Raw genomic sequence first — 55,652 nt, 5'->3', positions numbered from 1 at the left:
GACGCCAGACCGAACCCCCAACGATGCCTCGGCAGGTTACTCAGCCGCGCCACTCCGCGGTCTCACCCGAAATGACAACATGCTCCTCAGGAGCATGCGACTCGCCAGCTCCATTGCGACAGGACAGGGACCGATCCAGGGCGTTCCCACGCGGGATCCGGCAGCTCCGCCCCCTCACGCCGGCCGGATCGATCAGGACCGCGAGGCCGGCGATCCGGCCCCGGTCGAGCGGACGGAGAATTGCGCAGCGCGCACTATGTGCGTGACACGCAATAACCAGTAGAGTGCGACGGGGACGCCTGGGACTCTCTCCGGCCACGGGCCCGCCCCAGCCCGCATGTCCACTCGCACGACCACACGGAGCCCTCTGATGCGTGCCTACGGTGTCACCTATGACACCGGCTTCCTGTCTGCCGGAACCACCACCCACGAGCCCTTCGAGCCTGACACGGTGCGCCGCGAGATGCGGATCATCCGCGAGGAGCTCCACTGCGACGCGGTCCGCGTCACCGGAGGAGACCCGGACCGCCTGGAGATCGCGGCACGCCACGCCGCCCGCGCGGGCCTGGAGGTCTGGTACTCGCCGTTCACCAACGACCTCACTCAGGAGGAGCTGATGGCGTTCATCGTCGACAGCGCCGAGCGGGCCGAGCGTCTACGCCGGGAAGGCGCTCGCGTCGTCTTCCTCACCGGCTCCGAGATCAGCCTGTTCACGAGGGGGTTCCTGCCCGGTGACAGCCTGCGGGAGCGGCTCGGCCTGATGGCCGAGCCCGCTCGGCTGCGCGCCACGCTCCCCGAGCTGCACGTCCGCGTCAACACCTTCCTGGCCCGGGTCACCGCCGCGGTCCGCGACCGATTCGGCGGCCCGATCAGCTACGCCTCCGTGCCCGTGGAGGGCGTCGACTGGGCTCCGTTCGACATCGTCGCCACCGACGCCGGATACCGCGACGCGACCACCGCGCCCGGCTTCCGTGAGGCGGTCCGCGCGCAGGTCGGGCAGAGCAAGCCGTTCGCGGTGACCGAGTTCGGCTGCACCACCCACCGCGGGGCCGCCGCGCTGGGCGCGCGCGGCGACTCCATCGTCGAATGGGACGAGCGCGCCCGCCCCCGCCTGACCGGGGCCGTCACCCGGGACGAGGAAGAACAGGCCGCCTACCTGCGCGAGTTGCTCGCCGTCTACGACGCCGAGGGCGTGGACGCGGCGTTCGTCTGCACCTTCGCCTCCCGTCACCTGCCGACGTCCGCCGAGCCCGAGCGGGACTTCGACACCGCGAGCTTCGGCGTGGTCAAGGTCCTGGAGCACGGCCGCACGGGGACGACCTATCCGGGCCTGCCGTGGGAGCCCAAGAGCGCCTTCCGCGCCCTGGCCGAATACGGCCGCGCCAGGGCGGCCGTGACCGGGGAGAGGACGACAGCGTGACACCGCCCGCAACGCGGCTCGGCAGGACCGGGCTGCAGGTGAGCCGCCTCGGCTACGGAGCGATGGAGCTACGCGGCCCGCGCGCGTGGGGCGAGCCGATCAGCGACGATCGGGCCCGCGCGGTGCTGAACACGGTCCTCGACTCGGGGGTGAACCTCATCGACACCTCGCCCGACTACGGCGACGCCGAGGAGCACATCGGCCGCTGGATCTCCCACAGGCGCGACGAGTTCATCCTCTCCAGCAAGTGCGGCTGCCCGCCCGCCGTGAATGGTGACCCGCGGACGTTCCCGCCCCACACCTACACGAGGGCGAACGTCCGGGCATGCGTCGAGCAGAGCCTGCGCCGGATGCGTACCGACCACCTCGACATCCTGATGGTCCACATGAGCCCGAGCGTCGCCGTGCTGCGAGCCGAGGACACCGTCGCCGAGATGCTGGCGCTCCGGGACGAGGGCAAGATCCGCTACACCGGCATGTCGGGCGAGCTGCCTCACCTCCCGGAGCACATCGCGCTCGGCGCGTTCGACGTCTTCCTCCTGCCGTACTCTGCGCTCGACCGCTCCCATGAGAAGCTGATCGGCGCCACCGCGGCAGCCGGCGCGGGCACGATCGCCCGCGGCTCGATCGCCCGCCCGCTCACCGCTCCGCCCGAGGCCATACCGGAGCCGATGCGCCGGCCGCTCGCCGACCGCCACGCGCGGCTCGCCGCCGCGCGCCTCGACGACCTCGCGGACGGTGCCTCGCCCATGGAGCTCCTGCTCCGCTTCATCCTCACTCACCGAGACCTGCACTCGGTGATCGTCGGCTCGACCCGGATCGCGCACGTGCAGGCCAACGTCGCGGCCGCCGGCAAGGGCCCGCTCCCGCCGGACGTGTACGACGCGCTGCGCGACCGCCTCAGCGCCTGACAGGCGGCTCGTCTCCGTTCGCGGGAGCATGGCCCTGCCCGTACGCGGGACTCGGCAGGTCCGGCCGCACACCGGGTCCGGGAGGTCCGTCCTCGCGCGTCCCGGTGCCCCCGGTGTCAAAGAACGGACACGCGCCGTCCGATTGTGGACACGACCCGTGACAGACCGCCCGCCCATTTGCGATACCTCGATCAGGCCATCCTGCGGTGCGGGCTGGTGAGTTCACTGGGGGTATCCGTGAAGCGGCTCTGCAGCGCCCTGACCACGATCCTGATCGTCACCACCGGGCTGGTCGCCGGTCTGGCACCGCCCGCCGGGGCGTTACCGGCGTCGTTCCAGAGACAGACCGTCTTCAGCGGCCTGAACCACCCTTCCAACCTCGAGTTCTCACCCGACGGCCGGGTCTTCGTGGCCGAGAAGAGCGGGCTGATCAAGGTCTTCGACTCGCTCACCGACACCACCCCGAGCGTGTACGCCGACCTGCGTACCCAGGTGCACAACTTCTGGGACCGCGGCCTGCTCGGCCTGGCGCTGCACCCGGACTTCCCGGCCGACCCCCGCCTGTACGTCCTGTACGCCCACGACGCCGTCCCCGGCGGCACCGCGCCACGCTGGGGCACCCCCGGCGGCACGGACGACCCCTGCCCCACCCCGCCCGGCGCCACCGGTGACGGCTGCCTCGTCACCGGCCGCCTGTCGGTCATCTCCCCCTCCGGCGCGGAGACGCCGCTGATCACCGACTGGTGCCAGCAGCACCCCAGCCACTCCGTCGGCGACCTCCAGTTCGGCCCCGACGGCGCCCTGTACGCCTCCGGCGGCGACGGCGCCAGCTTCAACTTCGCCGACTACGGCCAGGACAACCTCCCCGCCTCGGACGTCACCCCGGACAACCCCTGCGGCGACCCGCCCTCGCCGGTCGGCACCGCGCTCACCCCGCCGGCCGCGGAGGGCGGTGCCCTGCGCTCCCAGGACGTACGCACCGGCGGCGACCCGGCCGGCCTGGCCGGTACGGTCATCCGGGTCGACCCCGGCACCGGGGCCGCCGCCGCCGGCAACCCCAACGGGAGCAGCTCCGACCCCAACGTGGCCAGGATCGTCGCCCACGGCCTGCGCAACCCGTTCCGGATCACCAACCGGCCCGGCACGTCCGAGATCTGGTCCGGCGAGGTGGGCTGGAGCACGTACGAGGAGGTCAACCGGATCGCCTCGCCCACCACCGCGGTGCCCAACTTCGGCTGGCCCTGCTACGAGGGCACGACCCGCCAGGCCGGCTACGACAACCTCGACCTGACCCTCTGCGAGAGCCTGTACGCCGCCGGCGCCGCCGCGCACGCCGCCCCCTACTTCGCCTGGCACCACAACTCCAGGCCCGCCACGAACGACCCCTGCCCGACCGGCGGCTCCTCCTCCAGCGGCGTGGCCTTCTACGAGGGCGGCGACTACCCGGCCGCCTACGACGGCGCGCTGTTCTTCTCCGACTACAGCCGCTCGTGCGTCTGGGTGATGACCAGGGGCGCGAACGGCCTGCCCGACCCGGCCACGGTGGCGAACTTCGACTCCGGCATCCCCGCCGTGGAGCTGGAGACCGGACCGGGCGGCGACCTGTTCGCGGTCGACTACACCGGCGGCCGGATCGTCCGCTACCTCTACGACAACGCCCCGCCCACCGCCGTCATCGACGCCACGCCCGCCTCCGGCGAGGCCCCGCTCACCGTGTCCTTCTCCGCCACCCGCTCCGGCGACGCCGACGGCGATCCCCTCACTTACGCCTGGGACCTGGACGGCGACGGCGAACTCGACGACTCCACCTCCGCCACCCCGTCCTTCACCTACACCCAGCCCGGCTCCCCGGTGGTGCGGCTGCGGGTGATCGACGACCGCGGCGGTCAGGGGGACGCCACCGTGACGATCAACGTGGCCAACACCGCGCCCACCGCCGCCGTCAACGCGCCGACGGCGGCCACCACCTGGGCGGTCGGGCAGTCGATCGCGTTCTCCGGGAGCGGGAGCGACGCCCAGGACGGCGCCGTCCCCGGCGTACGCATGCGCTGGGCGCTCGTGCTGCACCACTGCCCCAGCACCTGCCACGAGCACGAGATCACCACGTTCACCGGCGCGAGCGGCTCCTTCCAGGCGCCCGACCACGACTATCCCGCGCACCTGGAGCTGCGCCTGACCGTCACCGACGCGCACGGGCTGACCGACACCGAGAGCGTGCTGCTGCAGCCCAGGACCGTGAACCTGACCTTCGCCTCGTCGCCGTCCGGCCTGCGGCTCGGCTTCAACAGCGAGCAGGTGGCCACGCCGTTCACCCGCACGGTGATCGTCGGGTCGGGCAACTCGGTCTCGGCGCCCTCGCCGCAGAGCTCCGGGGGTCAGAGCTACGCCTTCGCGTCGTGGTCCGACGGCGGTGCCGCCTCGCACCAGGTGGTCGCGCCCGCGACGGGGACGACGTACACGGCCGCGTACACGCTGGTGCCGCCCCCCAGCGGCCTGGTCGCCGCGTACGGCATGAACGAGGGCTCGGGCGGCACGGTCGCCGACTCCTCCGGCAACGGCAACACCGGCGCCACCAGCGGCACGAGCTGGACGGCGAGCGGCAGGTACGGCCCGGCGCTGTCGTTCAACGGCCTCTACAGCTGGGTCAACGTGCCCGACTCAGCCGGGCTGCGGCTGACCGGGGGCATGACGCTGGAGGCCTGGGTACGCCCGTCGAGCGTCAGCGGCTGGCGCACGGTCGTCATGAAACGGCACTCGGGCGGCCTGGCCTACGCCCTGTCCGCCGGCGCCGCCGACCAGCGCCCGCACGTCCGCGTGCACACCACCGCCGCCACCGACCTGCCCGGCGCGGCCGCGCTCCCGCTCAACACCTGGTCGCATCTCGCGGCGACGTACGACGGGGCGGTGCTGCGGTTGTACGTCAACGGCACGCAGGTCGCCCAGCGGGCGATCACCGGAGCGGTCAGAACGGACGGCGGCTCGCTCAGGATCGGCGGCAACGGCCTGCTCAACCAGGTCTTCAGCGGCCGGATCGACGAGGTGCGCATCTACTCCCGAGCCCTCACGGCAGCCCAGATCCAGACCGACATGAACACCCCGGTGAGCTGATTCCCCGGTGAGCCGACCCCCCGGTGCGGGCCGCACACCGCACCGGGCCTCACGCCCCCATCGAGGTGAGGATGTTCTGCACGATCAGCCCCACGGCCGAGGCCGCCGCCACGGCCAGCACCGCGATCCGCACCTTGCCCCCGTCGAGATAGCGCCGCAGCGGCCCCGACACCAGGAACCCGAGCACCATCGGCACGATCAGCACCGCCCCGACCAGCAGCGCCTGGGAGGGCAGCTCGTCCACGAACGCCAGGATGGCCAGCGACTGGGCCGCGCTGAGGAAGAAGAACATCGCCAGCGTGGCCCTGATCTGCGGCCCCTTGGCGTTCTGGTAGACGAGCGCGACCGGCGGCCCGCCGATGCCCGTGGCGGTGCCGGTGATCCCGGACACGAACCCGGCCGTGGTGATCGTGTACCCGTTGCGCGGCACGCTGATCGCCCTTGCCGTCAGCGCCACGGCGACCAGCACCATGACCGCCACGAAGATGCCTCTGGCGTATATGGAAACGTAGACAACGATGACTGCACCGATGGCGCTCCCGGGCAGCCTCCCGAGGACCGCGAACCCGAGCCCGCGCCAGTCCACCTTCCGCCATTCGACGGCCAGCGTGAACAGCGGCAGGGTCATGTTGACGACCTGGATCGCGCCGGGCATGAGGTCAGGGCCCAGCATGGTGAGCACGGGAGCCGCGACCAGCCCGAGCCCGAACCCCACGCCACCCTGAACGATCGCGCCCACGAAGACCGCCAAACCGCCAACAATCAGCACCAATGCCGTACTCGTCATGCAGGAGAGTCAACCACCCTTACTCAGCGTTGCCATTCCTCGCTCAAGAGTGACCGGCGCGCTGTAGTGTTCCGGATGACGCGGACGTAGCCTCGGAAGTATGAGCACGAAGCACAAGGCGACGACGATCCGCGTCAGTGTCATGACCAGAGACCGACTGGCCCGGATCGCCCGGCAGGAGGGCCGCACCATGACCGAGGTGCTCAACGAAGCCATCGCCGACTACGAGCAGAAGCTCTTCTGGCAAACCGTCGACGATCAGATCGAGCGAACCCAGCGCGAGGACCCGGAGGCGTGGGCCGATTATCTGGCCGAACGCGAGCTCGTCCTGGGGACCCGCCCGCGCACCCGCCGGGTGGCACCCGAGTGGGCGGGACTGATCACATTTCCCGAGGAGAGAGAGTGAAGCTGGCACAAGGAGACATCTGGTTCACCCGGTTCGACCGGCCGACCGGCCGCGAGCAGGGTTTCGACCGCCCGGCTCTGATCATCAGCAACGACCGGTTCAACCAGTCACGGCTGGATCTCGTCCTGGCCGTGCCGCTGACCACCCGCGAACGCGGATATATCACCCACATTCGCGTCGACCGCGACGCGACCGGGTTGGCCAAGACGAGCTGGGCGATGACGGAGCAGGTCCGCGCCATCTCCCCCGACCGGTTCGACTTCTTCGTCGGCAGCGTTCCGGGAGAGGTGGTCACCGAGGTGGTCACCGTGCTGAGGCGCATGATCTGAGCGCCCCCTCGCTGACCTAGGCTGCCGACCGTGCCCTCCTCACCCCTCACCATCGCGGTCCTCCTCCTCACCACCACCTGCCTGTCCCCCGGCGGCGACCCTTTTCCCGAGGCGGCCGGGAAGCCGGCCGTCACCTCGTGTCCCGAGACGCCGCTGAGCTCGGGTGGGATTCCGCGTCATCGCGAGTACCTCGAGACAGTCGTGAAATGTCTGGATAAGTCGTGGAGGGCCTATTTCGCCCGCACCGGGGTCCGGTTCAAGGAGCCCGCGGTCCACTTCCACGAGGAGCCCCAGGGCATCGTCTGCGGGATGCGGCTCGCCGACGTCGACGCCTTCTACTGCCACGGCGGCCGGTCGCTGGAGTTCACGCTCACCGGCCGCTGGATCGACAACCGCACCGATCTCTACCCGTTCAAGGTCGCCGCCCACGAGTACGCCCACCACCTGCAGACCCTCACCGGCCTCCGCCGCGCCTACGAGGCCCGCTACCGCGCCGCCGCCCCCACCCGCCGCACGCAGTTGCAGCGCCGCTTCGAGCTGCAGGCCGACTGCCTGGCCGGGGTGTTCATGGGCAGCGTGCGCTCCTCCCTCGCCCGTACCGAGCGCGACTGGTCGGCCCTGTACGAGGCGATCCGCGCCAACGGCGACGCCGACGGGCGGCGCAGCCACGGCACGGGCGCCGGCCGGGCCTACTGGTTCAGGCGCGGCATGACGACCGGGTCCCCGGCGGCCTGCGACACCTGGTCGGCACCCGCTTCCAGGGTCTCGTGAGAGACGAAAGCCGCCCCGCGGGGGTTTCCCGCGGGGCGGCTCTCTGGATGTCGGGTGGTTCCCCCGATGCGGGCGCGTGAGGATCGCGCCCAACCCCCGGCTCGACGGCCAAGGGTTCCCCCGCCCCCGCCCGGCTCATGACCGGGCGCGGGCACGGGAAGTCACTTCGCGAGCAGCGAGCGCAGCACGTACTGCATGATGCCACCGTGCCGGTAGTAGTCGGCCTCGCCCGGCGTGTCGATGCGGACGACCGCGTCGAACTCCACGTCGCCGGCCTTGACGTGCACCGTGCTCGGGATGCCGCCCTGGTTGAGCTCCTCGACGCCCGTGATGTCGAACGTCTCCTCGCCCGTCAGGCCCAGCGTCAGCGCCGTGGCGCCCTCGGGGAACTGCAGCGGCAGCACGCCCATGCCGATCAGGTTGGAGCGGTGGATGCGCTCGTAGGACTCCGCGATCACGGCGCGGACGCCCAGCAGCGCCGTGCCCTTGGCCGCCCAGTCGCGCGAGGAGCCGGAGCCGTATTCCTTGCCCGCCAGCACCACCAGCGGCGTGCCGGCCGCGGCGTAGTTGACGGAGGCGTCGTAGATGAACGACACCGGCCCGTCCGGCTGGGTGAAGTCGCGGGTGTAGCCGCCCTCGGTGCCCGGCGCGATCTGGTTGCGCAGGCGGATGTTGGCGAACGTGCCTCTGATCATCACCTCGTGGTTGCCGCGCCGCGAGCCGTAGGAGTTGAAGTCCTTGACCTCGACCCCGTTGGCCCGCAGGTATTGCGCCGCCGGGGTGCCGGTCTTGATGGAGCCGGCCGGCGAGATGTGGTCGGTGGTGACCGAGTCGCCGACCTTGACCAGCACGCGGGCGCCGGAGATGTCGGTCACGGGCTCGGGCTTCGACGGCATGCCGTCGAAGTAGGGGGCCTTGCGCACGTAGGTCGAGGACGGGTCCCACTCGAACGTGTCGCCCGTGGGGATCGGCAGCGTGCGCCAGTGGTCGTCGCCCTTGAACACGTCGGCGTAGTCGCGCTCGAACATGTCGCGGCCGATCGAGGAGTTGACCACCGACGAGATCTCCTCCGGCGACGGCCAGATGTCGCGCAGGTAGACCGGCTTGCCGTCGTTGCCGAGGCCGAGCGGCTCGGTGTCGAGGTCGAGGTCCATGGTCCCGGCCAGCGCGTACGCCACCACGAGCGGCGGCGAGGCCAGGTAGTTCATCTTGACGTCGGGGTTGATGCGGCCCTCGAAGTTGCGGTTGCCGGACAGCACGGCGGTGACCGCGAGGTCGTTGGCCTGGATGGCGTCGGAGATCTCGGGCAGCAGCGGGCCCGAGTTGCCGATGCAGGTGGTGCACCCGTAGCCGACGAGGTTGAAGCCGATCTTGTCGAGGTAGGGCTGCAGGCCCGAGCGCTCGAAGTAGCCGGTGACCACCTGCGAGCCCGGCGCCAGCGAGGTCTTGACCCACGGCTTGCGGGTCAGGCCCTTCTCGACGGCGTTGCGGGCCAGCAGGGCCGCGCCGATCATGACGTACGGGTTGGAGGTGTTGGTGCACGAGGTGATCGCGGCGATGGAGACGATGCCGTGGTCGATCTCGAACGAGGTGCCGTCGGCCAGCGTGACGGGCACCGGCTTGTGCGGCCGGCCGCCGTTGGCGCTGGCGTTGGAGGCGGGCGCGTCGGAGGCCGGGAAGGTCTCCTCGCCCGCCTCGTCCACGTCGTCGGCCACGTAGTTCTGCACGTCGTGGCGCCAGGTGACCTTGGCCGCCGACAGGGCGATGCGGTCCTGCGGGCGCTTGGGACCGGCGATCGACGGGACGACGGTGGCCAGGTCGAGCTCGATGTACTCGGAGAACACCGGCTCGGGCGCGGACGGGTCGAGCCAGAGGCCCTGGGTCTTGGCGTACGCCTCGACGAGGGCGATCTGCTCCTCGGAACGGCCGGTCAGGCGCAGGTAGTCGACGGTCTGGCCGTCGATCGGGAAGATCGCGCAGGTGGAGCCGAACTCGGGGCTCATGTTGCCGATCGTGGCCCGGTCGGCCAGCGGCACGGAGGAGACGCCCTCGCCGTAGAACTCCACGAACTTGCCGACCACGCCGTGCTTGCGCAGGATCTCGGTGATCGTCAGGACCAGGTCGGTGGCGGTGGCCCCGGCGGGCAGCTTGCCGTTGAGCTTGAAGCCGACCACCCGCGGGATGAGCATGGAGATCGGCTGGCCGAGCATCGCGGCCTCGGCCTCGATGCCGCCGACGCCCCAGCCGAGGACGCCGATGCCGTTCTCCATGGTGGTGTGGGAGTCGGTGCCGACGCAGGTGTCGGGGTAGGCCTTGCCGTCGCGGATCATCACCACGCGGGCCAGGTGCTCGATGTTGACCTGGTGGACGATGCCGGTGCCGGGCGGGACGACCTTGAACTCGTCGAAGGCCGTCTGGCCCCAGCGCAGGAACTGGTAGCGCTCGCGGTTGCGCTCGTATTCGCGCTCGACGTTGCGCCGGAAGGCGTCGGGGTGGCCGAAGTAGTCGACGATGACCGAGTGGTCGATGACCATCTCGGCCGGCGCGAGCGGGTTGATCCGGGAGGCGTCGCCGCCGAGGTCGCGTACGGCCTCGCGCATGGTGGCCAGGTCGACCACGCACGGCACACCGGTGAAGTCCTGCATGATGACGCGGGCGGGCGTGAACTGGATCTCCACGCTCGGCGCCGCGTTCGGGTCCCAGCCGCCCAGCGCACGGATGTGGTCGGCGGTGATGTTGGCGCCGTCCTCGGTGCGAAGGAGGTTTTCCAGCAGGATCTTCAGGCTGTACGGGAGGCGTGCGGCGCCCTCGACGGCATCCAGCCGGAAGATCTCGTATGACGCGTCGCCGACGCGTAGCGTGTCACGGCTGCCGAAGCTGTTCGCGGACACGGTGATTCGCCTCCTCCATAGACAGGTGTTCAGACAGAATCCTGCCGCACTGCGGGAACGCACAGCACGTTAGGTGACCCTAACTCGCAGGCCGCGGCGGATGTCTCGACGTCAAGATATCCCTAGGATATCTCGACATCAAGTTAAACCGGAGCCAGCCGCCAGAACAGCAGGCCGACGATCGCCACGGAGAGGATGGGCGCCAGGATCTTCTGCTCGAACTTCCGGCCCGTCTTGATGCCGATCTTCCACGGCAGCACGAACTTGGCCCCCAGCGGCCACAACACGGGGCATCCCCGCTCGGTCATGCAGTCGCCGACCACGTGCATGAGGCAGCCGATCCCCACCGCCAGCCCCAGCCAGGCGTAGCCCACGCCGAGGGAGAGGAAGACGGCGTACAGGCCGGCGGTCAGCCCGATGTTGACCATGGCGGAACCCATCTTGTTCCCCGGGATCCCGACGCCGATGGCCCGCAGGGCGAGCCCGATGAGCAGCACGACCATGATGTCGCGCCCGATCGGATAGGTGCTGGCCAGCCAGTGCGCCCCGAACCCGAGCGCCACCGCGAACACCAGTGAGTGCGTCGCCCCGCGGTGCCCGCCGCTGATCCAGGCGACGGCCTTGCTGAGCGCCCAGGTGACGGGCCCGAACGTCTGCGCGATCGTGGCGCTCGGATGGTCGAGGTCGGGCAGCATCGCGGCCCCCGCGCAGATGACGGCCCCGGCGACCAACTCGGCGGGACTGAGCGCGGTGGCCATGATCCCGGTGTCGACGAACCGGGAGGACTCGTTCATCAACGGCAGTGCGGCCAGGGGCGGAGCCAGCCCCAGCCAGGCGATGGCCCCTGTCATCGCGTGCGTGTGCCCCATCATGATCGGGACTGTACGGCAAAGAAGCCCTTTACGCGGCGAGCCATGCCGGGCGGAGACGTCACGCCGGGCGAGGCGCCCGCGAACTGCCCGCAAACGCAGACGAGGTCGTCTCCGCGGCGACAGCACCCCCCAGCCCTGCCGACGCGGAACGACCTCGTCTGCTGTGAATAACGACGCCCTCCCCAATCCTGTTCCCGGATTCCGCAACTTTTTCGTGATCTGGCTCACTCTCGCACCGGTCTTGCTAACGACACACTATCGATATATCTTTGACGCATCGAGAACAGATCACGATATAGGAGTAGAAGATGACTCACCACATGGCAGCGAGCGGGCCCTGGCCCGGCGCACACGACTACCGGCGCGCGGCCCGCGAGGCGTTCCACGCCATGGCCGACGCGTTCGAGCACCTGGGAGGCCACCGAGGTCGCGGTGGCGGGCCCGGCGGGGGCGGCGGCGGCCCGGACGAGCGGCGGATGCGCGGCAGGAGGGGCGGGCCCGGCCCGTTCCCGTTCGACTTCGGGCGCGGCGGCCCGTTCGGCGGCCCGGGCGGGCCGTGGGGCGGCGGCCACCGCGGCTGGGGCGGCCGTCCCCGCAAGGCCAAGCGGGGCGACGTACGCGCCGCGATCCTGGCCCTGCTCGCCGAGGAGCCGCGCAACGGCTACCAGGTCATCCAGGAGATCGCCGAGCGCAGCGAGGGCGGCTGGAAGCCCAGCCCGGGCGCCGTCTACCCGGCGCTGCAGCAGCTCACCGACGAGGGCCTCGTGGTCGCGGAGGAGAACGAGGGGCGCAAGACCTTCCGTCTCACCGAGGAAGGCCGCAACTACATCGAGGCCCACGCGGACGAGGTCCGCGCCCCGTGGGACGAGATGCGCCCGGACATCGATGACAACACCGCCGATCTCTGGCATATCGCCCGACAGTCGGCATTCGCCATGATGCAGGTTCTTCAGACCGGAAACGACGCACAAATCCGCGAAGCGCGTAAGACTCTGGTGGAGACCCGGCGCAAGCTCTACCAGATCCTGGCCGACGGCGACCCGGGCGAGGAGTGACGAGTTCGGGGAGAGCGAGGACCGGCATGGACCGTAACGACCTCCGCATCGGCGACGCCGAGCGGGAGCAGACGATGGCCGACCTGCGCGAGCACTTCGCGCAGGGCCGCCTGACCCACGAGGAGCTCGACGAGCGACTCGACCGGACGCTGGCCGCCAAGACGGCCGGCGACCTCGCTCAGGTCACCGTCGACCTGCCCGGGCAGCAACCCGCCTACCGCGAGCCCGCCTCCCCTTACGAGGTGGGCGACTGGCGGGCGGCGATGCACGCCCAGCGGCACCAGATCCAGGCCATGCGGCACTCCCAGCGGGAGATGCACCGCGCGGCCTGGGCGGGCCGGCGGGGGCAGATGGGGCACCGGCACCGGGGGCCGCACCCGTTCCTGCCGGTGCTGTTCGTGTTCATGATCCTCGCCCTGATCTTCGGCTTCGGCATCTTCAAGGTGCTGTTCGTGGTGTGGGTGGGGGCCATGATCTTCAGCCTGGTGCACCGGCGCTTCCACTACCGCGGCTGACGGCTCGGCCAGATCGTTTTGGGCCTTGACCCGGTCAAGGGCTCAATTGATGATCTGGGCGGGTCTTCAGAGCGAAGGGGAACGGCGCATGACCGAGCAGGGCACTCCGGTCCGTCTCACGAACCCGTTCGCCGCCGTCGCGGGCGCTGACGGCGTCGTCCTGGACGTGCCGGAGTACCAGGCCGGTTTCGAGCGCGACCACGCCGGCTGCGCGGAGCCGATGTGGAAGCTGGAGCGGGCGCAGAGCTTCTACGAGCCCGACGTGGCCAGCTGGCGGGCCATGATGGACGGCGACTGGGCGGGCTCGCTGGCCCTGACCCGGCGCATGTCGGCGCCCCTGGCCGACTACTTCCGCCGCCGCCACCCGGTCAGGCGGGTACGGGTGGTCGAGTTCCCGATCACCGCGTACCTGCAGTGGGAGATGCACATCCTGGCGCTGCGCGCGGCGGCGGGCTCACCCTGCCGGGTGGTGCCCGCCGCGCGCGTGGCGGCCTTCGAGCCCGTGCCGGAGCTGGTGATCTTCTCGCCCTCCCTGATGTACGAGGTCCTGTACGACCGGTACGGCGGGGGCCGGGGCGGCAAGCGGATCACCGACCCCGGCGTCGTCGGCCCGTGCCTGGGCGCGGTCCGCGAGCTGTTCGACGAGGGCGAGCCCGTGCACGACTTCCACGAGCGGGAGATCGTCCCGCTGCCCCCGCCGGTGATCACCGACGAGATGCGGGCCGCGCTGCCCGCCTACGCGCACCGCACCGAGGAGTTCAGGATCTGACCACCTCGTTCACGCAGCGCAGCACGGGGAAGGCGGTCAGGGCCCGGGTGTCCAGCTCGCGCCCGGTCGTCACCTCGAAGACCACGCTCTCGCCCGGCAGCAGCGTGACGAGCTGCTCGTCCACGCTCGCGGCGGGGTCGAGCCGGTCGGGGAAGAGCGCCAGCTCGCGCAGCACGGTGGCGGCGGTGACCGTCACCCGGTAGCCCCCGGGGATCCGCTCCGCGTGCGCGTCGTAGGCGGCCTCGGGGTAGGCCACGGCGGTGTCCTCGGCGTAGCCGCCGACCACGCGCTCGCCGCCCAGCCGGGCCACGAGCAGCTCGCGCGCCGGATCGTCGGGCCCGGCCACGGACGGCGGCAGCGCCACCCTGAGCACCGACCTGGGCGCGGCGTGCACCGCGACGACCTCCTTGGCCAGCGGCCGGCCGTCGAGGCTCTGCCGCACCAGGTGCAGCTCGCCCGACCAGGGCTCGGCGGCATCGTTGACCAGCACCGCCGCGCCGTCCTGCACGGTGAGCAGCCGGTCGGCGTAGACGCGGCGCAGCGCGTACCACAGCGGTTTGCGCCGCCCGTCGCCGTCGATCGCCGACCACGAGGTGACCGGCCAGCAGTCGTTGAGCTGCCAGACGATCGTGCCCATGCAGTACGGCATCAGCGAGCGGAACCGCTCGATCCCGAACGCCATCGCGCGGGCCTGGTTGAGCTGGGTCAGGTAGTGCCAGTCGTCGAACGTCCCCGGCTGCGGCAGGTGGTCGCCCAGGCCGCGCAGCAGCTTGGCCTGCCCGTCCACCGCCTTCTGGTGGGAGGAGTCCGGCGTGAGCGGCTCGTCGGAGGAGCCCCGGCGCAGCGTGGCGTACGCGGGCGGCCCCTGGAAGCCGAACTCGGCCACGAACCTCGGCCGGTAGGCGGCGTAGTGGCGGTAGTCCTCGCGGTTCCAGACGTCCCAGATGTGGATCGTGCCACTGGCGGGGTCGTTCGGGGGCAGGAGGGGCTCGCCGGAGTAGGGGCTGCCCGGCCAGTAGGGACGCGTGGGGTCCAGCTCGGCCACGATCGACGGGAGTAGATCGTGGTAGAAGCCCGCGCCCCAGCTGCGCCCTCCGAGCCGGTCCTGCCAGCCCCAGTCGGCGTGGCCCTCCAGGTTCTCGTTGTTGCCGCACCACAGGACCAGGCTCGGGTGCGGGGCCAGCCTGGCGACGTTCTGCCTGGCCTCGGCCTCGACCTCGGAGCGGAACGGCTCCTCCTCCGGGTAGGCGGCGCAGGCGAACGGGAAGTCCTGCCACACCAGCAGGCCGAGCTCGTCGGCCAGGTCGTAGAAGTCCTCGCTCTCGTACCGGCCGCCGCCCCAGACCCGCAGCAGGTTCACCCCGGCGGCGGTGGCCTGCCCGAACCGCTCGGCCAGCCGGTCCCGGGTGATCCGCGAGGGGAAGCAGTCGTCGGGGATCCAGTTGACGCCCCTGACGAACACCGGCACGCCGTTGACCTTGAGCTTGAACGCCTCCCGGTCCAGCTCGACGTCCCTGAACCCGATCCGGCCGCGCCACTCCTGCGCGCCGAGCCGCACGGTCAGGTCGTAGAGCGGCTGGTCGCCGTAGCCACGCGGCCACCACAGGCCGGCGCCGGGCACCTGGAGCGCGAGCACGGCGGCCCGGCCCTCGACGCGCTGTTCCGCGGTGACGCCCGCGACCTCGGCGGTCAGGTCGAGCGGCTCCTCCGTCGTCCGCTCCACGCGGACGCTCACCTCCACCGTGCCGTCGGCGCGCGCGATCGGGCGCACCTCCGCCAGGCGGGCGCGGCTCCAGCTCTCCAGCCCGATCGGCCGCCAGATGCCGGCCGTCACCACGTTCGGGCCCCAGTCCCAGCCGAAGTTGCAGGCCATCTTGCGGATGAAGGGGTAGGGCTCGTCGTAGGCGCCGGGCCGCTCCCCCAGCGCCGCCCGCCGCTCCTCGGCGTAGGCGTAGGCCGAGCCGAAGCGCACCACGAGCTCGTTGTCGCCCTCGCGCAGCAGGTGACGGACGGGGAAGCGGTAGGAGCGGTGCTGGTTGGCGGTGTCGCCGAGCCGGGTTCCGTTGAGGGTGAGGGTGGCGACCGTGTCCAGCCCCTCGCAGACCAGGTCGGTGCGCTCGTGCTCGTCGGGCGACCAGGTGAAGGTGGTGCGGTAGGTCCAGTCCGTACGGCCGATCCAGGACAGGCGGTGCTCGTTGCCGTCCAGGTAGGGGTCGTCGATGAGCCCGGCGGCGAGCAGGTCGGTGTGCACGCAGCCGGGCACCGTCGCCGGGACGCCGTCGAGCTCGTGGGAGGACCCGTCGGAGGACAGGCTCCAGCCGGCGTGCAACGGGTGGTACGTCAAGAAGATCTCCTCAGCAGGTCGCGAGCCGGGCGCAGGCCACGAAATGGCCGGGGTCGGCCTCCACCAGGCCGCCGGACGCCCCTCGCTCGTGGTACAGGCAGGTCTCCACCGGCAGGGCATCGTCCCACGCCTCGTGCAGGCGCGGCACGGCCGACAGCAGCTCGCGCGTGTACGGGTGCAGCGGGTCCCCGAAGACCCGATCGGTCAGCCCCATCTCCACCACGCTCCCCTTGCGCAGCACCACCGTGCGCTCGGCGAGGTAGTTGCCCAGGGACAGGTCGTGCGTGATGTAGAGGACGCTCAGCCCCCTGGCCTTCAGCTCGGCCAGCAGGTTGAGCACGTCGATGCGGGTGGAGGCGTCGAGCATGCTGGTGATCTCGTCGGCCACCAGCAGCTTGAGGTCCAGCAGCAGCGCGCGGGCGATGAGCAGCCGCTGGAGCTGCCCGCCGCTGAGCTGGTGGGGGTACTTGCCGAGCACCTGGTCGGGGCTGAGCCGCACGTCGCGCAGGGAGGTGGCGACCCGGTCGGCCCATTGGGCCTCGGGCACGGCCGGATAGTACGCCTCCTTGATCATGGCGAACACCCGGTCGGCCTTGAACACCGGGTTGAAGGAGCTGAACGGGTCCTGGAAAATGCCCTGGACGTGCCGGTAGTACGCCTTGCCCGCCCGTACCGGCAGGCCGTCGAAGGTGATCGAGCCGCTGGTGACCGGGTTCAGGCCGAGGATCATCCGGCCGATCGTGCTCTTGCCGCTGCCGCTCTCGCCGATCAGGGAGACGACCTCGCCGGGGACGACCTCGAAGCTCACCCCCCGCACGGCCGCGACGCTCTTGCCGCCGAAGGCGCCGACCCTGAATTCCTTGGTGACGTCGTCGAGTCTCAGCATCAGGCCTTCCAGCAGGCTACGTGGTGGCCGGGGGCGAGCTCGGCCACGGGCGGGTCCTCGGCGCACTCCTCGCCCGCGATCGGGCAGCGGTCGCGGAAGCGGCAGCCGGTGGGCGGGTTCAGCAGCGACGGCGGGCTGCCGGCGATGCCTTCGAGCCTGCGGTCGGCGTAGCGGACGCCGACCGCGGGCAGGGAGTCGAGCAGCAGCCGGGTGTACGGGTGCCGCGGCGCCTTGACGATCACGTCCGCGGGGGCCTTCTCGGCCAGCCGGCCGGCGTACATGACCATGATCGTGTCGGCGATGTGGTGGGTGAGGGCGAGGTCGTGCGTGACGAAGATCATGCTCTTGACGTAGCCGCTGTCGCGGAAGCCGAGCAGGGCGCGGGCGACGGCCTTCTGGGTGGAGACGTCGAGCGCGGAGGTGACCTCGTCGGCGATCAGCAGGGACGGGTCCAGCAGGGTGGAGATGACCATCACCATGCGCTGCTTCATGCCGCCCGACAGCTCGATCGGGTAGCGGTCGAGCACCTCGCGGGGCAGGCCGACCTGGTCCATCCGGCGTCCGAGCTCGGCGGCGTCGAGGGTCGCGCCCCTCGATCCGAGGAGCTCGGTGACCATCCTGCGGATCTTGCGAGTGGGGTTGAGCGCGCTCATGGCGTACTGGGGGATGAGGGAGACCTCGCGGAAGCGGAAGTCGTTCATCCTGCGGTCGTCGTCGATGGGCAGCTCGTGGCCGTCGAGCACGACCGTGCCGCCCACGCGGCGCATGCGGCTGTCCATGCGGATCAGGGACTTGCCCAGGGTGCTCTTGCCGCAGCCCGACTCGCCGACCAGGCCGAGGATCTCGCCGTCGCGCATCTCGAAGGACATGCCGTCGAGCGCGCGCACGTCGCCCTTGAGCGTCCTGTAGTGCACCCGCAGCTCGCTGACCTGCAGACTCATGTCTCCCTCAGTTTCGGGTTGAAGACCTCGTCGAGCCCGACGTTGGCCACGTACAGGGCGCCCACGATGGCGGTGATGGCCGCCCCCGGCGGCACGAACCACCACCACATGCCGAGCTGGAGGGCGCTCCACTGGCTGGCGTTCTGCAACATCAGGCCGAGCGAGACCCCGTCGGTGGGACCGAGGCCGATGAAGTCCAGCGAGGAGGCGATGAGCACCGAGCCGCCGAACAGCAGGATGAACGTCATGAACAGGTAGGAGCTCATGTTCGGCGCGACCTCGCGGGCGATGATCTTGCCGGTGCCGGCGCCGCTCATCCTGGCCAGGTCCACGAACTCGCGCGTGCGCAGCGAGAACGTCTGCGCCCGGATCGCCCGCGCCGCCCACGGCCACTGCGTCAGCCCGATGAACAGGCCCTGCACCGCCACGCTGCGGATGCCCAGGTATGCGTTGATGATCAGCAGCACGGCCAGGGTGGGGATGACCAGGATGACGTTGGTCAGCATGTTGAGGATCTCGTCCACCACGCCGCCCCGGTAGCCGGCCACGAAGCCGACGACCATGCCGATGACGGCCGCGATGCCGCCGCCGATCACCCCCACCACGAACGTGCTGCGCAGGCCGTGCACGAACTGGAGGAAGACGTCCTGGCCGAACGTGGTGGTGCCGAACCAGTTCTCGGCCGAGGGCGGGCTCATGGGGCGGGGGCCGTACTCGTTGGGGGTGCCGCCGGTCAGCAGCGGCCCGACCAGGCCGAGCACCAGCAGCACGAGCACGATGCCGAACCCGGTCACCAGCTTGCCGTTGCGCACCGCGAAGTAGAGCGCCTCACGGCGCACCCCGGCCCGCTCGCGCGGCTCGACTTCCTGAAGTGCGGTCATGAGGCCTCCTTCGTCGGCCTCATGACCAAGGTGCTGTGTCTATTGATGACCTCGACAAGCTCGGTCATGTCTGCGCACCCGCCATTCCCGCCCTGGTCCGCGGATCGACCACGACGTAGACGATGTCGATGATGAAGTTGGCGATCAGCACGCCGAGCACGATGAACAGGAACGTGCCCTGGAGGAGGAAGAAGTCCTTGTTCTGGATGGCCTTGAGGATCAGGCTGCCCAGGCCCGGATAGGCGAAGACGATCTCGGTGACCAGCGCCCCGGCCACCAGGACGCCCAGTTGCAGGGCCAGGCCGGTGATCTGGGGCAGGACGGCGTTGCGGAAGGCGTACCTGCGGATGAGCCTGCTGGGCGCGCCGAGCGCGGCCAGGTAGTTGGAGTAGTCGGACTCCAGCTCATAGATGATCATGTTCCGCATGCCGATGGCCCAGCCGCCCAGCGCCACCAGGAAGAGCGACAGGAACGGCAGCGTCCAGTGGTGCAGCAGGTCGAGCAGGAACGTCCACGACCAGTTGGGCCGCATCGAGAAGCTGTAGCCGCCGGCCACCGGGAACCATCCGAGGATCACGCCGAACCCCCAGGCCAGGAGCACGGCCAGCCACATGTACGGCATCGCCGTCAGCACGTAGCCCACCGGGAGCACGGTGTTGTCGAGCAGCTTGCGGCGCGCGGCGTACGCGCCGAACTGGTTGCCCACCACCCAGCTCAGCAGCACCGACGGGACGATCAGCGCCAGCGTGTACGGCACCGCCCGCGTGATCACGTCGCTCACCGGGGTCGGGAACAGCCAGATGCTGATCCCGAAGTCCCCCCGGAACAGCGCGCCCCAGAAGTTGACGTACTGCTGCCACAGCGGCTGGTCGAGGCCGAACAGGTTGTTGTAGTAGGCCCGCATGGCCTCGACGGCCTGGGCGTTGGTGACGTTGGCCCGCGCGATCATGCTGGCCACCGGGTCGCCCGGCATGAAGCGCGGGATCATCCAGTTGACCGTGACGGCGACGAAGAAGGTCAATCCGTAGATAAGCAGTTTTCTGCCGAAATATCGACGCACGTGATTCTCTCCGGGAAGGACCCTCCGCCCCCGCGGCGTTCCGGGGGCGGAGGGACAGGGGTTCGTCCGGCCGGATCGTTACGAGCCCGAGGGCTGCAACTGGGTGAGCGTCTCGAAGCCGCCCAGTTCGAGCCAGTTGCGCCACATCACGGCGCCGGTCTTGGGCGCGCTGCCGGCCGCGGCCGGCCAGTTCTTCCACACCTGCGTGCTCGACTGCGCCCACAGGCCGTTGTACCAGAGCGGGATGATCGGCATGTCGTCCAGATGGATCTGCTGGAGCTGGGAGATGACCTTCTGCATGCCGGCGGTGTCGTCGGTCTTGACCTGGTCGAGCTGCTGGACGAGGTCCCAGGCCTTGTCGTTCTCGTAGCGGGCGAAGTTGACGGTGTTCTGCTGCTTCTGGACGGGCAGCTGGAACATGTACTCGTAGTAGGTGTAGGGGGAGTTCGACAACTGCCGCTCGTTGTTGATGAGCAGGTCGAAGTCACCCTTGGCGCGCCTCTCGACCAGCGCGTTGAAGTCGGGGAAGTCGGGCGTGATCTGGATGCCCGCGGTCTTGGCGCTGGCGGCGATCGACCTGGCCGACTCCATCCAGTCGGTCCAGCCCGAGGGCACGATGAGGGAGAGGCTGATCTTCGAGCCGTCCTTGTTCTCCACGTACCCGTCGCCGTCGCCGTCCTTGTACCCGGCGTCGGCCAGCAGCTTCTTGGCCTTGGCCGCGTCGAACGTGAAGCCCGAGGCCGAGACCACGCTCTGGTCCACGAACTTGTCCCACTGCGGCAGCAGGCCGGTCGGACTGGCGGCCTTGACGAGGTTGCCGTACACGCCTTCGACGATCTTCTTGACGTCGACGGAGGCGGCCAGCGCCTTGCGGAAGGCCGGGTCGTCCATCGGCTTCTTCGTGGTGTTGGGCACCAGCCAGGCGGTGTTGGCCGACAGCATGTACGGAGGCTCGTTGTAGTAGGTCGTCAGGCCGAAGTTGCCCTTGACCAGGTTGGCGACGCCGGGCAGGAAGTTGTTGCTGAGGTCCAGCCCCTTCTGCAGCAGCAGGCCCATCGCGACCTCGTTGCTCGGGGTGGCGATGTCGACGATGTAGCGCGGCTTGGGCTCCATGTTCAGGGCCGTCTTGCCCCACCAGTCGTCACGGCGCTGCAGGACCACGCGGTCCTGGTCCTTGCTCATGAACTTGTACGCGCCCGTGCCCACCGGGTTCTCGTTGATCCCGTCGAGCACCTCCTTCTCGGAGCGGCCCTTCCAGACGTGCTCGGGGACGATCGAGCGGCTGTACAGGTTGAAGTCCCACTGCTGGTAGTTGGCCTTGGAGAAGGTGAACTTCACGGTCTGGTCGTCGACGGCCTCGACCGACTTCAGCCACTCCCACAGGTGGTGGTACGGGATGGTCTCCATCTTGCCGAGCTCGAAGGAGAAGACGACGTCCTTGGCGGTGAAGGGCTGGCCGTCCGACCACTTGATCCCCGGGCGGAGCTTGAGCTCGAAGGTGGTGTCGTCGGCCCACGCGCCGCTCTCGGCCAGCCACGGCTTGAGCTTGGCCGCGGTGGTGTCGTAGTGGAAGAGCGTCTCGTACACCAGACCCTTGGTGCCGACGGCCGAGTCCCATTCCCTGATCGGGTTGTAGTTGGCCGGCGGGCCCCACTGGGTGCCGGTGGTGTAGATCGTCTCGTTGCGCGGCAGCTGGTCGGGGTTGGCGCTGGCCACCGCGCCCTGGCTCTGCGGCTGTGAGGCCGGCGGGGTCGGCGTGGACCCGCCGCCGGTGCAGGCCGAGGCGAGCAGGCCCGCCGCCACGAGCGGGATCAGGATCCGAGCCCGGTTACGCATCGCTTCTCTCCTTCCTCCGCGCCCCGCGGCGCGAAGGTACGCACGTATGTCAGACACCCCGATGGACCGGCTCCGGCCGACACCTCCTGGGAGCGCTCCCAGACCTGACACAAAGACAGGCTCCCGCCCGGTGACCGTTCACTACGTCAATCTGCTGAACCGGATAAGTACCGCGAACGTAAATTCCGCGTGTCCACCCCGTCAAGAGCCGTGACGCTTTCGAGACGTGGCCCGCAAACGCTCTCATGCCTCCTGGGCTAACCGGTTCAACGATGCGAGCCCGTACCGGCGGTCAGCCGTCCTCCGCCCATGTCAGCTGCTGAAACCCGCGGTGCTCCCCGGCGGGCACGGGTGGCCCGCCGGGGAGCACCCGGGCGGTCGATCTACTCGCAGTCGGTCAGGATCTCGGCGTCGCACTTGTCGACGCCGTCACCGCCGTTGGCGCTGTCCGTGCCGGCGCCGCCGAGCAGGACGTCGTTCCCGGCCAGCCCGGCGAGCCGGTCGTCGCCGTCGTCGCCGGAGGCCATGTCCGTGTCCAGCCCGCCGATGAACATGTCCGCGCCCGGCCCGAGGACGACCCTCGACCGCAGCGTGGTCCGGTTGCGCAGCGTGTCGTCGCCGGCCGCCGTGTTCGCCGAGATGGTGGTGATGCCCGCGGCCGGGCAGACCGCCTCGTTCTTGGCCACCGCCACGCACGGCGCGGCCGGGATGACCAGGTCGCCGTTGTTCCGGACGACCAGCCGGCCGCCCACCTGCGAGACCAGGAGGTCGTCGGACACGCCTCCCGAGGTGATCTGCAGCACCGCGCCCGACACGCTCACGTTGGTGGTGGCGTGGGCGGGCCCGGCGACGGCGATCAGCGAGGCCGCCAGCGCCGCCCCTGCCGTCAGCGCGCGCACCCCGTGCCTGCGCAGGACAGTGGCCCTGGAGCGCCTCTCGGTCCCCCGTGTCGTACTCATGAGTTCCCCTCTGTCGGATGACAGGCCGCCGGGATCGGCGGCCGAGGACGAGTACAGCGCGGGAACCGCCCGGTGCTCAGTGCCGGAGCGGACAGCGCTTGTGTGCCGTTCTACGTGTCTTTCCCGGGCCTCTTCGAGAGTCAGAGCCAGCCCATGCGCTGGGCCGTGCGAATGGCCTCCAGGCGGTTCTGGGCGTTGAGCTTGGTCATGGCGCTCGACAGGTAGTTGCGTACCGTGCCCTCGGTCAGGTGCAGCTCGGCGGCGATCCTGGAGATCGTGGCACCGTCGCCGGCCAGACGCAGCGCGTCGCGCTCGCGCTCGGTCAGCGGGCTGTCGCCGGCGGCCATCGCGGCCGCCGCCAGCTCGGCGTCCAGGTAGCGGCCGCCGCCCTGGACCTTGCGGATGGCCATCGCCAGCTCCTCCGCCGAGGCGTCCTTGCCGAGGAAGCCGCTCACGCCCGCCGCCATGGCCCGGCGCAGGTAGCCGGGGCGGCCCAGGCTCGTCAGGATGACGATCTTGCACTGGGAGCTGATCTGCTCGGCCGCGCTCAGGCCGTCCATGCCCGGCATCTCGATGTCGAGCACGGCCACGTCGGGCCGGTGCTCGGCGACGGCGGCCATGACCTCGTCGCCGCGCCCCACCTGGGCGACGACCTCGATGCCGTCCTCCAGGTCGAGCAGGGCCGCGATGGCGCCGCGGATCAGGTGCTCGTCGTCGGCCAGCAGCACGCGCGTGGTCATGCCGGCACCGCCGCCCGCAGCAGGTAGCGGCCCTCGTGGGTCGGCTCCGCCTCCAGGGTCCCGCCCGCCGCGCGCACCCGCTGCGCCAGCCCGGCCAGCCCGTTGGGGGCGTGCTCGCCCACCGGCCCGCTCACCCCGTCGTTGGACATCTCCAGCACCCCATCCTCGATCGTGATCGTGCAGCGTTCGGCCCTGCTGTGCTTGAGCACGTTCGTCGCGCCCTCGCGTACGACGGTGGCCAGCAGCGTGCGCGTCTCGGGCGTCAGCGAGCCGGTCTCCGCGCGCACGGTGCAGCGCACGTCGGCCGCCTCCAGTACCGCCCGCACGCTGGCCAGGACCTCGTCCAGGTCCACGGCCCGGTAGTTCTGCACGACGGTGCGCACCTCGCGCAGCGACCGCCGGGCCAGGTCGCGCACCTCGAACATCTCGGCCGCGGCCGCCTCCCGGTCGGCGGGCAGGGTGTGCTCGGCGTGCTCCGTCCTGACCGCCACGTCGCTGAGGCTCCGCCCGAGCAGGTCGTTGAGATCTCGGGCGAAGCGCAGCCGCTCCTCGGAGACCGCCAGCCTGGCCTGCGCCTCCTCGCCCTCGTGCGCCTCCAGGGTCAGGCGCCAGATCGCCAGGTTGGCCCGCACCGCGCCCACGGAGAAGACGGTGAACAGCAGCTGGACCGCCGCCAGCAGGGTGATGTCCCACCCGCCGTCCCACCACATGTACAGGTTGGCCAGCACGATCGAGGCGGCGGACAGGACGACGGCCGCGCGCAGGCGGACGAAGGGCGCCAGCAGCGCCATCCAGGTGGGGATCGCCCAGACCTGCGAGAACACGGTCAGCAGCACCAGGACGATCGCCCCGGTGACCGCCAGGATGGCGGTGGGCCGCGGGCCACCTCTGACGGCGATCCGGAACGGTCGCGTGCTGAGCACGTTGAAGGCCAGCAGCAGGGCGCACCCGGCCAGCACCTTGAGCACCGGGAGGCCCGCCTGCCAGCTCAGGTAGAAGCCGAGATATCCGAGGAGGGGGAACACCAGGATGATGTCCGTGCAGTAGACGATCAGCCAGCGGACCTTGGTCAGCTTGGACGCGTTCCGCATCCGGTCGAACGCCTTCACGCCGGGACCGCCGCGCGCAGGAGGAACTCCCCGTCCGGGGTGGGCCCGGCGGTGACCGAGCCGCCCGCCGTGACCAGCCGTTCGGACAGGCCGCGCAGGCCGGTGCCGGGCGCCGCCGAATGCGCCGTCACGCCGTCGTTCCGGATCTCGAGCACGCCTCCGTCGATCCTGATCGCGCACCGCGTGGCCGTGCTGTGCTTGAGGACGTTCGTACCCCCCTCGCGCACCGCCCAGGCCAGCAACGCCCTGGCGGGTGGCGGCAGGTCGTCGACGCTGGCCTCGATCGCGCAGTCCGCGCCCGCCGCCTCGAGCGCGGCGCGCAGCCCCACGAGCTCCGCGTCCAGGTCGAGCTCCTGGTAGCCGTGCACCGCCTGCTGCACCTCGAACAACGACTCCCCGGCCAGTCTGCGCACCATGGCCATCTCTTCGGCCGCGCGGTCCACGTCCTTGGTCGCGAGCTTGGCGGCCAGCTCGCTCTTCAGCGTGATGACCGACAGGCTGCGCCCGAGCAGGTCGTGCAGGTCGCGGGCGAAGCGCAGCCGCTCTTCCGCCACGGCCAGCCGGGCCCTGGCCTCGCGGCTCTTGTGGGCGTCCCTGATCACCCACCAGAGCCAGCGCCACAACAGCATGGCCAGGATCATCATGACGGCGTTGAACGCCTCGGCGGCCAGGACGCCCGGCCATGACCGCCCGGTGATGAGGACGACGTAGACGGTGATCGCGGAGACCACCGTCGCGGACAGCCATACCGTCGTCCACGGCCTCAGGTGGAGCGCGGCCAGCGCCAGCCACAACATCGACGTGTCCACCCATACGGCAGTCTCGTCGCCGAACTGCAGCATCAGCGCCACGGAGAGCAGCCCCGCGATCAGCAGTCTCGGCGACGGCTTGGGGCGGTGTTCGAAGGCCGCCCTCAGGATGAGAGGGAAGAGCCCGAGGAAGCCGGCCAGCAGGACGAGGACGAGCACCATCTGCGGGATGGAGAGCCGGCCCTCCACCACCGCCGCGAGCATGAGCACCACGTACATCAGGGCCATGAGCGCGACGGAGCCGTCCATCCAGTACAGCAGGATCTTCCTCGCGGTCTCCGGACGCGTCGCCATCACGCCCTCCCCTGCTGACTGACAACCTCCCCGGTCAGCGAGATCCTATCTTCCGGGTGGACTTCGCCAAAGAATTCGTGACACGTCCGGCTTTGGCGTGACTCCTCGCAGTGACAACCACGCCAGCCCGTGACGGGCGGCGTACGCGGCCAGCTTGCGGGCGTCGAGCTCGGTCAGGTCGCCCTCGCCGGCCAGCACCGGGGTCAGCGCGATGCGCCGCCACGCCTCGGCGGGGTCCGCCAGGTCCTGGGCCAGCGCGATCTGCTCCCCGGCGGCCTCCACGGCCGTCGCCACCCGGCCCAGGCGCCCGCCCTCGGTGTCGCGGGGCTCGATGGGCGCCAGCAGGTTGACGGTGCCGATCTCCGCGCCCGCCTCGCGAGTGGCGCGCAGCATCTCGACGTCGCCCGCGGCCAGCCCGTACCGGCGCAGCGGCAGCGTGAAGCTGACCCGCAGCGGCTGCTCGCGCTGCATGGCGTGGATGGCCCGCGCGCGGCGCAGCACCGCGGCCCGGTCGGCGCTGTCGCGGACCTCGAAGTCGATGCTGCCGGCGTCGAACGCCCCGACCACCCGGCGGTAGGCGGCGGCCAGCCCGCCCGGCCTGGTGCAGGTGGCGGCCAGCTCCTGGCCGTCGGGTCCGCCGAAGACCGGGGCGGCGTCGCCGCCCATCGCCCTGAGCCGGCCGATCCGGCCGGCCACCGGGTTCCGGCCGGGGTCGGCGAGGCCGCTCCACTTGGGGGCGCAGCCGTCGCCGCCCGCGACGAGGTGGCCGAGGGCGTAGCGGCGCACTCCGGTGCGGCGGGAGTCGGCGGGCAGGTCGAAGGCGGGCTCGCGGGCGGTGTCGACGAACGCCACGAACGCGGCGGCCGGCTGCTCCGCCGTCGCGGGCGCAGGCGTTGCGGGAGCCCGCGCGACCGGCGGGCGCGCGGGCGGCGGAGCCGCTCCCGCGGGGAGCAGGTGGATCGCCGCCGCGGTGCCGGCGGTGAGGGCGAGCGCGCCGAGAACGGCGAGCGGACGCGGGAGCGTACCGGGCTCCCTCCTGTGCCGAGGCATAGGCCACCCCAGGTGGTCGATCGGCTACAAACGGCCTGGCGGGTGAACGCTAGCAAGCCCGTACGGCGTGGCGCGGGCCTTTTCCGGTTCGCGTCCGTTGTGTGCGGATAATGTGCTCATGAAGCTGCGGATCTTCACCGAGCCCCAGCAGGGCGCGACCTATGACGACCTGCTCGCCGTCGCTCAGGCCACCGAACGGCTGGGTTTCGATGCTTTCTTCCGGTCTGACCACTACCAGCGCCTCGATCCGGGCGACCCGGGCCCCGGCTCGACCGACGCGTGGATCACGCTGGCCGGCCTGGCGAGGGACACCTCCACGATCCGGCTGGGCACGCTGGTGACGCCGGCCACGTTCCGGCTGCCGGGGCCGCTGGCGATCAGCGTGGCTACGGTGGACCGGATGAGCGGTGGCCGGGTGGAGCTGGGCTTTGGCACCGGCTGGCACGACGGCGAGCATTCCTCGTACGGCATCCCGTTCCCGCCGCTGGGTGAGCGGTTCGGGCGGTTCGAGGAGCAGTTGGAGATCATCACCGGCCTGTGGACGGCGGAGAAGGGCTATTCCTTCGAGGGCCGCTACTACCGGCTGGCCGACTCCCCCGCGCTGCCCAAGCCGGCCCAGCGGCCGCGGCCGCCGCTGATCATCGGTGGCCTCGGGACCAAGCGCACGCCAAGGCTGGCGGCGACGTACGCGGACGAGTACAACGTGCCGTTCCACACGCCGGCCGACACCGGTGCGGCGTTCGTGCGGGTGCGGCAGGCGTGCGAGGCGACCGGCCGTACGCTGCTGCTGTCGGCGGCGCAGACCGTCGTGGTCGGGGCGGACCGGGCGGAGGTCGAGCGGCGCGCGGCCGCCATCGGCGAGAACCCCGTCACCCTGCGCGAGCACGGCCTGGCCGGCACGCCGGCCGAGGTGCTGGACAAGCTCGGCAAGCTCGCCGAGTTGGGCGCCGATCGGGTCTACCTGCAGATCATGGACCTGAGCGATCTGGAGCACCTGGAGCTGATCGCCGCCGAGGTGCTGCCGCACGTGTAGTAATCGAATAGCGGCGCTTTGCGGGGTTACGGCAGACTTGGGGGGTGCTGCTGACGATCTCCACCACCGCCTGGCCCGCCACAGACCTGGGCTTTCTCCTGCACAAGCATCCAGAGCGGGTGCAGGAGTTCAGCCAGTCGTTCGGGACGGCCACGGTGTTCTACCCCGAGGCGGGCGACGCGCGCTGCACGGCGGCGCTCATGCTTCAGGTGGACCCGATCGCGCTGGTCAGGTCGCGCGGCAAGAACTCGCCCGACTTCAGCCTCTCCCAGTACGTCAACGACCGGCCCTACGCGGCCTCCTCGCTGCTGGCCGTGGCGCTGGCCGACGTGTTCCGCACCGCGCGGGCGGGCCGCTGCAAGGCCCGTCCCGAGCTGCCCGGCACGCCGCTGCCGCTGGAGCTGCGCCTGCCCGCGCTGCCCTGCCGGGGCGGTCCCGAGCTGGCGCGGCGGTTGTTCGAGCCGCTCGGCTGGGAGGTGGACGCGCGGCCGGTGCCGCTGGACGAGGGTTTCCCCGACTGGGGTGATTCCCGCTATGTCGGGCTCACCCTGCGCGGGACCACCCGCCTGCAGGACGCGCTCAACCACCTGTACGTCCTGCTGCCCGTGCTCGACGACGGCAAGCACTACTGGATCGCGCCCGACGAGGTGGACAAGCTGATCAGGGCCGGTGAGGGCTGGCTGCACGGCCATCCCGAGCGCGGCCTGATCACCCGGCGCTACCTGGGGCGGCGCTGGGCCCTGGCACGCACCGCGCTGGCCCGGCTGGCCGAGCTGGGCGACGAGACCGAGGAGCGGCTGGAGCCCGCGGTCGAGGAGGAGGCCCCCGCGGACGTGACCGCCGCCGACGAGGCCGCCGCCGCGGAGGCCGAAGCCCAGGAGGGCCAGGCGCAGGAGGGCCAGGCGCAGGAGGGCCAGGCGCAGGAGGTTCCTGGGCCGGGGATTCCCGGGCAGGGTGAGGCGCCCAAGCCGAAGGCGCTCAACGTCCGGCGGCGCGAGGCCGTGCTGGCCAAGCTGGAGCAGCTCGGCGCGGCCAGCGTGATCGACCTCGGCTGCGGCCAGGGCGAGCTGGTCGGCGCGCTGCTGACCAGGCCCCGCTTCACCAGGGTCGGCGGCATGGACGTCTCCTCGATGGCGCTCACCATCGCCGCCCGCAAGCTGCGCCTGGAGCGCATGCCCGACGCCAAGCGCGCCCGGCTCACCCTGTTCCAGGGCGCGCTGACGTACGCCGACAAGCGCCTGGCCGGCTACGACGCCGCCGTCCTCATGGAGGTGATCGAGCACGTCGACCCGCCCCGCCTGGCCGCGCTCGAACGCGTCGTGTTCGACCGCGCCCGGCCCCGGCACGTGCTCGTCACCACCCCCAACATCGAGCACAACGTCCGCTACGAGTTCCTGACCGGCCTGCGCCACCCCGACCACCGCTTCGAGTGGACCCGCGCCGAGTTCGCCGCCTGGGCGCGGCGGGTGGCCGGCCAGTTCGGCTACCAGGTCGCCGTCGAGCCGGTCGGCGACGACGACCCCGAAGTCGGCCCGCCCACCCAGATGGGAGTGTTCACCCGTGATCAGCGTTCCTGAGCTCTCCCTCGTGGTGCTCGTCGGCGTGTCCGGCAGCGGCAAGTCGACGTTCGCGAGCAGGCACTTCAAGCCCACCCAGGTCATCTCCTCCGACTTCTGCCGCGGCCTGGTCTCCGACGACGAGAACGACCAGGCGGCCACCCCGGCGGCCTTCGACCTGCTGCACCACATCGTCGGCGTGCGCCTGGCCAGGGGCCTGCTCACCGTGGTCGACGCCACCAACGTCCAGTACGCCGCCCGCAAGAGCCTCATCGACCTGGCCAGGAAGCACAACGTGCTGGCCGACGCGATCGTCCTCGACGTGCCGGAGGAGGTGGCCATCGAGCGCAACGCCACCCGCCCCGACCGCGCCTTCGGTCCCGGCGTGGTGATCCGGCAGCGCAAGGACCTGCGCCGCTCGCTCGGCAAGATCTCCAACGACGGCTTCCGGCGGGTGCACGTGCTGCGCGGCCTGGAGGAGGTCGACCAGGCCGTCATCACGTACGAGAAGGCGTGGTCCGACAAGACCGAGCTGACCGGCCCGTTCGACATCATCGGCGACGTGCACGGCTGCCGCTCCGAGCTGGAGACGCTGCTGCGCGAGCTCGGCTGGCAGGGCCTGCGCCACCCCGAGGGCCGCACCGCGGTGTTCGTCGGCGACCTGGTGGACCGCGGCCCGGACACGCCGGGCGTGCTGCGCCTGGTCATGGACATGGTCGAGGCGGGCACCGCGATCTGCGTGGCCGGCAACCACGAGCAGAAGCTGGTGCGCGCGCTCAACGGCCGCCAGGTCAAGGCCACGCACGGCCTGCAGGAGTCGCTCGACCAGCTCGCCGCGCAGCCGCCCGAGTTCGTGGAGCGGGCCAGGGTGTTCATGGACGGACTGCTCAGCCACTACCGGCTGGACGGCGGCCGGCTGGTCGTCGCGCACGCGGGCCTGAAGGAGGCCTACCACGGCCGCGCCTCCGGCCGCGTACGCGCGTTCGCCCTGTACGGCGACACCACCGGCGAGACCGACGAGTACGGCCTGCCGGTCCGCTACCCCTGGGCCGACGAATACCGCGGCCGCGCCATGGTCGTCTACGGCCACACCCCGACCACCCGGCCGGAGTGGGTCAACAACACGATCTGCCTCGACACCGGCGCCGTGTTCGGCGGTCACCTGACCGCGCTGCGCTACCCGGAGCGGCAGATCGTCCAGGTCCCGGCCGAGAAGGTCTGGTACGAGCCGGCCAAGCCGCTGTCCGCCACGGGCCGCGACCCCGGCATGCTCGACATCGGCGACGTGATCGGCACCCGGCACGTCGAGACCAGGTTCGGCTCCCGGGTCAAGGTCATGGAGCAGAACGCCGCCGCCGCGCTGGAGGTCATGAGCCGGTTCGCGGTGGACCCGCGCTGGCTGGTCTACCTGCCGCCGACCATGGCCCCGCCGGAGACCTCCAAGCTCGACGGCTACCTGGAGCACCCGCACGAGGCGTTCGAGGAGTTCGCCGCCGCCGGGGTGCGCGAGGTCGTGTGCGAGGAGAAGCACATGGGCTCGCGGGCCGTGGCCGTGCTGGCCAGGACGCCCGAGGTGGCCGCGGCCAGGTTCGGGGTGGACGACGGGAGCGCGGGCGCGATCTACACGCGTACCGGGCGGCCGTTCTTCGCCGACACCGCGCCGCTGGTCGACCGGCTGCGCGCGGCGTGCGAGCCGCTCTGGGCCGAGCTCGGCTCCGACTGGGTGGTGCTCGACTGCGAGCTGCTGCCCTGGTCGGCGAAGGCCGGCGAGCTCATCAGGTCGCAGTACGCCTCCGTCGGGGCGGCCGCCCGCGCCGCGCTGCCCGAGGCGGTCTCGGCACTTGAGGCGGCGGCCGGGCGCGGGCTGGGTGTGGGCGATCTGCTGGACCGCACCCGACGCCGCCTCGACAACGCTGCCCTGTTCCGCGACGCTTACGCACGCTACTGCTGGCCGGTCGACGGCCTGGAGGGGATCCGGGTCGCGCCGTTCCAGATCCTGGCCTGCGAGGGGCGGGCCACGGCGCTGGAGCCGCACGCCTGGCACCTGTCCACGCTGGGGCTGCTGGACTCGCCGCTGATCACCCGCACCCGGCACGTCTTCGTCACGCTGGACTCTCCCGGGTCCAGGGCCGAGGCGACGGCCTGGTGGGAGTCGATGACGGCGGCCGGCGGCGAGGGCATGGTGGTCAAGCCGGCCGCGTACGCGCCGGGCCGGGTGCAGCCGGGGGTCAAGGTGCGCGGGCGCGAATACCTGCGCATCATCTACGGCCCCGACTACACCGAGTCGCTCGACGTGCTGCGCCGGCGCTTCCTCGGCAAGAAGCGCTCGATGGCGTTGCGCGAGTACGTCCTCGGTCTGGAGGCGCTGTCGCGGCTGGCGGAGGGCGAGGCGGGCTGGCGGGTGCACGAGCCGGTGTTCGCCGTGCTCGCGCTGGAATCGGAGCCCGTCGACCCGCGGCTCTGATGGGCATACAAGGGTGATCAGCGGGTAGTTCCCCGACCATTCGGGGGAAGGTCCGGCATGGCTACTCAATACACCCATCATGAGCATTTGGGCCACGTCGTGTTCATCACGGCCGCCGCGGCCATCGGCGGGTTCCTGTTCGGGTACGACAGCTCCGTCATCAACGGCGCGGTGGTCGGGATCCAAAAGCACTTCCAGGTGGGTCCGGTCGAGATCGGCTTCGTGGTGGCCATCGCGCTGCTGGGCTCGGCCCTGGGCGCCTGGGTGGGGGGTGGCCTGGCCGACCGGTTGGGGCGTACGCGGTCGATGCAGGTCGCGGCGCTGCTGTTCGCGGTCAGCTCGATCGGGCAGATGTTGCCGTTCGCGATCTGGGACCTGGCGCTCTGGCGGGTGATCGCGGGCTTCGCCATCGGCATGGCGTCGGTGCTCGGCCCCGCGTACATCGCCGAGGTGGCCCCGCCCGCCTACCGGGGGCGGCTGGGGTCGTTCCAGCAGCTGGCCATCGTGCTCGGGATCGCGGTCTCGCAGCTCGTCAACTACGTGATCGTGCGGCTGGCCGGCGACAACGTCAACAACCACCTGTGGCTGCTGCAGGCGTGGCAGTGGATGCTGGGCGCCTGCGTCGTGCCGGCCGTCTTCTACCTGCTGTTCGCGCTGAACATCCCCGAGTCGCCGCGCTATCTGATCATGTCGGGCCGCACCAGCCGGGCGCGCGAGGTGCTGGCCGAGGTCGAGGGCGACGACGTGGACCTCGACAGCCGCATCTCGGAGATCCAGCGCGTGCTGCGCACCGAGCGCGTGCCGGGGCTGCGGGACCTGCGCGGCAGCGCGCTGGGCCTGCTGCCGATCGTGTGGATCGGCATCGTGCTGTCGGTCTTCCAGCAGTTCGTCGGCATCAACGTGATCTTCTACTACTCGTCCGTGTTGTGGCAGTCGGTCGGCATCAACCAGAGCGACTCCCTGCTGATCAGCTTCTCCAGCTCGATCATCAACATCGTCGGCACGTTCATCGCGATCTCCCTGGTGGACAAGATCGGGCGCCGGCCGCTGCTCCTGATCGGCTCGGCCGGGATGGCCATCGCGCTGGCCACCGCGGCGTGGGCGTTCAGCTTCGCCAGGGGCGAGGGCGAGGCGGTCTCCCTGCCGGACCCGCAGGGCGCGATCGCGCTCATCGGGGCCAACCTGTTCGTGCTGTTCTTCGCGCTGTCGTGGGGCGTGGTGGTCTGGGTGCTGCTCGGGGAGATGTTCCCCAACCGCATCCGCGCCGCCGCCCTGGGCGTCGCCGCGGCGGCCCAGTGGATCGCCAACTGGGCGATCACGGTGTCGTTCCCGGCCCTGGCGGATTGGAACCTGCCGCTCACGTACGCCATGTACGCCCTCTTCGCCCTCCTGTCGTTCCTCTTCGTGACCAAGTGGGTCAGGGAGACCAAGGGCCGCAAACTCGAGGACATGGGCTAATCTCCGGCACGTGCTCGAAGACGTCCTCGGTCCCTCGCTCGACGTGCTGTTCTGCGGCATCAACCCCGGTCTCCTGTCCGAGGCCACCGGACACCACTTCGCCCAGCCGGGCAACCGGTTCTGGCCGGCGTTGCACCTGTCCGGCTTCACGCCCCGCCTGCTGGCGCCCGCCGAGCAGCACCTGCTGCCCTCGTATGGGCTGGGCATCACCAACATCGTGCCGCGGGCCAGCGCCAAGGCCTCGGAGCTGACCCGGGAGGAGCTGGTGGCGGGCGGGACGGCGCTGGCCGCCAGGGTGGCCGGGATCGGCCCCCGGGTGCTGGCCGTGCTGGGCGTCTCCGCCTACCGCACGGCCTTCGCCCGGCCCAAGGCGGTCATCGGCCCGAGGGAGGAGCTCGTCGGCGGGGCCAGGGTCTGGGTGCTGCCCAATCCCAGCGGGCTGAACGCCCACTCGAGCCTGGCCGGCATCGCCGACGAGCTCGGCCGCCTGCGCGCGTCCCTCTAGCTCCGGTGCGTCACTTCGCGGCGAAGTCCTGCGTCCAGTAGATCTTGCCGGAGGAGTTCTTCGCCGCGCCCACCCCGATGAGCGTGTACTTGCAGTTCATGATGTTGGCCCGGTGCCCGGAGCTGTTCATCCACGCCTGCACCACCGAGGCGGGGCTCGTCTGCCCGGCCGCGATGTTCTCGGCCCAGCCGGAGCCGCCGGTGAAGCCGGCCGCCCTGATGCGGTCCATGAAGCTACGGCCGTCCTGGGAGTCGTGGCTGAAGTAGTTCTTGGCCGCCATGTCGGCGGAGTGGCCGCGCGCCGCGGCGTTCAGCTGAGCGTCGTGCTTGAGCGGCTGACAGCCGCCCTTGGCGCGCTCGGCGTTGGTCAGCCTGACGACCTCGTTCTCCTCGGCCGAGCCCACGGTGCCGTTCGCGGGGGGCGGCGTGGTGGGGGTGGAGGTGGGGGACGGCGACGTGGGGGTGGGAGTGGGGGTGGGGGTCGGGGTGCCGCTGCCCGGGGTGCAGGTGAGCCTGGCGGCCCTGGACCTGGCGGTGCGGCCGCGGTAGTCGGTGGCCACCGCGTAGTAGGTGCCCGGCTCGCAGGGGAGCGCGAGGGTGATGCGGCCGTTCCTGGTGGCGCCGCTCTTGACGACCGGGTCGGCGCCCGGGACGGCGCGCTTGATGCGGATGCGAAGCAGCGCCGAGCCGGAGCAGCCGCGGCGGGCTGCCGAGGACTGGATCTTGAGCGTGTCGCTGACGCGCGGCTTGGCCACGCTGACGCGGCACCTGGCCGCCTCAGCCGCCGCTTCCGACGCCGCGGCGGCCTCGGCCACGCTTACGGGCGTGGCGATCGCTGCCAGGCTTACGGCTGCGGCGAGTACCCCAAGGGGTCTACGCATAGGGGTTTTCCTCCAGTTGCGGTAGACGCTGGATGGCACCGCATTCTGTCGGGACCGATACCGATTTGTCATCAAAATCGGCACATTTCCTTAAAGCGGGAGTAAACCAGAGTGGCCGCTGGGGCGTCTGCGCAGGTCGTCACGGGTGACCGAAACCCCTGCAGCACGCCGGAAACGAACAGGCTGGGCGGGCCGCCTGGCCCGGTTCATCCGTTCGCACCTGCCGCGATGACGAGGGCGGCGACGAACAGCCAGGCGTGGTGCCAGGACTGGTCCAGGGCGTACCGGCCGGTGCCGAGGTGCGGGGCGTCGTCATGGCCCGGCCGGGGCAGCCCCATCCGGAAGAACTCGCCCTTGCCGACCCTCTCCGCCAGCCACGCGAGCGTGGACCTGCGGTCCGCCCAGTAGTGCGAGGCCGCGTCCACCAGCAGCCCGGCCGCGACGTACAGCGGGGACGGCCTCAGGCCGGTGACGAGCAGCAGCGCGCCCAGGGCGCCGAGCTTGGTCAGGGTCAGGCTGGCGACGTGGCGCAGGCAGGCCAGTCGGCCGGCCCGGCCGGGCGCCGCCTTGTGACGGGCCTGGTGGTTGGTCTGGGCCCAGTGGTCGCCCACGCTGTGCGCGACGAGGAGGGCCACGAAGACCGCCGCGAAGGTGACGGCCCTGAGAATGGTGATCCCGGTCATGCTGCTGCCTCTCTCGTACGCGTGTCCGTACCGAAGACCGCTCGGCGGGCGTCGGTGACGGCCTTCTCGCACCACGACCGCTTGCGCTCCGAGCGTGCTTCGAGCGCCTCGTAGTCCGGTAGCCACTTCTCGTTCTGCGCGGCGGGGATTTCCCGTACGGATATGGAGCGGCCAATGAGCTGCTGACCTGCGTGTGACTGGAAGAGGAGCACCCGACGTACGGACACCGTACGGAAGACGCAGGCACGGGCGCCGGTCCGATCCCGTCGTCCGCCCACGCGGCGGCCCGGCGCCGGGCGGTCGGGTGGCTCTAATCCGTTCATGGTGCGCGGGCCTCTCATCCAGGTCCGTATGTGCAGGGCCCCGCCCGGCCTGGCCGCCGGGCGGTGGTCGCTTGATCGGTCAGGGGTCTTTCGACTTCGCCGGCCGGTGCCGGCGTGCGCGTTCCTCGGTCAGCTCGTCCCAGATCGTCCGAGCCATGGCGTAGATACCTCCGGCATGGCGGTCACTCGGCCGGGTGCTCGGGCCGCCCGGCCGCGAGATCACCGCGATCAAGGATGAGTTCGTGATCGCCGAGGTCACTGTGCGAGGGATGAGGGTCGATCTACGCCCGGCCGAACCTGGGATCGTGCGCGGGGCCGGAGCCGCCCGACGATGAGGAGCGCGCAGCGCCCCGCGGCCCGGTTCGGGCGGCGGGGCGCTTTCATGATCGTGTCTAAGATCCCGGAGGCACCTGCCAGAGGCATGGGCTACGCCTTGACCAGCAGCGCCACGCACTCCACGTGGTGGGTCATCGGGAAGGCGTCGAAGGCCCGCAGGTCGGACAGCGTGTAGCCGCGCTCGCGCAGCCAGGCCAGGTCGCGGGCGAGCGTGGCGGGGTCGCAGGAGACGTACACGATGCGCAGCGCGTCCAGCGCGGCGATCCGGTCCACGACCTCGCGCCCCAGCCCGGCCCGCGGCGGGTCCACCACCACGATGTCGGCCCGCTCGATCTGGAAGCGGTCGAGCGCCTCCTCCACGCGCCCCCGCTCCACCCTGGCCTGCGGCAGGTCACGCAGGTTGGCCCGCGCGTCGCGGACGGCCGCCGCCTCCGACTCCAGCCCGAACACCGCCCCCTCGGGGCCCACGGCCTCGGCCAGCCCGGCCGCGAACAGGCCGACGCCGCAGTAGAGGTCGAGGGCCCACTCCCCCGGCTCCGGGGCCGCGTACGCCAGCACCGCGTCCACCAGCGTCTCCGCCGCCCCCGGGTGCACCTGCCAGAAGCCGCTGCCCGCCACCCGGAACTCCCGGTCGCCCACCTGCTCGTGCAGCACGCCGGATCCGCGCCGCGGCACGGTGCGGCCCTTGCCCTGGTCGAGCAGGATCGAGGCGGGCGCCTCCAGGTCGGGCACGGTGACGCTGCGCCGGGGCCGGGGCGCGACCACCACGGCCCGGTCGCCGCCGGACGAGGCGATGACCTCGACGCCGGAGGCCCCCGGCCACAGGTGGCTCTCCACCGCGACGGCCTCCACCTCCGGGTGGGCGATCAGGCAGGCGTCCACGATCTCGATGTCGTGCGAGCGGTGCCTGCGGAAGCCCAGCTCGCCAGCGGACGTGGCGGCGAACTGCACCCGGGTCCGCCAGCCGAGCCCGTCCTTGGCCCCCGGCACCTCCTCCACCACGACCTCGCGCTCGATGCCGGCGAGCCGGTGCAGCTGCTCGGCCACGACCTGGGCCTTGAGCCGCCGCTGCGCCTCCGGGGTGGCGTGCTGCCAGTCGCAGCCGCCGCAGCGCCCCGGCCCGGCGTACTGGCAGGGCGGCACGACGCGGTCGGGCGAGGCCTCCAGGATCTCCACGGCGTCGGCCCGCAGGAAGCGGGTGGTCTCCTCGGTCACGTCGGCGATGACCCGCTCGCCCGGCAAGGCATGCCGTACGAACACCACGCGCCCTTCATGGCGCGCCACACACCAGCCGCCATGGGCGACCGGACCTACCGTCAGCTCGAGAGATACCTGTTCCACAAGGACACCCTATGCCCAGCCGGGATGACTACTTATCCGACTTCTTCCATTACTCTAGGTGATCGTGGACAGGTCGCGGGTGGTGCGGCGGCGGCTCGGCTTCGGCGGGACGCTGCTGGGCACGCTGTTCGCGTGCGCGTCGCTGACGCCGTCGCTGCTGCCCCGCACGTGGCTGTATCAGGGGGTGATGGGGGCGGTCACGGGCATCCTGGGCTACGCGGTGGGCGCCTCGCTGGGGGCGCTGGGGCGGTCGATGATCTCGTACCGGCTGCCGGAGCGGGGGCGGCGGATCGCCTGGCAGGTCATGCTCGGCGGCTGCGCCGCGCTCGCGGTGGTGGCGCTCTGGTACAGCCTCGACTGGCAGCGCGACCTGCGGGCGCTGATGGGGGTCGACACGCGCATCACCTGGTTCCCGCCGGTGATCCTGGCGCTGACCTGCGGGCTCTTCGCGGCGGCGCTGCTGGCCGCCCGGCTCGTACGCCTCGGGGGCCGCCGGCTGAACGCCTGGCTGGACCGGTACGTCCCCGCGTACGTGGGCCACGCCTTCGGCGTGTTCGTCATCGGCCTGCTGGTCGCGGTGGTGGCCAACGACGTGCTGTTCAACGGGTTCGTGGCCAGGATGAGCGACATCTCGTCGGTCGCCAACGAGGGCACCCATCCGGGCGTGCGCAAGCCCGTGTCGGCGTTCGTGTCGGGCGGGCCCGGCTCGCTCGTGAGCTGGGAGTCGCTGGGCCGGGAGGGCCGCCGCTTCACCGGCACCGCCGCCACCCCGGCCCGGCTGGCCGCCTTCTCCGGGGAGCCCGCCGCCGAGCCGATCCGGGTTTACATCGGACTTGACAGCACCTCCTCGCCGCGGGCCCAGGCGGCGCTGGCGGTGCGCGAGCTGGAGCGCACCGGCGCGTTCGGCCGGCCCGTGCTGGCCGTGCTCGGCACCACGGGCACCGGCTGGGTGGACCCGCACATCGCCGACGCCCTGGAGTACATGTACAACGGCCGCTCCGCCATGGTCGCGCTGCAGTACTCGTACCTGCCGAGCTGGGTGTCCTTCCTGGTCGACAGGGAGAAGGCGGCGGCCTCGGGGCGGGCGCTGTTCGAGGCCGTGCGCGAGCGGTGGGCCCGGCTGCCCGCCGGGGAGCGGCCGCGGCTGCTGCTGTCGGGCGAGAGCCTGGGCTCGTACGCGCTGGAGGGGGCCTTCCGCAACCTGTCCGACCTGGTGTCCAGGGCGGACGGGGCGGTGTTCGTGGGCCCGCCCAACGCCAACCACATCTGGTACCACCTCACCAGCGCGCGCGAGCGCGGCAGCCCCGTGTGGCGGCCCGTCTACCGCTCGGGCCGGACGGCCAGGTTCGCCCAGCTGCCGGCCGACCTGGGCCGGCCACCGCGCGCCCCGTGGCCGCGCCCGCGCGTGGTCTACCTGCAGAACGCCTCCGACCCGGTCGTGTGGTGGTCGCCCCGGCTGATCTACCGCAGGCCGGCGTGGCTGGAGGGCGCGCGGGGGCCCGGCGTGAACCCGCAGATGAACTGGTTCCCGCTGGTGACGTTCTGGCAGGTGCTGGTGGACATGACGGCCGCGCTGGACGTGCCGCCCGGGCACGGCCACCGGTACGGCGCCAACATCGTGGACGGCTGGGCCGCCGTCGCCGCGCCGCCGGGCTGGGACACGCGCGACACGGGGCGGCTGCGGGCCCTGATCAGCGGGCCCTGATCCGGCTCTCCTCGTCCTTGACCGTCTTGTGCCACGGACGCCGCACCGACCCGGGCGCGAACGGCTCCGGCCTGCCCTGCAGGCGGTCGGAGGAGTGCAGCTGCCACGGCACGCTGGTCACCATGACACCCGACTTGAACAGCAGCCGCGCCTTCAGCCGCAGCGCGCTCTGGTTGTGCAGCAGGTGCTCCCACCAGTGGCCGACCACGTACTCGGGGATGAACACGGTCACCACGTCGCGCGGCGAGCGCCTGCGCAGCGTCTTGACGTAGTCGAGGATGGGCTGCGTGATCTCGCGGTAGGGCGAGTCGAGCATCTTCAGCGGCACCGGGATGCCCCGCCGCTCCCACTCCTCCTGCAGCTTGCGCGCCTCCTCGCCCTCGACGCCGACGGTGACGGCCTCCAGCGTGGAGGGGCGGGTGGCGCGGGCGTACGCGAGGGCGCGCATGGTCGGCTTGTGGATCTTCGAGACCAGCACGATCGAGTGGTTGCGGGCGGGCAGCATGGCCGGCTCGTAGTCCTCGGTGATCTCCAGCTCGGCCGCCACGTTGTCGTAGTGGCGTCGGATGCCCTTCATCATGAGGAACAGGATCGGCATCGCGATCACCACGATCCACGCGCCCACCAGGAACTTCGTCAGCAGCACGACGATCAGCACCAGCCCCGTCATGACGCCGCCGAAGAAGTTGATCACGCGCGAGCGGTGCATCTGGTGGCGGATCTTGGGGTCGGTCTCGGTCTTCAGGTGGCGGGTCCAGTGGATGACCATGCCGGTCTGGCTGAGGGTGAAGGAGACGAAGACGCCGACGATGTACAGGTTCAGCAGGCGGCTGACGTCCGCCTGGAACCCCCACAGCAGCAGGCACGCGCCCAGCGCCAGGATGACGATGCCGTTGGAGAAGGCCAGGCGGTCGCCGCGGGTGTGCAGCTGGCGCGGCAGGTAGCGGTCCTGCGCCAGGATCGAGCCGAGCACCGGGAAGCCGTTGAAGGCCGTGTTGGCCGCCAGGAACAGGATCAGCGCCGTCACCGCGGAGATGATCACGAACGGCAGCGACCCGCCCCCGAACACCGCGTCCGCCACCTGGGAGATGATCGGCTGCTGGTAGTAGCCGGGGCCGACGGGCGTGCCGTCCGGCCTGAGCAGGTCCTCGGCGACCACCGACGGCTCGGCCACCTTCACCCCGGAGGCCAGGCCGAGGGCGATGATGCCGCCGAACATGGTGATCGCGACCAGGCCCATCATCAGCAGCGTGGTGGCCGCGTTCTTGCTCTTGGGCTTCCGGAACGCGGGCACGCCGTTGCTGATGGCCTCGACACCGGTCAGGGCGGCGCAGCCGGAGGAGAACGCGCGCAGGACCAGGAAGGCCGCGGCGAAGGCGGTGAGGTTGGTCTGCTCGGGCTCGATGCTGAAGTGGGCGCTCGGCGCCTCGATCGCCTCCCCCAGCACCAGCAGCCGGAACCCGCCCCAGGCGATCAGGCTCAGAACGGCGATCATGAACGCGTACGTGGGAACGGCGAAGGCGGCGCCGGACTCGCGGATGCCGCGCAGGTTGACCACGGTGAGCAGGATGACGATGACGATGGCGACGGCGGGCTTGTGCTGCCCCACGAACGGGATCGTGGCGCCGACGTAGTCGACGCCGTTGGCGACGGACACCGCGACGGTCAGCACGTAGTCGACCATGAGGGCGCTGGCCACGGTCAGCCCGGCGTTCTTGCCGAGGTTGGTGGTGGCGACCTCGTAGTCGCCGCCGCCGCTGGGGTAGGCGTGGACGTTCTGCCGGTACGACGCCACGACCGTGAGCATCACGACCACGACGGCGATCGCGACCCAGGGGCTGAAAGAGTAGAAGGAGACGCCGGCCAGCGACAGGATGACCAGAATCTCCTGGGGGGCGTACGCGACGGAGGACAACGCGTCGCTCGCGAACACGGGGAGTGCGATCCGTTTGGGGAGTAGTTGCTCGTGGAGCTGCCCGCTACGCAGGGCGCGCCCCACGAGCAAACGTTTGACAAGATCCGTTACCTTCGCCACGTAACGAGATGCTAGTCCCACGACGAGGCCCTAAACGAGGCGCTCCCCCATCGGGCCATACTGGTGTCGAACAACCGGCCGACCGCGACGATGCGGGGGGAAATGCATATAGTGATCATGGGGTGTGGCCGGGTCGGATCGACCCTGGCCCACATCCTCGAAGACAGCGGGCATTCCGTCGCGATCATCGACCGCGACCCGCAGGCGTTCCGCCGCCTCCGGGCCGGGTTCCGCGGGCGGCGGGTGACCGGCGTGGGCTTCGATCGCGACGTGCTCACCGAGGCCGGCGTCGAGTCGGCCACCGCCTTCGTCGCGGTCTCCAGCGGCGACAACTCCAACATCATCTCCGCCCGCGTGGCGCGCGAGACGTTCGGCGTCGACAACGTGGTGGCCCGCATCTACGACCCCCGCCGGGCCGAGGTCTACCAGCGGCTGGGCATCCCGACGGTGGCGACCGTACGGTGGACGGCCGACCAGATCATGCGCCGCATCCTCCCGGAGGGCGCCGAGCCGCTCTGGCGCGACCCCACGGGCACCGTCGTCCTGGCCGAGGTCACCGTCAACCCCTCCTGGATCGGCACCCGCGTCATCGACCTCGAATCCCGCGCCAGGGCACGCGCCGCCTTCCTCAACCGCATGGGAGAGGCCCTGACCATCACGGAGGACTCCGTGGTGCAGGAGGGCGACGTGCTGCACGTCATCGCCGCGGAGACCGACATGAACCGGATCAACAAGGTGCTGGCCGCGGCACCGGAAGAGGACGAGTGATGCGCGTCGCCATCGCCGGAGCCGGCGCCGTCGGCCGTTCCATAGCGGCCGAGCTCCTGGAGAACGGCCACGAGGTCCTGCTCATCGACGTCGACCCCCGGGCCATCAAGATAGACAGCGTGCCGCGCGCCGAGTGGCTGCTCGCCGACGCGTGCGAGATCGCGTCCCTGGACGAGGCCGGCCTCAACAACTGCCACGTCGTGGTCGCCTCCTCCGGCGACGACAAGGTCAACCTCGTCGTCTCCCTGCTGGCCAAGACCGAGTACGGCGTGCCGCGCGTGGTGGCCCGCATCAACCACCCCAACAACGAGTGGCTGTTCAACGAGTCGTGGGGCGTCGACGTGGCCGTCTCGACCCCGCGCCTGCTGAGCGCCCTGGTGGAGGAGGCGGTCAGCGTCGGGGACCTCGTACGGCTGATGACGTTCCGGCAGGGGCAGGCGAACCTGGTGGAGCTGACCCTGGCGGAGGACGCACCGGTGGTGGGGCAGCGGGCCGGCTCGGTGCCCTGGCCGGTGGACTCCGCCCTGGTGGCGATCCTGCGGGAGGGGCGCGTGCTGGTGCCGACGGCGGACGATCCGCTGGAGGCCGGGGACGAGCTGCTGTTCGTGGCCAGCCAGGAGGTCGAGCAGGAGCTCGCCCACCTCCTCTCCCAGCACTGACCCCCTCGGGATCCGCCCACCCGTGGGCCGGCTGCCGGGTGCGCCCCATATGCCCGTCCCGAGGCGGTCCTGCGTCGTCGGCTCGTACGCGCTGTCCGGGCTCGGGGCTCCCGCCCCGAGCCCGCGGTCGAGGGAGGTGACCACGCTCGTCCTCGCACCCCGGCACTCGTCTTCGACGCGTCCTTGTCCGTCGAGTCGCACACCTCCTCCATGCGAGGCTCACGCGAGCAGGCCGTCGCAGGGGTCACCTCCGGGCAACTCTCCCTGGGCGATCGTGTCACCTGGAGAGCATGCCACTTCGGCCTCACCTGGCACCTCACCTCCACCATCAGCGCCTGCACCCCGCCCTCGTACTTCGTCGACGAACAAGTGAGCGGCCCGTTCCGGCGCTGGATCCACACGCACACCTTCGCATCGACGCCCGACAACGAGACCGGCACCGAAGCGACCCTCATGAAGGACATCGTCGACTTCGCCGCCCCCGCCGGGCCGCTGGGCACCATCGCGGAGATCCTGATCCTGCGCCGCTACATGACCGGGCTCATCCTGCAGCGCAACGCGTACATCAAGCAGCTCACCGAAGCCGCCGTCCGCTGAACCGCCCTTATGGCTTGCCGATGTGCCCGAGCAGCGTGCTGCCGTTCCGGCTGTTGCCTGGCGTGACTTCTTTCCCGGCCGGGTTTTGGGGAGGAACTCATCAGGACAAAGCCCTCGTGAAGGGCATGAGCCTGCGGGAGCGCATGAGCATGCATTGGCACGCCTACCGGTGGACCGGCACCGGAGCCGAGCGGGGCAACGAGGACGAGCGCCGTCCCGCCTCACCCGGCTTCCGTGCCTCCCCGCTGCCGCCCATGCGGACCGGCGACTGGCTGGCCAAACCCGCCTCGCGCGTCGCCGCGACCTTCGACGACGCCCGGCAGGCCACGGAGTGGATGGCGGGCGAGTACGCCAAGGTCGGCGAGGCGCTGCTCCTGCCGGAAGCGGTTCCGATCGAGGAGCGGCTGCGGATCGCCCTCGATCTGCTGACCCGTGGCGTGGACGTGCAGTGGGGCGAATGGCTGGAGGGCGGGCGGTTCATCACGATCGGCGTGATCTGCTGCCCGAACCGGCAGGTCCGCCACCCGTGCCCGATCCGCCGTCCGCACGCGTGAGCCGCAGCCACCTCCGACTGGGCCGGCGGACGTGCCCGGCGACTCTCCGAACAGCAGGAAACCCCTCGCGACACCCGTCCGAGGGGCCTCCCGGTTCCGACGTACGGACTCAGTCCATGTCCTCGTGGGTCTCGTCCTCCATGCCGAACTCCTTGATGTCGAACTCGTCCGTGCCGAACTCCTCCATCTCGAGCTCCATGTCCGCACATGCCCCGTTCGTGAACACGACCAGCATCGGCTGGCGGAGCTTGACCAGCGTGGCCATCTGCTTCTCGCATGTTCCGTGCTCCGGCGTCTTGGAGTCGGGATCGCCGGAAGCGAGCGCGGGCATGGCGGCGAGGAGCAGGGCGGCAGCTGTCATGGTGACGGCGGCGATGGCGCTTTTGTACATGGTGGTCCCCCGATGAAGTGCGAGATGATCGTTCGCCAGCCTTCGTACCCGCACAAGTGGATCAAGTGGTTAAGGGTTGGACCCGGAGGTCTTTACTCCAGCCCCCACCCGGCCCGCAGCCCCGCCAGCGCCTCGTGGAAGCCGGGGAACGTCTTCTTCACACACCCCGGCTCGTCCAGCGTGATCCCCGGCGTGCGCAGCCCCGTGACGCTGAACGCCATCGCGATCCGGTGGTCACCGTGGCAAGTGATCTCGGCGGGGCGCGGCGTCGCCGGGTGGATCTCGATCCAGTCCCGGCCCGTGCTCACCGGGACGCCGAGGCGGCGCAGATTCTCGGCGCACGCCTCCAGCCGGTCGCACTCCTTGACCCTGGTGTTGTAGACGTCCTCGATCCGTACGGGGCCGTCGGCGAACGGGGCGATGGCGGCGAGCGTGGGGACGGTGTCGGAAATGTCGCGCATGTTGACCGTGAGACCGTTCAAGCGCCCCGTCCCGGTCACGGTCACGGCATCGGTGGACATCTCGACGGATGCACCCAGCCGGCCGAGAACCTCCGCGAACCGTACGTCCCCTTGCAGGGAGCCCGAGCCCAGGCCCGGGACGGTGACGCTGTTCCCGGTGAGCGCGGCGGCGGCGAGCGGGTAGCTCGCCGTGGAGGCGTCGGGCTCGATGGTGTAGTCGGCGGCGGTGTACGGCTGCGGCGGCACCAGGAAGGTGTCACCCGCCCGCCCCACCTCCACCCCGAAGCTCCGCATCATGGCGAGCGTGATCTCCACGTACGGCGCCGACACCAGATCCGTCACCGTGATCTCCAGGCCCTCGTGGGTGAGGGGGCCGACGAGCAGGAGCGCGGTGAGGAACTGCGAGGACAGGCCAGCGTCCAGCGTGACCCGGCCGCCCTTGATGCCGTTCGCCCGCACGGTCAGCGGGTGGTGTCCCTCCTCCCCTTCGTGCGTCAGGTCCACGCCCAGCTCGCGCAGCGCCCGCGTGAGGGGGCCGAGCGGGCGGCGGCGCATCTGGGCGGAGGCGTCGAAACGGAAGACCCCGTGCCCGGCCGCCACCAGCGCGGGCAGGAAGCGGGCGGTCGTGGCCCCGTCGCGGCAGAACACCTCGGCCTCGCCGGACGGCGGCCCCTCGGGGCGGCCCTCGATCGTCCACGCGTCCGGCCCGCGCTCCACCCGGTACCCCAGCGCGAGCAGCCCCTCCGCGAAGCCCTCCGTGTCATCGGAGACCAACGGCCGCCGCAACACCGTGGTGCCGCGCGCGGCGGCGGCGAGGAACAGGGCGCGGGCGGTGACCGACTTCGATCCCGGAACGTACAAGATGCTCATCCCAGGAGCCTAGGGCTCCGACGTCTCAGGGCCCGGCCACCCCCGGCCGCACCCGCTCCCCGGAGGGATGCGCCGGACGTCGCGCGACCAGGTCAAAGTTCACCTCGGATTCACCTGCCCGGCCGGATGCCCGGCCCCCGCCGGGTAGGTGGGGATCATGCGCTACAACGTGCTGGCCTGCGACTACGACGAGACCCTGGCCAGGGCCGGCCAGGTGGCCGACGAGACGATCGAGGTGCTGGAGCGGCTGTCGCGCGCCGGCATCAAGCTGCTGCTGGTGACCGGGCGCGAGCTCGACGACCTGCTGTCCGTCTTCCCGCACCCGGCCCTGTTCGACCTGGTCGTGGCCGAGAACGGCGGTCTGCTGTACGACCCCCGCCAGCACACCTGCGACGCCCTGGCCGAGCCTCCGCCGCCCGAGCTGGCCGAGCGGCTGCGGGAGGTGGGAGTGAGCCCGCTCGGGATCGGGCAGGTGCTGGTCGCCACGCGCGAGCCCCACGACCACGACGTCCTGGAGGCGATCCACGACCTGGGCCTGGAGCTGCAGGTGATCTACAACAAGGGCGCCGTCATGGTGCTGCCCCCGGGCGTGAACAAGGCCACCGGCCTGACCGCCGCCCTCGACCGGCTGGGCCTGTCGCGGCACAGCGTGGTCGCGGTCGGCGACGGGGAGAACGACCACGCGTTCCTGGCCGCCGCCGAGTGCGGTGCCGCCGTGGCCAACGCCCTGCCCGCGCTCAGGGACGCCTGCGACCTGTGCCTGGACGGCGAGGCCGGGCGCGGGGTGGCCGAGCTGGCCGGGAAGCTGCTGGCGGGCGACCTGGACGGCCTGGCGATCCCCCGCCACGACGTCCTGCTCGGGCACGTGGAGGGCGACGAGGTACGCCTGCCCACGTACGGGATCGGCCTGCTGGTGGCGGGACCCTCGGGCAGCGGCAAGTCCACGGTCACCACGGCGCTGCTCGAACGGCTGGCCGGCGACGGCTACCAGTGCGTGATCGTGGACCCGGAAGGCGACTACGCGGAATATCCGGGCGTCACCGTGCTGGGCGACCCGGACCGGGTGCCCGGTGTGGACGAGGTCGTCCACGTGCTGGAGCAGCCGGGCCACAGCGTCGCGATCAACCTGATCGGCCTGCAGCTGCGCGACCGGCCCACGTACTTCGCCGAGTTGCTGCCCCGGCTGTCCGGGCTGCGGGCCAAGCTGGGGCACCCGCACTGGCTCGTGCTCGACGAGGCCCATCACCTGATGCCCGCCGAGGTGCGTCACGTACCCATCGAGGACCCCGGCGACCTGGGCGCGGTCCTGATGATCACCGTGCACCCCGACGCGATGAGCCCGTCCGCGCTGCGGCTGGTCACCAGCACGGTCGCGGTGGGCAAGGAGCCGGAGAGCACGCTGGCCGCGTTCGCCGGCGCGCGCGGCCTGGAGGCGCCCTCGCTGCACCCCTCCCCGGACGGCGACCTCGCGCTGTGGCACGACGGAACCGCGGAGGCCCGGCGGCTCACGCTGGCCCCGGCCCGGATCGAGCGGACCCGGCACCGGCGCAAGTACGCGGCCGGCACCATGGCCAAGGACAAGAGCTTCTACTTCACCGGCCCCGAGGAGCGGCTGCGGCTACGGGCCAGGAACCTGCACACGTTCGTCGAGCTGAGTGAGGGCGTGGACGACGACACGTGGATGCACCACCTGCGCCGGTGCGACTACTCGGCGTGGATCCGCGACTGCCTGGGCGACGCGGAGCTGGCGGACGAGGTCGCGGCGCTGGAGCGCGCGGAACGGGACGGCCCGCCGCAGGAGAGCCGGCGACGCGTGGCCGACCTCATCGGCGCGCGCTACACCCTGCCCGCCGAGCCCACGGCGTACGACCCCGACCACAAGGACCGCTGACGACCGGCGCCCGGACAGGCCGGGCCCCGACCGCTGCTCAGGCCGGAGCGACGGGCGGCTTGATCGGGGTGCGGCCGCGGCCGAGCACCCAGAGCATCGCCGCCAGCCCGGCCACCTGGAGCGGCCAGCCCATGACGATCTTCGCGAAGCCGAGTGCCGCCACCGCCTGGTCCCCGCCACCGAACAGGTAGACGGGACCCTGCACCGCCACCCGCACCGCGCAGGGCAGCATGAGGAGCCAGGTCAGCCGCGTGCACAGCTTCACGATGCCGGGATCCTTGTGCCAGGCGGTCGGATCACCGGTGACCGAACCGATCAGGAAGCCCACGACCGGCCATCTGGTGACGATCGAGATCAGCATCGCCACCATGTAGCCGGCGTTGTACAGGATCCCGGGCAGGAAGTAGTCTTTCGCGTCGCCCGTACGGCTGGCGAAGAACGCGCCGATCGCGATGCCGATCAGGCTGTTGATCACGAACTGTGGCGAGGACCGCTGGATGATCCGCACCGCCAGCAGCAGCACCGCCAGCGAGATGCTGACGATGAGCGACGTCTTCAGGTCCTCGGTGGTGATCCACGACACCGTGAACGCGATCGTCGGCACCGCCGCCTCGATGATGCCCCGCACGCCGCCGAACGCCTTGGCGAGCTGTGCTCGCACCGCCGCCTCAACGGTGTCGTGGGCGACTTCTTCCGCCTCAGCACTCACCTGATCAACTCCCTGGGCGCAGCTCGTAACGCGGATTGAACATCACCTTGCGCCCGTCCTGCATGCTGACCAGGCCCTCGGCCTTGACGATCCGGCCGGGCTCGATGCCCGCGATCTTACGGCGGCCGAGCCAGACCAGATCGATCACGTCTGACCCGTCATAGAGCTCGGCCTCGAGAGCGGGGGCACCGCCCCGCGGACGCAGTGTCACCGTACGTAGCGTACCCGCCACGCAGAAGCGCCGGCGGCCGCCACACGAGACGATCGGGGTCGCTCCGATCTCGTCGGCGTCTTCTCGCAGTTCCTGGGCCTCGATCTCGGACTGGGTGGATGCCAGCCGACTGAAGAACCCGCGCAATCCCCCGCGTTTGGGGGGCTCTGCCGTACTCATGATGGTTCAGCCTATGTGAATGTCAGCCCTTAGCGAATCTCGCTGATTTCAGGACCTCGTTTGAACGGGTTGAGGCCCGGCCGCTCCTCGCCCTCGCTCGCCTGATCGTTGGGCCGGCGCAGCGGGATCGCCTCCTCCCGCGCCATCGGCTCGTCACCGCGGACGACCACGACGTCCTTGATGAAGTCGACGTACGCCGCCGCCACCGTGTCGTCGACGGCCGCCTTGCCGGAGACCACCGCGAGCAGGAACCAGCGCGGGCCGTCGATGCCGATGTAGCGGACCGGTCTGGTGTTGCCGTCGGCCTTCATCTCGCCGGTCAGCTCGCTGCCGAACGGTCCCTCGCGCTCCTCCAGGTGCTTGGCCTGGGCCAGGATCTTCGTCTTCACCTCGTCCCACAGGCCCGAGCTGCGCGGCGCGGCCAGGGCCTGGAGCTGCAGCGAGCTGTCCTCGTACAGGACGACCACGCCGACGTGCTGATCCCCGACCGAGGCCAGGCGCACGTCGAAGTCGGGGTTGTGCGGCAGCCGCAGACCGCCCAGGTCGATCCGGTCGGTCTCCGGGTGGGGCTCGTCGGCGTCCCACGGGCCGGACTCTCGCGTGGGGGCCGCAGCCTCCTGCTCGCCCACTTGCTCCGGCTGCTCACGACGACGACGTCGGAACACGTTCCTCACTCTCCCTGCTCATCGGGCCACTCGCGGGGCCCCTTGTTGGTCGGGCCCCGGCCGGGGCCCCTTGCTGCGCACCGGTCAGCGACCGGTCGATCCGAACCCGTTGGCGCCGCGCACGGACCCCGGCAGGCGCTCGACCTCGGAGAAGACCGCGCGCTCGACCCGCTGGACGACGAGCTGCGCCACGCGGTCGCCCCGCTTGAGCCGGAACGGTTCCTTGGCGTCGGTGTTGATCAGCGTCACCCTGATCTCGCCCCGGTAGCCGGCGTCCACCGTGCCGGGGGCGTTGACCAGTGTGACACCGTTCCTGGCCGCCAGCCCCGAACGCGGGTGCACGAATGCGGCATAACCATCGGGCAGAGCGATCGCCACCCCGGTGCCGACCACGGCCCTTTCGCCGGGCATCAGCTCCACGTCCTCGGCCGCGTGGAGGTCGGCGCCCGCGTCTCCGGCATGGGCGTACGACGGCATCGGCAGCTCGGGGTCGAGCCGCTGGATGAGAATCTCCACGTTGCTCAAGGGTTCACCTCGTAGTCCTGGTGTTCGGCGGCGATGGCGGCCAGGTCGCCGTGCTTGGCGAAGTGTTCCATGTTCACCTCGATGAACAGCGCTGCCGCGCGGACGGCGACCGGTCCGTCGGGGGCGCCGATGCGCCCCTCAGCCTCAAGGTACGCCTTCCTGCCCGAGATGCCGTTGCACCAGGCGCGCAGGTGGAGTGTCGTGCCCACGGGAACGGGGAGGAGGTAGTCGGTCTCCAGCCGTCCCGTCACATAGGGCTTGTGGAACAGGTAGACGGACATTCCGATGACCTCGTCCATGGCGGCGGCCAGCACACCGCCGTGCGCCAGCCTGGGCGCTCCCTGGTGCGCCTCCCCCACCGTGAACTCGGCCTCGACGGTGGCGCCGTCGGGGGTCCTGGCCGTGAGGTGCAGCCCGGTCGGGTGCCCGGTGCCGCAGCCGAAGCACTGGCTGTAGTGGGAGCCGAGGGTGGTGCCCGGCGCCGGCGCGTCGGGATGCGCCTCGGGCGCGCTGGCACCCGGTGGCGGGGTGGTGAGGGAGGAACGAGTCACGGGTGACGAGGTTACTCCGTGTCCCCCCAACGCTCGTCCCCAGTCGCCGTGCCGCACCCCGACACCACCGCCACGCACCCCGCCGCGCGGATCGGCGTTTCCGGCCGCGCAGGTCTGCTCTCGGACTCGCGGGCTTACGACCCTGCAGCGCGGGCCTGCGCGCCAACGCTGCCGTCACGCGCGGCGTCGTCGTCACGCACCCCGGCAGCCCGCTCGCCCGACCCCATGGGGCGATCGCCCGACCGGGCCGGAGGCGCTCCCGACCCCGCAGGCCGATCACCCGACCCCGCAGGTCGCTCACCCGGACCGGCGGGCCGATCACCCGAGCCGCCGGGACGCTCCGGCCACCCCCGGTCGCCGCCGCCGTCGTCGCCGAGCAGACCGCTCCCGGGACCCGGGCCGGACGGAGGGGCGCCGCCTGGGGGTTCGTCGTCGTGGCCCGGTGGTAGCTCGCGTGGTTTGTGCCTCAGCTCCGGCAGCGCCCGGTAGATCACCGCCGCCACCGGAACCGCCACGGCGGCCCCCGCGATGCCCGCCAGGATGCCCCCGATGGACAGCACCAGGATGATCGCCAGCGGATGGAAGTTCAGCGCCCGGCCCACGATCAGCGGCTGCAGCACGTGGTTCTCGAGCTGCTGCTCCACGATGAGGATCCCCAGGAAGATCAGCGCGTAGACGAGCCCCTTGGCGCCGAGCGTGACCAGGGTCGCGATGGTCCCGGCGAAGAAGATGCCGACGATGGGGATGAAGCTGGCGAAGAAGATCAGCACGGCCAGCGGCGCCCACAGCGGCACCCCCATCCCGGCCAGCACGATGCCCATGATCAGCCCGTGCACGGCGGCCACCGCCACGGTGCCCTGGACGTAGTGGGAGAGCGTGGCCCACGCGGCCCGCCCCGCCCGGTCGACCCGCGGCGCCACCCCGCCGAACGCCTTCAGGAACCACGACCAGATCCGGTCGCCGTCCTTGAGCAGGAAGAACGTCACGAACAGCAGCAGCACGATGGAGGCGAGCACCTCGACGGCCACCGCGCCCGCGGACAGCACGGTGCCGGTGATGGCCGAGCGCTGCGCGTTGACCATGGCGGCGATCTCGTCGACGTAGCCGGTGATCTGCGCCTGCTGGAGGTGCAGCGGGCCGGTGATCAGCCACTCCTGAACGGTCCTGGCCGTCTCCTGCACCTGTTTGACCAGGTTGGGGAACTCCTCGCCGGCCCGCGCCCCCACCAGCCACCCCGTGCCGACGAGCACGGTGAGGGCCACCAGCATGGTGATCCAGGTGGCGTAGATGGGCCGCATGCCCGCGTTGCGCAGGCTTCTCGTCAGCGGGAACAGCAGCGCGGTCAGCAGCAGCGCGATCGCCACGGGCAGCGCCACGAACGCGAGGCGGGCGATCACCTGGACGATGAAGTAGACGACCACGCCGACGACGATCAGGCACACGCACCATGCGGTTATCTTGGCCAGCACGGGCGGCACGAGCTTGGTTGGGCGGTCGGACAGCACGTGTTCAAGACTGGCATGTCCGGGCCCGGGATGCGCGCGGATAACGGCCGGGCAGCTCACAGCGTAATCAAGCAGCACGCCGCGCACCCATGCGACGGCACGCGGCTCACAACCCCGAGATCGGGCCTGTGCAAGGGGTGGAGCGCGTGTCACCGTCATGGTCATGAAGGCTGTGGTGGTCCTCACCGTGCTGGCGTCCCTCGTCGCCGCCCCCGCCCCCGCGTACGCCTCCCGCGCCGCCCTGGCGCTGGAGGTGCTCTCCAGCCGCGCCGACCAGGTCAGCGGCGGCGACGCCCTGATCAGGGTCCGTCAGACCCGCGGCGCGCGCCTCAAGGTCCTGCGCAACGGCGAGGACGTCACCCAGTCCCTCACGAAGACCGCCGACGGCCTCACGGGCCTGGTGACCGGCCTGGCCGACGGGGACAACACGATCACCGCGGTGGCGTGGCCGCACCGGGAGAACCTGAGGGTGCGCAACCACTCGATCCAGGGGCCGATCTTCTCGGGCGCCCACCAGTACCCGTTCCTGTGCAAGACCGAGCGCAGCGGCCTCGGGCCGCCGGCCGTGGACAACCAGGACGGCCAGGGCATGCGCGTCAGCGGCGGCTGGAGCAAGGACTGCTTCGCCCCCACGGTCACCGACCGCCTCTACCGGTCCACCGACGGCACGTACAAGCCCATGCCCGCGCAGCGCCCCGCCGACCTGGCCACGACCACGCTGCTGGACGGCCGTACGGTCGACTTCGTGGTACGCCGCGAGCGCGGCGTCATCAACCGTTTCCTCTACTCGATCGCCATGCTGGAGGACGGCTGGAACGGCCGGGCGATCTACCGGTTCGACGGCGGCGTCGCGATCGGCCACGACCAGGGCACGCTGGGCGGCGCCGCCCTCGACCCGTACGGCCTGGGCAAGGGCTACGCGATCCTGCACTCCTCGGGCACCCGCACCTCCACCCACTACAACCTGATCCTGGGCGGCGAGACGGCCCTGATGGTCAAGGAGCGCTTCGTCGAGCGGCACGGCCTCCCGCTCTACACGGTGGGCGTGGGCGGCTCGGGCGGCGCCATCCAGCAGTACATCTACGGCCAGAACCACGGAAACAGGGTGATCGACGCCGCCGTCCCGCAGTATTCCTATCCGGACATGGTCACCCAGACCATCCACGTGGGCGACTGCGAGCTGCTCGAACGCTACATGGACCACAACCCCCGCTGGGCGAGGTGGGACGACCGTACGGCCCTGATCGGCATGAACGCCAGCGACACCGTGCCCAACCCGTACAACGGCAGGCCCGGCTCCGACGAGTGCGTCAACGGCTGGCGCGGCCTGACCCCGCTGACCATGAACCCGCTCTGGACCTCCGACAACGACCCCGAGTGGCAGCGCATGGACCCGCCGGGCGTCAAGGACACCGTCCAGTGGACCCACTGGGACGACCTCAGGAAGGTCTACGGCGTGGACGAGCGCGGCTATGCCCGTTCCACCTGGGACAACGTGGGCGTCCAGTACGGGCTGAGGGCGCTCACCGACGGAGTGATCACGCCGGAGGAGTTCCTCGACGTCAACGCCAAGGCGGGCTCGTGGAAGGAGGCGGCCGACATGGTGCAGGAGGGCTGCCCGTTCGTGCCCTCCGCCTGCCCGGCCGACCTCGACCCGTGGAGCGCCCGCAACGCCAACCTGGGCGACCCGGCCCCGAGGCGTACGGGAGACCCCGTCGCGATCAGGAACGTGCAGCGCAGCGGCCTGGTGTTCCGCGGCGACATCGACCTGCCGATCATCGACTGGCGCCCGTACCTGGAGGACCAGCTCGACATGCACAACTCGCACCAGTCGTTCGCCTCCAGGAAGCGGATGCTGGACCACGACGGCCGGGCCGGCAACCAGGTCATCTGGTTCACCGACGCCCGCCCGGACGGGCCGAAGTTCGACCAGACGCCCGAGGCGCTGCGGGTGATCGACGAGTGGATGGCCGATATCAGGAAATATCCGGCGCGCGGCGTGACGGGCAACAGGCCGCCCGACGCCGTGGACCGCTGCTTCGCCACGGACGGCACCCAGATCGCGGCCGGCCCGCACGTCTGGGATGGCGTCCTCGACCGCCGCTCCCCCGGCGCCTGCACCCAGCGCTTCCCGCTCTACTCGACCTCCCGCATCGTGGCGGGCGGCCCCATCGAGGGCGGCGTCTACAAGTGCCGGCTCCAGCCGGTCGAGCGGGCCGTCGCGCGGGGCCTGTACGGCTCCTGGCAGCCGACGGCGGACCAGCGCGCCCGCCTGAAGCAGATCTTCCCTACGGGCGTGTGTGACTACTGACGGGCAGCTCCCGCATGGAGCGCATGGGCGAGGTGACCACCCACAGGAACGCCAGGCAGGCGCCGGACGCGGCGACCAGCAGCGTGTTCCTGACCCCGATCGCCTCGCTCAGCGCCCCGCCCAGCAGGCCGCCGAGCGGCATCGTGCCCCAGACGAGGAAGCGGATGGTGGCGTTCATCCGGCCGAGCAGCGGCTCGGGTGTGATGGCCTGCCGGAAGCTGAGCTGCGTGACGTTGAAGACGACCGCGCCCGCGCCGAAGAAGAACTCGAACACCACGAACAACCCCAGCCGCCAGTCGGCCTCCACCCACGGCACCAGGAACATCAGCGGCGCGGGCAGCCCGATGGCCAGCCAGATCGTCGGCCCCTGCCCGAAGCGGGCGGCGATCCGGCGGTTGGCCAGCGCTCCGGTGACGCCCCCGAGCCCGCCCGCGGCCATGAGCAGCCCGATGGTGCCCGGGGCCAGGGCGAGGTCCCTGGCCAGCAGCAACAGGATCGGCGGCTGGGCCATGCTGGCGAACAGGTTCGCGGTGGCCGCGCACCCCGCGACGCGGCGCAGCAGCCGATGCCCGAGCACGAACCTGACGCCCTCCCCGATCTCCCTCCCCAGGTGGCCACGGCGGCGCTCCTGCCGGGCCTCCGGTTTGCGGATGGTGGCCAGGCACAGGGCCGACCAGGCGAAGCCGGCCACGGTGACGACGAGCGCGAACGGCGCGGTGAGGAACTGGATCAGGTAGCCGCCGGCGCCGGGCCCGCCGAGCTGCGCCACCGTACGCACGCCCTCCAGCGCGGAGTTGCCCTCGACGAGCCGCTCGCGTCCGACGAGGTGCGGCAGGTAGCTCTGGTACGCGGCGTCGAAGAACACGGTGAACACCCCGAGCACGAGCGCGACGGCGTAGAGCTGGTGGATGGTCAGCCCGTCCAGCCACCAGGCCACCGGCACGGAGGCCAGCGCCAGGGCCCGCGCCCAGTCGCTGACCACCATCACCGCGCGCTTGCCCAACCGGTCGACGATCGCCCCGGCAGGCAGCCCGATCACCACGAACGCCAGCGTCTGGCACGCGGCCAGCGCGCCCACCTCGAACTCCGAGGCGTGCAGCGCCGAGACCGCGACCAGAGGCAGGGCCAGCACCAGGATCTGGGTGCCCGCCTGGCTGGCGCTGTCGGCCAGGAACAGCCCACGGAAGTCGTGATCTTTTAACAAGCTCACCAAAAGAGAATCCATGACCGATTGATAAAAATCAACCGGTTATAGGGTGGCCATCCATGGGCACCAAACGCCGCCCGGCCACCGAGGCCGAGGCCCGCGCGCTGGCCTCCGCCATCCGCCTGCGCATCCTGCGGCTCTGCCTCGACCAGGCGCTGACCAACAAGGAGATCGCGAGCCGGCTCGGCGCCAATCCCGCCACCACGCTCCACCACGTGCGCAAGCTGGTCGACACCGGCTTCCTGGCGGCCGAGCCGAGCCGTCCCGGCCCGCGCGGCTCCACCGAGATCCCCTACCGCGCCACCGGCAAGTCGTGGGAGATGGACGTCCGCGAGAGCGGCGTGACCGGCGCCAACACCGCGATCCTCGACGCCTTCCTGGAGGAGGTCAGGCTCGCCGACGTCGAGGAGGGCGACTTCACCCGGCTCGGCCTCAGGCTCACCGCGCAGGGCCGGGAGGAGCTGCGCAGGCGGCTGCAGGAGGTGTTCGACGACTTCCAGGGCCGGCAGTCGCCGCCGGGCGGGGAGGCCTATTC

Annotated in this window: 49 protein-coding genes; 22 read left to right on the top strand and 27 right to left on the bottom strand. The window is 71.1% G+C overall.

The features are described 5' to 3' along the window. The first annotated feature begins 370 nt into the window (after positions 1-370). From ACTWPW_RS42225 to ACTWPW_RS42215, 3 genes are all read left to right on the top strand, one after another. Entirely contained in the window at positions 371-1,420 is a 1,050-nt protein-coding gene (locus ACTWPW_RS42225) for a hypothetical protein (RefSeq protein WP_443171987.1), read from the top strand. Continuing rightward, the gene (locus ACTWPW_RS42220; protein ID WP_443171986.1) at positions 1,417-2,331 is read left to right on the top strand and encodes an aldo/keto reductase; all 915 of its coding nucleotides are present in this window, start codon (positions 1,417-1,419) and stop codon (positions 2,329-2,331) included. Before ACTWPW_RS42225 ends, ACTWPW_RS42220 begins: the two co-directional genes overlap by 4 nt. A 237-nt stretch (positions 2,332-2,568) precedes the next feature. After that, complete coding sequence (locus ACTWPW_RS42215; protein WP_443171985.1) at positions 2,569-5,439, top strand: LamG-like jellyroll fold domain-containing protein; 2,871 nt, start codon at positions 2,569-2,571, stop codon at positions 5,437-5,439. 49 nt (positions 5,440-5,488) lie between these two features. Here ACTWPW_RS42215 and ACTWPW_RS42210 read toward each other — a convergent pair whose 3' ends face one another. Then, positions 5,489-6,226, bottom strand: coding sequence for a sulfite exporter TauE/SafE family protein (locus ACTWPW_RS42210; protein WP_443171984.1), 738 nt, complete (start codon positions 6,224-6,226; stop codon positions 5,489-5,491). Positions 6,227-6,326: 100 nt separating this feature from the next. Here ACTWPW_RS42210 and ACTWPW_RS42205 point away from each other — a divergent pair, with 100 nt between their 5' ends. Genes ACTWPW_RS42205 through ACTWPW_RS42195 form a run of 3 tightly spaced genes read left to right on the top strand, consistent with a single transcriptional unit; the run spans position 6,327 to position 7,732 of the window. Continuing rightward, positions 6,327-6,632 (top strand): hypothetical protein, encoded by a 306-nt coding sequence (locus ACTWPW_RS42205; RefSeq protein ID WP_443171983.1) that lies wholly within the window; start codon positions 6,327-6,329, stop codon positions 6,630-6,632. Next, positions 6,629-6,961: a type II toxin-antitoxin system PemK/MazF family toxin gene (locus ACTWPW_RS42200; protein WP_364114896.1), complete on the top strand. Its 333-nt coding sequence runs from the start codon at positions 6,629-6,631 to the stop codon at positions 6,959-6,961. Before ACTWPW_RS42205 ends, ACTWPW_RS42200 begins: the two co-directional genes overlap by 4 nt. A 30-nt stretch (positions 6,962-6,991) precedes the next feature. Continuing rightward, positions 6,992-7,732 carry a neutral zinc metallopeptidase gene (locus ACTWPW_RS42195; RefSeq protein ID WP_443171982.1) on the top strand — a complete coding sequence of 247 codons (741 nt, stop codon included), beginning with the start codon at positions 6,992-6,994 and terminating at the stop codon, positions 7,730-7,732. Positions 7,733-7,893: 161 nt separating this feature from the next. Here the strand turns inward: ACTWPW_RS42195 and acnA are convergent, their stop codons facing one another. Together acnA and ACTWPW_RS42185 are read right to left on the bottom strand one after the other, a co-directional pair. Then, positions 7,894-10,623: an aconitate hydratase AcnA gene (gene acnA, locus ACTWPW_RS42190; protein WP_375115613.1), complete on the bottom strand. Its 2,730-nt coding sequence runs from the start codon at positions 10,621-10,623 to the stop codon at positions 7,894-7,896. A 143-nt stretch (positions 10,624-10,766) separates the two neighbouring features. Next, positions 10,767-11,495 carry a metal-dependent hydrolase gene (locus ACTWPW_RS42185; RefSeq protein ID WP_443171981.1) on the bottom strand — a complete coding sequence of 243 codons (729 nt, stop codon included), beginning with the start codon at positions 11,493-11,495 and terminating at the stop codon, positions 10,767-10,769. A 308-nt stretch (positions 11,496-11,803) separates the two neighbouring features. On the opposite strand from ACTWPW_RS42185, the gene ACTWPW_RS42180 reads away from it, so the two are divergent. The 3 genes from ACTWPW_RS42180 to ACTWPW_RS42170 all read left to right on the top strand — a co-directional run bounded on the left by ACTWPW_RS42180 (position 11,804) and on the right by ACTWPW_RS42170 (position 13,834). Further along, positions 11,804-12,550, top strand: a complete 747-nt coding sequence (locus tag ACTWPW_RS42180) for a PadR family transcriptional regulator (RefSeq protein ID WP_375115615.1) — start codon at positions 11,804-11,806, stop codon at positions 12,548-12,550. A 26-nt stretch (positions 12,551-12,576) separates the two neighbouring features. Next, on the top strand, positions 12,577-13,065 hold the full coding sequence (locus tag ACTWPW_RS42175; RefSeq protein WP_375115616.1) for a DUF1707 SHOCT-like domain-containing protein: 489 nt from the start codon (positions 12,577-12,579) through the stop codon (positions 13,063-13,065). A gap of 88 nt (positions 13,066-13,153) precedes the next feature. Next, on the top strand, positions 13,154-13,834 hold the full coding sequence (locus tag ACTWPW_RS42170) for a DUF6879 family protein (protein ID WP_375115617.1): 681 nt from the start codon (positions 13,154-13,156) through the stop codon (positions 13,832-13,834). On the opposite strand, the gene ACTWPW_RS42165 is transcribed toward ACTWPW_RS42170, so the two are convergent. From ACTWPW_RS42165 to ACTWPW_RS42115, 11 genes are all read right to left on the bottom strand, one after another. Continuing rightward, complete coding sequence (locus tag ACTWPW_RS42165; protein WP_443171980.1) at positions 13,824-16,178, bottom strand: glycoside hydrolase family 2 protein; 2,355 nt, start codon at positions 16,176-16,178, stop codon at positions 13,824-13,826. The two genes, ACTWPW_RS42170 and ACTWPW_RS42165, sit on opposite strands and share 11 nt — an antisense overlap. A gap of 10 nt (positions 16,179-16,188) precedes the next feature. After that, positions 16,189-17,064: an ATP-binding cassette domain-containing protein gene (locus tag ACTWPW_RS42160; RefSeq protein ID WP_443171979.1), complete on the bottom strand. Its 876-nt coding sequence runs from the start codon at positions 17,062-17,064 to the stop codon at positions 16,189-16,191. After that, on the bottom strand, positions 17,064-18,005 hold the full coding sequence (locus ACTWPW_RS42155) for an ABC transporter ATP-binding protein (RefSeq protein ID WP_443171978.1): 942 nt from the start codon (positions 18,003-18,005) through the stop codon (positions 17,064-17,066). Before ACTWPW_RS42155 ends, ACTWPW_RS42160 begins: the two co-directional genes overlap by 1 nt. Further along, positions 18,002-18,886: an ABC transporter permease gene (locus ACTWPW_RS42150; RefSeq protein WP_375115621.1), complete on the bottom strand. Its 885-nt coding sequence runs from the start codon at positions 18,884-18,886 to the stop codon at positions 18,002-18,004. Before ACTWPW_RS42150 ends, ACTWPW_RS42155 begins: the two co-directional genes overlap by 4 nt. A gap of 64 nt (positions 18,887-18,950) precedes the next feature. Further along, complete coding sequence (locus tag ACTWPW_RS42145; RefSeq protein ID WP_375115622.1) at positions 18,951-19,946, bottom strand: ABC transporter permease; 996 nt, start codon at positions 19,944-19,946, stop codon at positions 18,951-18,953. A gap of 78 nt (positions 19,947-20,024) precedes the next feature. Next, positions 20,025-21,782 carry an ABC transporter substrate-binding protein gene (locus ACTWPW_RS42140; RefSeq protein WP_375115623.1) on the bottom strand — a complete coding sequence of 586 codons (1,758 nt, stop codon included), beginning with the start codon at positions 21,780-21,782 and terminating at the stop codon, positions 20,025-20,027. 383 nt (positions 21,783-22,165) lie between these two features. After that, complete coding sequence (locus tag ACTWPW_RS42135) at positions 22,166-22,741, bottom strand: calcium-binding protein (protein ID WP_443171977.1); 576 nt, start codon at positions 22,739-22,741, stop codon at positions 22,166-22,168. Between the two features lie 140 nt (positions 22,742-22,881). After that, positions 22,882-23,481 carry a response regulator transcription factor gene (locus ACTWPW_RS42130; protein WP_364114868.1) on the bottom strand — a complete coding sequence of 200 codons (600 nt, stop codon included), beginning with the start codon at positions 23,479-23,481 and terminating at the stop codon, positions 22,882-22,884. Then, complete coding sequence (locus ACTWPW_RS42125) at positions 23,478-24,590, bottom strand: sensor histidine kinase (protein WP_375115625.1); 1,113 nt, start codon at positions 24,588-24,590, stop codon at positions 23,478-23,480. Before ACTWPW_RS42125 ends, ACTWPW_RS42130 begins: the two co-directional genes overlap by 4 nt. Beyond that, positions 24,587-25,693, bottom strand: coding sequence for a sensor histidine kinase (locus ACTWPW_RS42120; protein ID WP_443171976.1), 1,107 nt, complete (start codon positions 25,691-25,693; stop codon positions 24,587-24,589). The genes ACTWPW_RS42125 and ACTWPW_RS42120 overlap by 4 nt, the downstream gene beginning before the upstream one ends. Before the next feature lie 45 nt (positions 25,694-25,738). Then, positions 25,739-26,743: a hypothetical protein gene (locus ACTWPW_RS42115; protein ID WP_375115627.1), complete on the bottom strand. Its 1,005-nt coding sequence runs from the start codon at positions 26,741-26,743 to the stop codon at positions 25,739-25,741. A 118-nt stretch (positions 26,744-26,861) separates the two neighbouring features. Between ACTWPW_RS42115 and ACTWPW_RS42110 the strand changes: the two genes are divergently transcribed. The 5 genes from ACTWPW_RS42110 to mug are packed head-to-tail and all read left to right on the top strand — an operon-like array spanning position 26,862 to position 33,759. Further along, positions 26,862-27,776, top strand: a complete 915-nt coding sequence (locus tag ACTWPW_RS42110; protein WP_364114860.1) for an LLM class F420-dependent oxidoreductase — start codon at positions 26,862-26,864, stop codon at positions 27,774-27,776. A gap of 44 nt (positions 27,777-27,820) precedes the next feature. After that, the gene (locus ACTWPW_RS42105; RefSeq protein ID WP_443171975.1) at positions 27,821-29,353 is read left to right on the top strand and encodes a 3' terminal RNA ribose 2'-O-methyltransferase Hen1; all 1,533 of its coding nucleotides are present in this window, start codon (positions 27,821-27,823) and stop codon (positions 29,351-29,353) included. Continuing rightward, positions 29,337-31,796 (top strand): polynucleotide kinase-phosphatase, encoded by a 2,460-nt coding sequence (locus tag ACTWPW_RS42100; RefSeq protein ID WP_443171974.1) that lies wholly within the window; start codon positions 29,337-29,339, stop codon positions 31,794-31,796. The genes ACTWPW_RS42105 and ACTWPW_RS42100 overlap by 17 nt, the downstream gene beginning before the upstream one ends. Positions 31,797-31,853: 57 nt before the next feature. Further along, positions 31,854-33,254 (top strand): sugar porter family MFS transporter, encoded by a 1,401-nt coding sequence (locus tag ACTWPW_RS42095; protein WP_443171973.1) that lies wholly within the window; start codon positions 31,854-31,856, stop codon positions 33,252-33,254. A gap of 10 nt (positions 33,255-33,264) precedes the next feature. Continuing rightward, positions 33,265-33,759: a G/U mismatch-specific DNA glycosylase gene (gene mug / locus ACTWPW_RS42090; RefSeq protein ID WP_443171972.1), complete on the top strand. Its 495-nt coding sequence runs from the start codon at positions 33,265-33,267 to the stop codon at positions 33,757-33,759. A gap of 10 nt (positions 33,760-33,769) precedes the next feature. On the opposite strand, the gene ACTWPW_RS42085 is transcribed toward mug, so the two are convergent. The 3 genes from ACTWPW_RS42085 to ACTWPW_RS42075 all read right to left on the bottom strand — a co-directional run bounded on the left by ACTWPW_RS42085 (position 33,770) and on the right by ACTWPW_RS42075 (position 37,301). Continuing rightward, positions 33,770-34,639 carry a CAP domain-containing protein gene (locus tag ACTWPW_RS42085; RefSeq protein WP_443171971.1) on the bottom strand — a complete coding sequence of 290 codons (870 nt, stop codon included), beginning with the start codon at positions 34,637-34,639 and terminating at the stop codon, positions 33,770-33,772. A gap of 206 nt (positions 34,640-34,845) precedes the next feature. Further along, entirely contained in the window at positions 34,846-35,322 is a 477-nt protein-coding gene (locus ACTWPW_RS42080) for a DUF3307 domain-containing protein (protein ID WP_443171970.1), read from the bottom strand. A 749-nt stretch (positions 35,323-36,071) separates the two neighbouring features. Then, positions 36,072-37,301 carry a class I SAM-dependent RNA methyltransferase gene (locus tag ACTWPW_RS42075; protein WP_375115672.1) on the bottom strand — a complete coding sequence of 410 codons (1,230 nt, stop codon included), beginning with the start codon at positions 37,299-37,301 and terminating at the stop codon, positions 36,072-36,074. A gap of 85 nt (positions 37,302-37,386) precedes the next feature. On the opposite strand from ACTWPW_RS42075, the gene ACTWPW_RS42070 reads away from it, so the two are divergent. Then, entirely contained in the window at positions 37,387-39,027 is a 1,641-nt protein-coding gene (locus tag ACTWPW_RS42070; protein WP_443171969.1) for an alpha/beta hydrolase, read from the top strand. On the opposite strand, the gene ACTWPW_RS42065 is transcribed toward ACTWPW_RS42070, so the two are convergent. Continuing rightward, on the bottom strand, positions 39,014-41,062 hold the full coding sequence (locus ACTWPW_RS42065) for an APC family permease (RefSeq protein WP_443171968.1): 2,049 nt from the start codon (positions 41,060-41,062) through the stop codon (positions 39,014-39,016). The genes ACTWPW_RS42070 and ACTWPW_RS42065 overlap by 14 nt on opposite strands. Positions 41,063-41,164: 102 nt before the next feature. On the opposite strand from ACTWPW_RS42065, the gene ACTWPW_RS42060 reads away from it, so the two are divergent. The 4 genes from ACTWPW_RS42060 to ACTWPW_RS42045 all read left to right on the top strand — a co-directional run bounded on the left by ACTWPW_RS42060 (position 41,165) and on the right by ACTWPW_RS42045 (position 43,640). Beyond that, positions 41,165-41,830: a potassium channel family protein gene (locus ACTWPW_RS42060; RefSeq protein ID WP_375115636.1), complete on the top strand. Its 666-nt coding sequence runs from the start codon at positions 41,165-41,167 to the stop codon at positions 41,828-41,830. After that, positions 41,830-42,489, top strand: a complete 660-nt coding sequence (locus ACTWPW_RS42055) for a potassium channel family protein (RefSeq protein ID WP_364114840.1) — start codon at positions 41,830-41,832, stop codon at positions 42,487-42,489. Before ACTWPW_RS42060 ends, ACTWPW_RS42055 begins: the two co-directional genes overlap by 1 nt. Before the next feature lie 210 nt (positions 42,490-42,699). After that, positions 42,700-43,086 carry an SRPBCC family protein gene (locus ACTWPW_RS42050; RefSeq protein WP_443171967.1) on the top strand — a complete coding sequence of 129 codons (387 nt, stop codon included), beginning with the start codon at positions 42,700-42,702 and terminating at the stop codon, positions 43,084-43,086. Between the two features lie 116 nt (positions 43,087-43,202). Next, positions 43,203-43,640, top strand: a complete 438-nt coding sequence (locus tag ACTWPW_RS42045; RefSeq protein ID WP_443171966.1) for a hypothetical protein — start codon at positions 43,203-43,205, stop codon at positions 43,638-43,640. 109 nt (positions 43,641-43,749) lie between these two features. Here ACTWPW_RS42045 and ACTWPW_RS42040 read toward each other — a convergent pair whose 3' ends face one another. Both ACTWPW_RS42040 and aroA read right to left on the bottom strand, forming a co-directional pair. Beyond that, on the bottom strand, positions 43,750-44,031 hold the full coding sequence (locus ACTWPW_RS42040) for a hypothetical protein (RefSeq protein ID WP_375115639.1): 282 nt from the start codon (positions 44,029-44,031) through the stop codon (positions 43,750-43,752). A gap of 92 nt (positions 44,032-44,123) precedes the next feature. Continuing rightward, positions 44,124-45,362, bottom strand: coding sequence for a 3-phosphoshikimate 1-carboxyvinyltransferase (aroA, locus tag ACTWPW_RS42035; RefSeq protein WP_443171965.1), 1,239 nt, complete (start codon positions 45,360-45,362; stop codon positions 44,124-44,126). A 157-nt stretch (positions 45,363-45,519) separates the two neighbouring features. Here aroA and ACTWPW_RS42030 point away from each other — a divergent pair, with 157 nt between their 5' ends. After that, on the top strand, positions 45,520-47,253 hold the full coding sequence (locus tag ACTWPW_RS42030) for an HAD hydrolase family protein (RefSeq protein WP_375115641.1): 1,734 nt from the start codon (positions 45,520-45,522) through the stop codon (positions 47,251-47,253). 37 nt (positions 47,254-47,290) lie between these two features. Here the strand turns inward: ACTWPW_RS42030 and ACTWPW_RS42025 are convergent, their stop codons facing one another. From ACTWPW_RS42025 to ACTWPW_RS42000, 6 genes are all read right to left on the bottom strand, one after another. Then, positions 47,291-47,962, bottom strand: coding sequence for a DUF3159 domain-containing protein (locus tag ACTWPW_RS42025; protein WP_375115642.1), 672 nt, complete (start codon positions 47,960-47,962; stop codon positions 47,291-47,293). A gap of 4 nt (positions 47,963-47,966) precedes the next feature. Continuing rightward, positions 47,967-48,173 carry an OB-fold nucleic acid binding domain-containing protein gene (locus ACTWPW_RS42020; protein WP_240197183.1) on the bottom strand — a complete coding sequence of 69 codons (207 nt, stop codon included), beginning with the start codon at positions 48,171-48,173 and terminating at the stop codon, positions 47,967-47,969. A 209-nt stretch (positions 48,174-48,382) separates the two neighbouring features. Next, complete coding sequence (locus tag ACTWPW_RS42015; protein WP_375115643.1) at positions 48,383-49,018, bottom strand: DUF3710 domain-containing protein; 636 nt, start codon at positions 49,016-49,018, stop codon at positions 48,383-48,385. An 84-nt stretch (positions 49,019-49,102) separates the two neighbouring features. Beyond that, a complete protein-coding gene (gene dut / locus ACTWPW_RS42010) occupies positions 49,103-49,543 on the bottom strand; it encodes a dUTP diphosphatase (RefSeq protein ID WP_364114820.1) in 441 nt (146 codons plus the stop codon). Beyond that, on the bottom strand, positions 49,540-50,094 hold the full coding sequence (locus tag ACTWPW_RS42005) for a PaaI family thioesterase (RefSeq protein ID WP_375115644.1): 555 nt from the start codon (positions 50,092-50,094) through the stop codon (positions 49,540-49,542). Before ACTWPW_RS42005 ends, dut begins: the two co-directional genes overlap by 4 nt. A 134-nt stretch (positions 50,095-50,228) precedes the next feature. Then, complete coding sequence (locus ACTWPW_RS42000; protein WP_443171964.1) at positions 50,229-51,599, bottom strand: AI-2E family transporter; 1,371 nt, start codon at positions 51,597-51,599, stop codon at positions 50,229-50,231. Between the two features lie 163 nt (positions 51,600-51,762). Between ACTWPW_RS42000 and ACTWPW_RS41995 the strand changes: the two genes are divergently transcribed. After that, complete coding sequence (locus tag ACTWPW_RS41995; RefSeq protein WP_443171963.1) at positions 51,763-53,910, top strand: DUF6351 family protein; 2,148 nt, start codon at positions 51,763-51,765, stop codon at positions 53,908-53,910. On the opposite strand, the gene ACTWPW_RS41990 is transcribed toward ACTWPW_RS41995, so the two are convergent. Beyond that, a complete protein-coding gene (locus ACTWPW_RS41990; protein ID WP_443171962.1) occupies positions 53,888-55,135 on the bottom strand; it encodes an MFS transporter in 1,248 nt (415 codons plus the stop codon). The two genes, ACTWPW_RS41995 and ACTWPW_RS41990, sit on opposite strands and share 23 nt — an antisense overlap. 41 nt (positions 55,136-55,176) lie before the next feature. Here ACTWPW_RS41990 and ACTWPW_RS41985 point away from each other — a divergent pair. Further along, the coding region (locus ACTWPW_RS41985) for an ArsR/SmtB family transcription factor (RefSeq protein ID WP_443171961.1) at positions 55,177-55,652 on the top strand (476 nt) is incomplete at its 3' end.

This window comes from Nonomuraea sp. KM90, from assembly GCF_052246675.1.
In the GTDB taxonomy this organism is placed as follows: Bacteria; Actinomycetota; Actinomycetes; order Streptosporangiales; family Streptosporangiaceae; genus Nonomuraea.
The sequence above is the reverse complement of the archived record's forward strand: the minus strand, read 5'-3'. Positions and strand labels throughout refer to the sequence as shown.

Excerpts from the sequence above, each read along its gene's own strand:
- ACTWPW_RS42110 (WP_364114860.1), top strand. The coding sequence starts at position 26,862 with ATGAAGCTGCGGATCTTCACCGAGCCCCAGCAGGGCGCGACCTATGAC.
- ACTWPW_RS42030 (WP_375115641.1), top strand. The coding sequence starts at position 45,520 with ATGCGCTACAACGTGCTGGCCTGCGACTACGACGAGACCCTGGCCAGG.
- ACTWPW_RS42180 (WP_375115615.1), top strand. The coding sequence starts at position 11,804 with ATGACTCACCACATGGCAGCGAGCGGGCCCTGGCCCGGCGCACACGAC.
- ACTWPW_RS42225 (WP_443171987.1), top strand. The coding sequence starts at position 371 with ATGCGTGCCTACGGTGTCACCTATGACACCGGCTTCCTGTCTGCCGGA.
- ACTWPW_RS42160 (WP_443171979.1), bottom strand. The coding sequence starts at position 17,064 with ATGCTGAGACTCGACGACGTCACCAAGGAATTCAGGGTCGGCGCCTTC.
- ACTWPW_RS42120 (WP_443171976.1), bottom strand. The coding sequence starts at position 25,693 with ATGGCGACGCGTCCGGAGACCGCGAGGAAGATCCTGCTGTACTGGATG.
- ACTWPW_RS42140 (WP_375115623.1), bottom strand. The coding sequence starts at position 21,782 with ATGCGTAACCGGGCTCGGATCCTGATCCCGCTCGTGGCGGCGGGCCTG.
- ACTWPW_RS42095 (WP_443171973.1), top strand. The coding sequence starts at position 31,854 with ATGGCTACTCAATACACCCATCATGAGCATTTGGGCCACGTCGTGTTC.
- ACTWPW_RS42185 (WP_443171981.1), bottom strand. The coding sequence starts at position 11,495 with ATGATGGGGCACACGCACGCGATGACAGGGGCCATCGCCTGGCTGGGG.
- ACTWPW_RS42050 (WP_443171967.1), top strand. The coding sequence starts at position 42,700 with ATGCGAGGCTCACGCGAGCAGGCCGTCGCAGGGGTCACCTCCGGGCAA.
- aroA (WP_443171965.1), bottom strand. The coding sequence starts at position 45,362 with ATGAGCATCTTGTACGTTCCGGGATCGAAGTCGGTCACCGCCCGCGCC.
- ACTWPW_RS42135 (WP_443171977.1), bottom strand. The coding sequence starts at position 22,741 with ATGAGTACGACACGGGGGACCGAGAGGCGCTCCAGGGCCACTGTCCTG.
- ACTWPW_RS42205 (WP_443171983.1), top strand. The coding sequence starts at position 6,327 with ATGAGCACGAAGCACAAGGCGACGACGATCCGCGTCAGTGTCATGACC.
- ACTWPW_RS42150 (WP_375115621.1), bottom strand. The coding sequence starts at position 18,886 with ATGACCGCACTTCAGGAAGTCGAGCCGCGCGAGCGGGCCGGGGTGCGC.
- ACTWPW_RS42155 (WP_443171978.1), bottom strand. The coding sequence starts at position 18,005 with ATGAGTCTGCAGGTCAGCGAGCTGCGGGTGCACTACAGGACGCTCAAG.
- ACTWPW_RS42210 (WP_443171984.1), bottom strand. The coding sequence starts at position 6,226 with ATGACGAGTACGGCATTGGTGCTGATTGTTGGCGGTTTGGCGGTCTTC.
- ACTWPW_RS42175 (WP_375115616.1), top strand. The coding sequence starts at position 12,577 with ATGGACCGTAACGACCTCCGCATCGGCGACGCCGAGCGGGAGCAGACG.
- ACTWPW_RS42130 (WP_364114868.1), bottom strand. The coding sequence starts at position 23,481 with ATGACCACGCGCGTGCTGCTGGCCGACGACGAGCACCTGATCCGCGGC.
- ACTWPW_RS42115 (WP_375115627.1), bottom strand. The coding sequence starts at position 26,743 with ATGCCTCGGCACAGGAGGGAGCCCGGTACGCTCCCGCGTCCGCTCGCC.
- ACTWPW_RS42060 (WP_375115636.1), top strand. The coding sequence starts at position 41,165 with ATGCATATAGTGATCATGGGGTGTGGCCGGGTCGGATCGACCCTGGCC.
- ACTWPW_RS42040 (WP_375115639.1), bottom strand. The coding sequence starts at position 44,031 with ATGTACAAAAGCGCCATCGCCGCCGTCACCATGACAGCTGCCGCCCTG.
- ACTWPW_RS41995 (WP_443171963.1), top strand. The coding sequence starts at position 51,763 with ATGAAGGCTGTGGTGGTCCTCACCGTGCTGGCGTCCCTCGTCGCCGCC.
- ACTWPW_RS42085 (WP_443171971.1), bottom strand. The coding sequence starts at position 34,639 with ATGCGTAGACCCCTTGGGGTACTCGCCGCAGCCGTAAGCCTGGCAGCG.
- ACTWPW_RS42080 (WP_443171970.1), bottom strand. The coding sequence starts at position 35,322 with ATGACCGGGATCACCATTCTCAGGGCCGTCACCTTCGCGGCGGTCTTC.
- ACTWPW_RS41990 (WP_443171962.1), bottom strand. The coding sequence starts at position 55,135 with ATGGATTCTCTTTTGGTGAGCTTGTTAAAAGATCACGACTTCCGTGGG.
- ACTWPW_RS42170 (WP_375115617.1), top strand. The coding sequence starts at position 13,154 with ATGACCGAGCAGGGCACTCCGGTCCGTCTCACGAACCCGTTCGCCGCC.
- ACTWPW_RS42055 (WP_364114840.1), top strand. The coding sequence starts at position 41,830 with ATGCGCGTCGCCATCGCCGGAGCCGGCGCCGTCGGCCGTTCCATAGCG.